The following is a 57,671-nucleotide window of genomic DNA, read 5'->3' on the forward strand; positions in this document are numbered from 1 at the left end:
AGCGATACGCAGGGTTTGTATCTTCTTGTCCGCGCGAGTGGGGCTAAGCTCTATTGACAAAATTCCTATACGCTCTGTCTGGGATCTGACTCACTTTGTGGCTGTGGAGTAACAGGCAGAGAGGGCAGGTATGGCACGAGGCGACCTGACAGATCAGGATGGGCGGTTATTGGTTCGCTTCTGCAAATGCGCTGATGGCACTTTGGGCTCCAAACTTCAGGGTCATGCTCGCCGATCGGGGCTATGACAGCCACAGCTACCGCCCGGATTTACTGATCCATGGGATCCGACCGGGTATTCCATCACGTAAAGGCCAAAGTGCGCCGCAGAAAACAGACTGGTAGCGTTATCCAGACCGCGACCGCATGAAGCGAATGTTCAACACGCTCAAGCAGATGCACCGTATCGCAACGCGCTATTACAAGACTGCCCTGTCTTTCATGAGCTTCCTCAGTCTCGCCGCTACCTTTTTGCCCGTAGCGCCTGACGTGATCAATGGAGCCATTGGCCGTCGATTAGCTGTTATTCAGGCGCGGCAGCTTCTCATAAGCTACCCCGAGGGTCTCTGATAATCGTAATCGCTCCATAACGCGTCGAAAATTCGCCTAGACAATACAGAGTCACAGAAATCTCTCTTTTATCGTGTCACTGAACGAAAAGACTGGATTAAAGTCGTCGTACACTTCCCCTGTCCTTCCCTCATTCAAGAGGACGGACACTATCGAGCTGTAACAGCGGCACTGTTCAAGATGGATTATCAGAAAAAGCTGAAGCTGTTGTGGGAAAAGGTTCGCAAGTCGGGCGACCCGAGCAATTCCTCTTCAAACCCATTCGGACCGGGTTCCGCCTCCTTTATCCTTGCTCGCGAAAAATCCGTTACGCCAAGGTCGGGGAGCGATGGTCGCCACAACAGTTCAGAGAACATAGGAACAGGCGTCTCAATGCGGCAAGAGCTAAAAATGATGAGATGGCTGAGGCCCAGGCTATCTCATCGACCGCGTAATGACAGAAATGGAACGTGGTGCCCGCAACGCGGCTTTCAAGTGATATGGGAATCAACCCCATCGCCATGTTCAATAATATTGCAGGCTGAGAGATTAGCGTGGTCAAGGAGCGCCACAAGTTTGCCCGAGGGTGCTATGTACTCTCACGAGCCCATGAAGATTCCAGATATGGAGCATAGAGATGATGAAGCGAGCACACATTGTGATGCTTTCCATTACCGTGATTGCTTCAAGCTTATCGCCCGCAGAAGCTGATAGTTTTGCTGACCAGGCGCGCAATACATTCCAACCTTTGATGAAGGAATACGACATACCCGGCCTTGTGGTCGGCATCACCCGAGACGGACGACATGAATTTTATGCCGCTGGGATAGTATCACGAGCCGATAACCGCCTTGCCACGCCAGATACCTTATTTGAGCTCGGTTCGATGAGTAAAATTTTCAATGTGACGCTTGCAGCCCTGCCGGAAGAACGCGGTGAATTCGCTCTCGATGATACAGTGGCACATTATGTTTGTGCGGATACCTGCTCAATAGGCGACCGACTGACTCTCATGGACCTGGCAACACACCATTCGGGAGGGCTCCAACTACAAGCATGCTGTAGAAAACGTGCTTTTTCCGGCGTTCGGACTACAACACACTTGGATCGATGTTCCGGAGAGAGAAGTGGCGCACTATGCTTGGGGATATGACCGAAAGACAAATGCACCAATTCGGATGACCTCTGGCTTGTTGGCTGAAGAAGCCTATGACGTAAAATCGAGCGCTCAAGACATGCTTAAGGTCCTTGACATAGAGATGGGTCAAGGCAGGGCTTCGGAAGAATTGCGTAAGGCAGTTAGAAGAACCCATCAAGGCCAATACAGAACCGCGTTTTTCACGCAGGATATGATCTGGGAGCAATATTCCTGGCCTACCGACCTACAGAAGATAACGCTGGGCAATGGCTATGATTTCATTATGAAACCACACCCAGAAAAGAAGCTAAGCCCGCCCCTCGCCCCACAGGAAAACGTTTTCCTGAACAAGACCGGATCGACGAACGGATTTGGTGGCTATATTGCTGTAGTGCCCAGTGAAAATATCGGTATAGTCGTGCTGGCTAATAAAAACTATCCGAATGAAGCCCGGGTAAAGGCAGTCTATTCGCTCATCGAGGCACTGAAGTCCAAGTAGTAGTCACTAGGCTGCGGGCTCATAACCAGAAGATGGCGTTTGCAGCGAGACAGATGGCGCAGGAGAGGACGGTTGGGCATCTGTCGTAGCGAGTCGCGAGTCGCCGCCACTTTTGATCTTGCAAACATGATCTCAATGCGATTGCAGGGTCTATACTTCCGCCTGTCGAATTTAACAGGATTTCCGTGGGCTCTCCGTCTTGGAATGCAGGGTCTTCCCTTTTCTTCCGGTGCATCCCTGAATCAGTCAGCATCATAACCCCGTTCTTCCAGCACTCATTGCCCTGCAGGAAGGCTGTCCAGCAGGGCAGCGGCACCGGCACCGGCACCGGCACCGGCACCGGTATAATCATTGATCTGTCCCGAAGTCGGGAACAAGCTCACAGGATATCCGTTTTTGTCGGTAACTTCGTGAAGCGTCGTGTTATGCTGGCTTTGACGCGTTTAATCAGGCAGTCTAGATTCTCTGTTTTAGCTGCAGGACCGAAGCTGCGCGGTGTGTCTTGAGATGTGTCGCATCAATTATAACTATCTGGCGCTCTGCTTTTTCGACAGACAGGCCATTCCATCCTCCGGGCGAAGATCGCCATGGAGCCACAAGGCTTGCAGTGGGTGTGCAGCGTCTTGTGCGGCCCATATTCCCAGTGAGCATCCCGACAGCGCCAACCATTCTGATTGACAAAAATGATGCCGCTTAACACGCAGCGATCATCAACGCGTTGTCCGCCGTGGACCTCGGGAAAAAAGGACGCAAACGATCCATCTGTTCGTCCGTCACCCAGAACAGGTCGATCGTTTCCACCTCCTCATCTAGGTTGGCTCAGATGGTCGCACTCAAATTAATAGGTCTTGCGTCTAAGCCTAATTCTCTTTTTTCTCTGGTCACTAAAGGCTGGGTCATAACACATTCTTATGACCCAAGACCGAAGTTCTGTTGGATCGGGTTTCGTTACGGAATTATCATGTTTTCAGAGGCACATTGATATGTCCGAATGAAAGAGCAAATAGCTCTTCCTCCGCAACAGATGGCAGCCAATCATGAGTGATTTTCCCTACCGTACAGCACTTGTCACAGGAGCATCCTCCGGTATTGGAGCCGCCATTGTCGCACGTCTTCGGGACAGTGGTCTGGAAGTTCATGCGATAGCGCGCGATGCCGGCCGCCTTGCTGAACTGGCAGAGAAAACGGGATGCATTCCCCACGCCATCAGCGTCGAGGATTATGACGCTCTGGCACAGCTCACGCAGGAAATCCCCTTCGATGTTCTCGTGAACAACGCCGGCCAGTCACGCGCCGGCAACATCGCCAAGACAACACGTGAAGACATTGACAGTCTGGTGGACGTCAATCTGCGTGCCGTTCTGCAACTGACGCACCTGATTGTGCCGGGTATGGTCGAGCGTGATCGCGGCCATATCGTTAACATCAGCTCCATCGCTGGTCATTATGCGTTTGCGGGCGGCAACACCGTCTATCACGCGACCAAGGCAGGCGTACATTCCCTGTCCCAACAGCTCCGCTGTGACATGTACGGATCTCATATTCGCGTCACGGAGATTTCCCCGGCCCGGGTGGAAACGGAAGTCTTCGGTCGCCTGATCGGCAATATGGAAGAAGCCAAGCGCCGGTTCTTTGATGAATACGACTCTCTTCTTCCGATTGACATCGCCAATTCCGTTGCGTTTGCCGTAACGGCTCCACAGCGCATGAATGTCAGCTTCATGGAAGTCCTGCCAACGATGCAGGTCGTGGGCGGTCTGAACTTCGCCAAAAGAACGACACCCAAAGAATGATGTCATGGATGGACCGCATCCGGGAGGCGATTGAGCTTGCCAGCCGCTCCGATGTTGCCGAGATGGAGTTGAGGGATGGCGAAATTTACATCCTCCTTTCCCGCAGTCCAGCCGTTGGCGTGCCGTCCGCTCCCCTTCCACAGGACCAGAGCCCGGCGGCCATTCAGGCCATACCAGGCCCCTCTTCCACGATTGTGGAAGATGTCCGTCAGTCCGAGCATATCATTTCCGCACCGGCATACGGCATTTTCCATCAACGCCCGGCCCCTGGATCTCCCCCTTTTGTCGCAGTGGGAGACAAGGTTGAAAAAGGGCAGCAGGTCGGCCTCATGGAATCAATGAAAGTCTTCAGTGCCATTGAGGCAGACGCCTCTGGGACTATCATGGAACTGTTGGCCTCAGATGGAGAGGAGGTGGATGCTGGCGCACCTCTCCTGCGCCTTCAATGAGTGCGCTCCAGATCACAGGCCGTGTGCTGATTGCCAATCGCGGTGAAATCGCCCTGCGCATCCAGCGTGCGTGTCGGGCCCTGAAACTTGAAACTGTCGCGGTCTTTTCAGAAGCTGACCGTGAGAGCCGCCATGTTCAGGAAGCGGATATCGCACTCTGCATCGGGCCTGCATCCGCTGCAAAGAGCTATCTTGATCAGGAACGGCTTCTGCTGGCCGCACGCGTAACGGGTGCCACTGCCATTCATCCCGGCTATGGCTTTCTTTCCGAAAATGCTGATTTTGCGGAAGCGGTGGAGGCTGCGGGCCTGATTTTCGTAGGCCCGACCGCGCAATCCATCCGTATCATGGGTGACAAGATTTCCGCCAAGCGGACCATGCTTGAAGCGGGTGTGCCCTGCGTTCCAGGGTCTGATGGTTCCCTCCCCGAAGCAATTGAAGACGTTGCGGCCATTGCGGACTCCGTGGGCTATCCGGTGATTGTGAAAGCAACAGGCGGCGGCGGCGGCAAAGGCATGCGCGTTGTCTGGTCTGCTAACGAACTGGCTGAAGCCGTCAGTCTGACAGCCCATGAAGCACGGCAGGCTTTCGGAAACGGAACCCTTTACCTCGAAAAATTCATGCAGAAGCCGCGGCACATCGAAATCCAGATGCTCTGCGATACGCATGGAACGGCCCTGTGGCTTGGCGCACGGGACTGCTCTCTACAGCGAAGTCATCAAAAAGTGCTGGAAGAAGCGCCACCCCGCGACATACCGCCAGAAGACATCGCCCGGATCGGAACGCTCTGCGCCGAAGCCTGCCACCGGATCGGCTATCGCGGCGCTGGCACGTTCGAGTTCCTGTACGAAGACGGTCTCTTTGCCTTCATCGAAATGAACACACGCGTTCAGGTTGAGCATCCGATTACCGAAGAGACAACCGGTATCGACATTGTCCGCGAGCAGCTTCGTATCGCACACGGCGCAAAGCTGAATTTGCGTCAGCAGGACATCCTGACACGCGGGCATGCTTTCGAGTGTCGCATCAATGCGGAAGACCCTCGGACGTTCCGCCCCTCTCCTGGTCTCATCTCAAGATGGGATCTTCCGGGTGGCCCGGGTGTGCGCGTCGATACGCATGTCACGGCGGGCTATACTATTCCCCCTCACTATGACTCGATGATCGGAAAGATCATCGTTCATGGGGAAACCCGGGCAGAGGCTCTCGCACGGCTGGAAATTGCCCTTGCCGAAATGTGCGTCGAGGGCGTGACGACCAACCTTTCCCTTCATCAGGACATTGTTGCCGAACCTGCCTTCCGTGAGGGCAGCGTCGACATCCACTTCCTGGAGAACTGGCTCAGGACACGCGAAGAATCATGACGACCCTGCAAAATGACTTCGCGTCATTCCAGATCCCGACTGCGGGTGAAACAGCGCAGATCATCGGCTGGCTCCGAAACGCGGGGCTGGACAGTCTGGAAGTGACTGCGGGGGAGCGTTCTTTCAAAATCGTTCTGAGCCCCGTCTCCGTTCCTGCAACAACGGCATTGCAGGGGCCCGCATCGCGTCCCAAAGGGGATGAACCTGTTGCCGTGAAGAGCCCCTATTTCGGTGTCCTGTCGCTCCTGCGCCCCATGCAGGATGCGCCACTGGCTCCTGTGGGCAGCGCCGTCACTGCTGGGGAGACTGTTGCCCTTCTCTCGATTGGCCCCATGCAAATCAGCGTGACAGCGCCCTGTGCCGGAACGGTTGCAGAGGTTCTGACACAGACCGGCGATCTGACGGGCTACGGAACGACCATTCTCACGCTCATCCCAAGTCATGACTGAAGAATTACGGCTGAAACCCATCCAGGAGGAATGAATGAAGATCGACCTGAACTCGGACCTCGGTGAAGGATATGGCCGGTGGAAAGTGGCCGATGATGATGGCCTTCTGGACGTTATTTCCTCCGCGAACATTGCCTGCGGCTTCCATGCCGGGGATCCTTCGATCATGGATCACACGGTTCGCATGGCTATCGAACGGGGTGTCGGCATCGGAGCACATCCGGGCTTTCCGGACCTGACCGGTTTTGGCCGCCGCTTCATGCAGCTTTCTCCCAAGGAAATGGAAACCATTCTGGCCTACCAGATCGGAGCCCTGCAGGGCGTCGCGTCCCGATACGGTGCCCGCGTTACGCATGTGTCGTACCACGCAGCTTTTGGGAATGCGATCAATGCAGATGAAGCCCTCGCAGAGCGGCTTGCCAAGGTCATTGCCACGATGGACCGTAACCTGATCTTCTTCTCCATGCCGGATCAGCCTGTTGGCCGCGCAGCAGAAAAAGCAGGTCTGCGGGTTCTGCCAATCTTTCTGGCCGACCGGGCTTATGACGTAAAAGGCAATCTGGTTCCACGCGGACGCGAAGGCGCGGTCATCCACGATCATGCGCAACTGCGGGACAGGGTTCGTCAATTTCTGGACAGCGGCACCATCACGACGATCGAGGGTGAAACGCGCCAGATCAAAGCCTCGTCCATTCTCGTTCACAGCGATACACCTGGTTCCGTAGAGCTGGCCCGTGTCATAAGGTCAGAGATCGAAAGTGGCGGCGGTGAAATTGTTCCTGCCCATGTTCTGCTAGGCTGATCTCCATGGACACAAGGCGTCTCGCGGCATTCATCAAGGTTGTGGACGTTGGAAGCGTGACGCGTGCGGCCAGTCTGCTCCACATCGCTCAACCCGCCCTGAGCCAACAGATGGTAGCCCTGGAGGGGGAATTCCGGCAGAAACTCCTCATTCGCAGTCCGCGGGGCGTCAGCCTTACACCAGCCGGGCGCGCCTTGTACCATCATGCGCACATCATGCTCCGGCAGGAGGCAGAAGCGCGCAGAAGTGTTTCTCAGCCGGAACTTGTTGTTTCAGGTGAAGTCTGCGTCGGGCTAGCGCCCTCCAGCAGCGCCACCTCCCTCGCCCTTCCCCTCCTGCGGAAGGTTCGGGAAAAATATCCAAATGTCATTCTGCATATCAGGGAACATTTTGGCCCTGCCTTGACAGAGCTCATCATGAAAGACGCGATGCATGTCGCCGTTCTTTACGATGTCGGACCAATCCGGGGCCTTTCTTTTGAGACCATTGCCACAGAGCAATGGTGCGTCGTCGGGCTGGAAGAGTTTTTCCCTATAGGAAATGATGCCATTCCTCTGGCTGCGCTCGCGGACAGGGAAATGTTTCTCCCCGTACGTTCAACCTATCCTCGAGCCCGTATTGAGAAAGCCTGTCGGGACTGCGGTTTCAGCCCCCATATCATTGCCGAACTCGAATCGCTTTCCACATTGGGCGAGGCCCTCGCCGAAGGGCTGGGCATCACAATTCTACCGCTTCCGGTGGCGCTTGAACTGCAACGCGTCTTCCCCGTTACAGTGCGCACGCTGACAGAGCCGGAGATCATTGCGCCGATTTCCCTCTGCCTGAAGGATGACGCCACGCACTCTGTCGCAGCAACAGCCGTCATCGAAATCCTGCGGGAAGAGACAATGAACCTGCATGGTGCATCTGTCACTTGACCCAGAGGCTACAGCATCCCTTCCTTGCGGCAGTTGATCAGAATTTAAGACAGGGATGCTGAATTCGGCAGTCGCAGAACGGTCTCGACAATTTCCGCCAGATCTTCGGGCTGCGTCATGTCTGGCGCAGCCACTTCCGTTTCATGGGCTGTCATGTCGGTTGCGACATATCCAGGGCACACGGCACAGGCCCGAATTCCGTAATTCCAGAACTCCTGCCTGATTCCGTGCGTCAGAGCCACCAGCGCAAACTTGGTCATCGCATATCTGACATTCGTCCCCACCCGCTTGCCGGCAAGCGACGCCAGGTTGATCACACGCCCAGTTCCGATAGCCTTCAGATGGGGAAGTGCCGCACGAACAAGGCGTAAAGGGCCTTTCACTTTCACCCGCCACATCTGGTCGAGCTTGTCTTCATCCCCGTGCTCTACAGTGACGCGTGGATTGATCCCAGCGATGTTGACCACCGCATCGATCCGACCAAAATTCTCAACCGTCGTCTGTACTCAGCTTGACGCAGCTTCAAGAGATTCAGCGTCATAGGTGCATGGAAGGAAGTTAGGATGCTCCAGCGCGGTATCAGGAGAGCGCATCCCTCCTGTTACTTTAAACCCCGCTTCCAGAAGGCGCGTACAGACTGCTGCACCAATTCCTCGGAACGCCCCCGAAACCATGATGACACGTCCGGATGTTGCGAGCATGTTAGCGGCCTTTCGGTTATAATCTGCTCAGAAATTCATGGACGTAGAGACGTAGTACATACCACCGAAATATCCGTAAGGAGAGAATGCAGCGTATTTGTACATGTTGAAACTGGACGCGGTAGACGCTGCCTTTACACGGGTCGGGTATTTGTTGCCCACATTGTTGGCGCCGATCGTGACATTCCACCAGGGAACGATCTTGTAGCCGACCTCAAGATTTGTAATGATCGCCGGGTTCTGAACCGTCCACAGATTAGTGGTCAGGCTTGGGGCAGCAATGAAGACGGAGGAGCCATAACGCAGTTCCTCGACCTTTGCAGACCACTTGCCTTTCGTCCAGTTGACGGTCAGATTTTCGCGGTTCTTGGGCGATGCATGGAGCAGTTCGGCCACAGCGTAAGAGTTGAAATAGGCAATATTATTAGCCTGCAGCACAGCAGGCGTCTTGTTGTAGCTGCGGATTTCGTTATCGGAGAAGTTAATACCGATTCCAAAACGGAATGTTCCGTACCACTGCGTGCGCCAGGTGTAATCCAGCGCCAGATCGCCGCCCCAGGTGTTCGTGTTGACCGGGTTGGCATAGTAGGATGCGTAAGTCGCATTTCCGAGATTATTTGCGGCCAGCGTGCTGGCAACGTAAGAGCCGCCAAGGGTCGGCGTACTGGCAAGCCTGTCGTTAATGGCAATGTAATATAGGTTGCCGGTCAGGTGCATGTTGGTGATCGGCGTCGCATCAATACCGATGCTGTAGCTGCGGGAGTACTCTCCCTTGAGAGGGCCGGCACCAAGCGAACGCGCTGCCGGGCTGTTATTTGGCAGCGACAGTGTGGAGTATGTCGCGCTTGGGGAACTGTAGTAATAATAGGTCTGGCCAAGCGTGGGCGGACGGTAACCCGTATTGATATTAGCGCGGATTGCCCATTTCTTATTGAAATTATAGCGCGTTCCGATGGAGCCGGTCGTGACAACAGGATAGTTGTGATAAGCGACAGTTCGGCCGCCAAGAGTCCATTCCCACTTACGGGTCACGAAGAAGTCCAGATTGACGTGCCCGTCATAAACATCGCGGGTGTATTTTCCAGCCACAGACGCCGGATTACCCGCATGGGTCGCAGCACCTGGCGTCGCTGTCATTCCTGCATCTGGCCCCGTCAGGATCGGCACTCCACCATCCCCGTAGGATTCATACTCACCTGCGCCAAGTGTGAATGTATCACGGCGATATTCTGCTCCGAATTCCAGATTGACAGGCTTTGGCAGGAAACCGACATCGAAATTACGGGACGCCCGGAAGCCGGCAGTCAACTCGCTGGCTGTGGCTGAACCCGTATAGAATTTGGTCTTACTGGCATCGCCGTAAGACGCATTATCCGTGTCACGCATGTCATACGACTGAAGGTCTTTGCCGTAATTGACGTATGTGTCCCAGGAAAAGCCGAATGTGTGACCTTTGAAGCCATTATCGACCTCAAAGTCATTTTCGGTCATGTCGTAATAAGGCTGCATTCCGTCTGGCCACAGCGACGTCACCGTCAGATCATCGGCTGCAGAACGATAGGTCTGCCCGACGGAGACTTTTCGGTGCGCATAGGTAGACGTCGAATACAGGTCAATATGTTCCGTTAGCGGAACACTCATGTTGGCTGATAACGTTTCCGCCGTGCGCTTTGAAAGCGAGTTTGATCGCTGAACATCACGGCTTCTGTTTGAACGCGGATCTACGCTGCCATTAGGTAGTGCATAGTAGAAATCGTTCGGAGCGCGGCTTGGATTGATGTAATCGCCATTCCGTGAAGCCGGGAGCTGATGCATGACCTGGGCCGCCAGATCCAGATAACCACCCTGCTTTCCAAGGGCAAAAGCAAGATTGGCGGAACCGTCAATGTTCTGCCCGTCGCCGGCATAGAAGCCACTGTTCTTGAAATTGATGGAGCCGCCGTGTGTTGCAGATTTCAGAACGATATTGACGGCACCCGCCATCGCGTCCTGACCGTACAGCGCCGTTGCGCCTTCCGTAATGATTTCCACATGATCGACCGCGCTGATGGGAATAAGAGCGATATCAGCCGGTTCAGATCCCCATTGCGGCCCAACAAGAGCGTTGAAGTTGGCACCAATATGCCGTCTGTGCCCGTTGACGAGGATCAGCGTCTGATCGGCAGAAAGGCCGCGAAGCTGCATGGTCTGCGTGAAGCCGTTATTACCGCCGCCCGGCATTGGTGGAGATGTCACCGATGGAGAGAGCTGTGAAAGCGCCTGCATCAGGTTGCTCTGACCTGTCGCAGCAAGCTGGGTTCCGCTGACCACGGTCACCTGCGTCGTGCTGTGGGCCGGAGTGGACGGCGAGAGAACCGATCGACCAACACGGCGCTCTACCGTAACACTGATCTCTTCGCTTTTGTGGTTTTCAATATCATGAATCGCCGGCTTCTTCGGAGCTACAGCGGGCTTGGCAGCCTTGACTGCCTTTCCGGCATGCTTGGTCGTAGTCGTCGTCGTTGCTGAGACTGCTTCATTGGCAGAAAAACCGAACAGGCACAGGGTCGTACACAGCAGCAGTTTTTTCTCAGTCATATGAAAGCGCTTTTTCATCGGCGGCTACTCCATCTCTACAGGCGACAACACCTGGAACCGGGCGGTAAACACAGCGGGGGATCTGCCGGCGCACTGCATCTGGAAAACCTTCCCAGATGCTGCTCCGTGGCGTGTGCCAACCAGCGATGGCTGAGGATCATGAAGTGGCGTTTCCTCAACCAGACCGGTGCCTTTCCATTATTGTTGCGTATTCGTAAAGGTGACCGCCAATATTGTTTTCATCTCGACCCATTGCCACGAACTATGACTGCAGGCTATCCGCCGAGACTCTCGCAGCGGCACCTGTCAGGCGCTCCGGACGCAGCAGTTCCGCCAACTCCTCTGAGGGTAGCAGGTCCTCTTCCAGAAGCAGGTCGAGTATTTTTCTTTTTTCAACCGCAGCGCGTTTTGCAAGCCTGGAACACACCTCATATCCAAGCCGCGGAACAAGTGCGGTAATAATGCTGGCACTTCCTTCAACATTGGATCGGCAATGCTCCCGATCAGCTTCAATGCCATCTACACAGCGCGTCGCCAAAACCGTCACAGCATTGGTGAGACAATGCGTTGATGAGAGAAGACAATGTGCAATCATGGGCTCGAAAGGATTTAACTGAAGCTGACCACCTTCTGCGCACATGGTGACAGTCAGATCATGCCCACACACCAGATAAGCCACCTGACTGACAGCCTCCGGAATAACCGGATTAACCTTTCCCGGCATAATGGAAGATCCAGCTTGCACAGCAGGAAGAGAGATTTCTCCCAGCCCCGCCCAAGGCCCACTGGACAGCAGGCGAAGATCTCCCGCTATTTTTGAAAGCTTCAGGGACAGCCGCTTCAGAGCACCTGATAGACTGACAAAAGCACCAACATCAGACGTTGCTTCCACCAGGTCCGCAGCTCGTTCGAACTCATAGCCTGTTAACTGGCTTAATTCCTGCGTTGCGAACTGCCCGAACTCAGGGTGAGCAGTGATACCTGTCCCGATTGCCGTGCCACCCAGATTAATCGACAGCAACTGCCCGGATACATTTTTCAGATTGGTAATTTCGGACAGAACCGTGGTGCTGAACGCTCCGAATTCCTGGCCAAGCGTCATGGGCACCGCGTCTCGCAACTGGGTGCGTCCAAGCTTCAGGACATCCCTGAATTCGGCACTTTTGGCTCGCAGGCTTTTTGCCAGATCCGTCAGTGCCACCAATAGCGGTTCCAGGGACAGAAGAGCCGCAACACGCAATCCGGTTGGATAGGAATCATTCGTGGACTGCATCATGTTCACATGATCGTTCGGATGCAGAACGATGTAATCACCGCGCTCTTTCCCCAACAGCTCCAGTGCTACATTTGCAACGACCTCGTTGACATTCATGTTGGTGGAGGTCCCTGCTCCACCCTGCATGACATCAACGACAAACTCTTCATAAAGAACGGGATTATCGAGAATTTCCTGAGAAGCCCTCTCGATCGCCTCTGCCCGCCATGGCGCCAGAACCCCGAGCCTGCTGTTCGTCCTGGCAGCAGCCAGTTTGACGAGAACCATTCCTTTAACAAGAAATGGATTGGCTCCGATAGGAATTCCACTGATCGGGAAATTCTCCTGCGCCCGCAGGGTATGCACACCCCACCGGGCATTCTGAGGAATTTCCCGGGGGCCCAAAAGGTCTCTTTCCGTACGGAATACCCCGTTACCACCATCATGTGCCGGACGTTTCAGCCCGTCATTCACCGCATTATCCATGCCTGCTTTTCCGGTTACATCAAATATTGAAACGCCATGCAGACTCCGCATTTCGGAACTGGCAGGCACGGCTGGCGAAATAAGTTCTGAAAGCATTACTGAGCCCAGACCGTGCCGGAACCGTAATATCCTGAGCAAATATCGCGCTCATATCTTTATTGGATAGGGGCAAAGGTTTTTCTTTGGTATCAAACCGTTCTGCAAAGCCTTTAGAAGAAGAATTCTGGTTTGTTTGACCATCCACCCATTGGAGTAAAAATGGATGCCCGGCTTCGCAGACAGACTGAACGGAATCTCCGTTTCCGCTTCAGCGGCAATGACCGACAAGGCTTCGGAACTACGATCCCAGGGACTGAAAATTGTAGGACTCTCCTCCGGCGAGCCTGATTTTCCAACCCCGGATCATGTCATTGAAGCGGCTATTGAGGCTGCCCGAAGCGGGGATACCAAATATCCTCCCCAGAACGGCAAACCCGCGCTGAGAAAAGCGATCCAGCAGAAATTCCTGCGCGAGAACAACCTCCATTACGATCTCGACGAAATTCTCGTTGCCAACGGTGCCAAGCAGATCCTCTTCAACGCCATGATGGCGACCTGCAATCCGGGCGACGAAGTCATTCTCCCAACGCCTTACTGGATCAGCTACGCTGACCTTGCCCGACTAGGAGGCGCGAAGGTCGTTCAGGTTCCCTGTCGCCCGGAAAACGGTTTTCGTCTGGCGCCGGAAGATTTGGAAGCCGCCATTACGCCGAAAACCAAGTGGCTGGCCCTTAATTTCCCCAACAACCCCACCGGAACATGCGCATCAAAGAAAGACCTGGAAAGCATTGCCCGCATCATGCTGAAGCACCCCCAGGTGTGGATCATGACAGACGACATCTACGAACATCTCGTTTATGACGACTTCAAATTCCACACTCTGGCAGAAGTCGAACCACGCCTGAAAGACCGTGTCCTGACGGTTAATGGTGTCTCGAAGAGTTATGCCATGACGGGCTGGCGTGTCGGTTATTGTGGCGGCCCACGAAACCTCGTAGCGGCCATGAACAACATGCAGGGTCAGGCCACCAGCGGAATCAATACCATCGCACAGGCTGCGGCCGTTGCTGCGCTGACAGGCCCTCAGGATTTCCTGAAAGACCGTGCTGCGGAATACCAGAAGCGCCGTGACCTTGTGGTCGGACTTCTGAACGACATTCCGGGCATCAAATGTCATACGCCTCAGGGCGCGTTTTATGTTTATCCGGATATTACAGACTGCATTGGCAAGCAGACGACCAGCGGCAGAACGATTGATACCGATACGGATTTTGTCATGGCATTGCTTGAAGAACAGCAGGTCGCAACCGTGCAAGGTACGGCTTATGGCCTCAGCCCGTTCTTCCGCATTTCCTATGCAACAGACACGGATACACTCCGTGAGGGATGCCGCAGGATTGCGGAATTCGTTGCAAGCCTGAGCTAACCAAGGCCGCTTTAGCGAAAGGGAGGAAGCTCAGGCTTCCTCCCTTTTTTATGCTTTATTGAAGAGTGTCCTGATAGGTCCGCTGACCATGAACAGGGATGTCAGACCGGCCACAAGAAGAGCCACAGAACAGCCAAACCACGCGATATCAAAACTGCCCGTCCCTGCCACAATGTACCCCGTGACAATCGGTGCAAACAGCCCGGACAGATTACTGAAAGTCAGGGTCAGCCCCGTTACAGTCCCAATCTTGCTGCCATCATCCAGAAGATCTGCCAGGAGAGCGGTATTGGCGCCACTTCCCGCAATCATTCCTGCGAGACAGGCCCCCATGACAACAAGCGTCAGAGACATCGAGGTCATGAAAGGAAGAAGACCTACAGTTGCGCTCAATATCATGCAGGTACAGACGATGATACGACGGGCATGAATTTCCGTCCTGTGACGCAGAACTGAAGTTTCCAAAAAGCGTCCAAGAAGAATTGCGCCAAACGATGCGGAAACATAACAGACCGCACTTTTCGCACCGGACTGAAAAACATCCTGATGAAATTTGTGAATGAAATAGACCGGCAGCCATGACATCACGAGGAAATTGAAATAATTTCCGAGGCACTGCGTAATGACAATCGCGTAGAATGAACGGGATTTAAAAAGGGAAAAGAACTGTGCCCGGGTAATTGGGCCTTTCTTCTCGGCAACAGGCTTATAGGGCGAGTCCTTATAGAAAAGCCACCAGAATACAGCCCAGAGCAGCCCGATGACCCCGAGCGCTGCAAACTCGAACCGCCAGCCAAACCGTACAATCAGAAACGCCCCAGCCAGTGTACCAAGCGCCAGACCGATCTGCTGTCCGGTCAAAAGCGTTGTCAAAACTGATCCACGCTCCTTGGGAAGCGCCCAGGCGCGCACGACACTGCTCCCAACACCAAAAGTTGGGGCTTCACCGATCCCGAGAAATACCCGCGACATAATGAACTGCCGGATGGTGGACACTGTCCCCCCATACACCATGGCAGATGACCATAATGCTACCGCAATCACACCCGTCAGGCGAGGCCCGATGGTATCAAGAAGAATGGATGATGGCAGATTCAGAATGAAATAAGACCACAGGAAACTCGAAGATATCCATCCGAGTTGTACCGAACCCAATCCGAATTCCTGCCCCAAGGCCGGCAACGCAATAGATAAGGCGGCACGATCCGCATAGCTGATCATGTACATGAGGAAAATGAATCCGAACATGACATAACGGTATGTGGTGGCCGACGTCTTCTGTGACGCCGTATTGATGCGGGAGAGTTTCATGGCTGGTGCGCCGTCCTCAACATCGGATCCTGCAACTCCAAATTCAGACATGCCTGCTCTCCTTGTCGGTCAGGGATGAGACGTCCCACCAGGACACTCGACATTCAAAAACCGCAGATTTTTGCGTGTTTTCATCAGGCCGAAGGCGTCCTTTCCAGATTTTTGTTCGTTAGTTCACTGGCCTCGAGGGCCGCGTCCTGACTGCTGAAAGCCTCCGCACTGGAAGGCGTAACAACCTGTCTGGACTGTTTGTTTCGATCGACGCGCAACATCCACACACCCGAGCCGATAATCAGGCACCCGCCGAGCAGAAGCGTCACACCCGGCAGTTCCCCAAAGCCAAGCCAGCCAATCATGGCTGCCCAGAGCAAGCCGGTATAAGAGAAAGGTCCGACAGCCGAGACCTGAGCTGACGCAAAAGCTTCCGTTTGAAGAATCTGGGCAATCCCCGCGAATGCACCCACGGCAACAAGGCACAACAGATCCGTTATTCCGGGAGAAACCCAGAAAAACGGCAGAGCAACAAGAGTTGCCACTGTCATGAGGATGGCCTGCCAGATCGCAATGGTCGTGCTGGATTCCGTGGCGGAAAGCTGCCGGATCTGCATGGCCGTCAGTGCTCCGACCGCCCCTTGCGCAATCGCCAGCAAATACACCCAGTGAGGAATGACAACGCCCGAAACCATGGATGCTGGGTTCTTACCCAACGCAACAAACAGTACACCGCAGAAACCAATGAGAACGGCAATACAGTGCGTCAGGGATGGTTTTTCATTTAGCAAAGGGATGGACAGCAAGACCAGGAACAGTGGCTGCGTGTAAGACAGGATCTGCTGTTCCGCCAGCGGCAGCCGGGTAACAGCAACCACCACCATGATCATTCCGGTCAGGCCAACAGCCGAACGAATGACATGGCCGCCAAAATGATTGGTTTTGAGGACCATCCCTTTTCTGCTGGCAATCAGCAGCACGAAGGGCAGAGAGAAAAAATTCCGGAAAAACGTGATTTCCACAGCAGGCAAGTGAACCCCGGTCAGCTTCTGAAGAGCATTGACCATGGCGCTGAACAGCGTAGCAGTCGCCAGCAGCAGTGCGCCTCGTTTCAGATCATGCCGCACGGTTTGCCTGACTCCCGAATAACCTCAACGTCAAAACATGGTTCGTTATTTATCCGGAATATCCTCATTAAAAGACATCCCTTTTACACTTTTTAAGAGTGTAAGATGATTATGAATGGTTCTCTCATAGGGATTTGTTTCCCAACCATAATGTTTCGTTATGGTTGGGCACGTCAGGGTTCAAGACGTCAGGAAACTGCCTGCGAAAGCGTGGTACGCTCTCCCTGGTAGAGGCCTGAAACCCGCATGAGATCAGACAGATACAATGTGACTGCCGACATCGCAGCAATTCCTTCGGCATGATCACACTGCAGAAATCTGATTCTGGACCCAACTGGCGCCTGACCGAGCCTCCAGAGGTCAGCTTCTATGACGGACGCTATTCTGGGGTAGCCACCAGCCGTATTGGCATCCGCCATCTGCACAATTGGCTCACCTGACGGGGGAACCTGAACAATCCCCGGAACCACACCATAGGACCGCAGTTCGACAGCGCTTTCGGGCAGAACCTGATCTCCTTTCAGACGATAACCGGTGCGATTGCTCTGCGGCGAAATTTTCCAGTCCGTATTCCAGAAGCGATGACGTGCATCTTCCGGAAACCGGAAATAATCTGTCGCCGGAATAGCCCTTAACCCGATAACATTTTTTGCCCGGTCCAGTTGCTCAAGCCTCTGTCCCGGCGGCAAAGCGCCGCAGAGAGAGTGCCTCTCAGGCCCATCGCCCGTTCTCAAAACATCCCCAGGTTCAAGGAAACGCCCTTCAAGACCGCCAAAACCACCGCGTAGCTGCGTGCTGCGTGAACCAAGAATTGCAGGAACTTCAATCCCTCCCTGCACACAGAGATAAACGCGCGCCCCTACGGCGGGACGACCGATCGATAAAGTTTGCCCTGCCTCAACGTGCTTCAGCGTCCATGGAAGAAAAGGCTGGCCGGACAGATCGAGCTTCGCATCCGCCCCCGTAACAGCAACAAAACGCGCCTCATCGAACCTGACGACAAAAGGAAAAGTCTGGATCTCCAGAGCTGCTGCGTCGTGCTGATTCCCCAAAAGGATATTCCCGGCCTGAAGCGCAACACCATCCATTGCCCCGGCGGTACCAACACCCAGTTCCCGGTATCCGAAACGCCCCAGATCCTGAACAGTATTTTGTGGCTGCGTCTGAAGAACTGTAATCACAGATCAATACTTTCCGGATAGAACCTGATCCGGTCTCCCATCGCGAACAGCGAGGGAGATTCCTCTTCAGGATTGAATAACGATATTTCCGTAAAGCCGATTGAATTCCATCCATTGGGGCCGGTCAAAGCCGATATGCCGGCTTGCTTGCCCCCAATGGTAACGGTTCCTGCCAGCATCTTTAAAGAAGGCACCGATTTTCGAGGCGTTGCGATCCTTGGATCCAGCCCATGCAGGTACCCGAAACCAGGAACGCTTCCCAAGGCACAGACTGTATATTCAGCCCCATGATGAAGGGAAATGACGTCTTCCCGGGAAAGGCATGCATGTTCTGCGACGTGGAAAAGGTCTTCCCCGAGTTCGCCACCATAACGGACGCCGATTTCAAACAGCCTGCCTTTGATATGGCGTTCTGGCAGCGTGTCCCAGGCTTTTAGAAGCCAATGAGCTATGGCTAACGGATCTTCCGGCGCCTGCGAGAAAACCAACATCAGATTAGTCACACCAACAATCACTTCAGCGACGTCCCGACGTTCGCGGGATGCTTCTGTAAGCGCCCAGATGCGGCGCTGCTGTGCGAGTGTAAAGTCTCCAGGGGCCTCAAACAGCATGGCCCGAGTTCCCATCATGCTGATGCACGGGCCTATTTTTTGCTCCATAGACCCTTCACTTAGCTCTCCCGCCATGTTTCGCAGCATGAAATGTTCTCCAGCCTATCGATCCAGAGTTTTCACACGCTACATTTGGAAATTCTCGGATCAATCATTCGATTTATTCTTCTTACCAAAAACACAGTTGTTATCTTTCATCGAAATCTTTTCTCGCAATTGTATTATCGTCAAAACTTATGAGCCATGGTTGACCAGCTCTAGTGGCTTCATTCAAAATGGCGAAAACCATGATTTGTTAAACCTAAAATAACATTATAATAATTCAGGTCTTCAAATGATTCCGTCATATGGAACTACGCAAGCGTGCCGCCTACACTTGCAAGGTTATCCATACTTTTTGTGGCTGTATTCCAATCTGACCAACCCGGAGGTACAGTGACCGACAGCGGTGATGGCATGGTCAACAACGCCTTCGTCCCGTAGCGAGACAGATTGAATATCCTGATGTTCTGTCATCGCTAAAACGTCTAGTTTAGTAGCACCTTCAAGAATTTGTGTAGGCTGCTTGAGTGGTCGCTTTGAATCTGAAGCGCCCTTTTGCGCCTTTATGTCGGTTATGAAGGAGAGGTTAAAGTTTCTGAAAAGATGAGATTAGGTAATGGTTTCCTTATTCGTGGATATTTTCATTAATATTTCTAATCGATGCATATTAAATTGATTAATATAAAATTTTATATAGGAAGAACCGTTTTCTTTTTCTTCTATTTAAGGCGCATGTACACCGCAATGTAGGAAATATATTTGGAGGGAGGCGACTTATCGAAGGAAGGTTTCTCTTGGTTACTTTATTTTTTTTAAAAACCGAACACAGTATCAGCGATAAAGCTTTGTTTGCCCACGTGTTCGAGAGCAAGCTCAGAGGTTGTGATCTTGTCAGCCTTCGTATTGGGGACATCGTTACCAAGGTCAGATTTGTCACCGTGCCATAGGCTTCTAGTAGAAAACCCGGTGACCTGTGTGGTTTGAGATGACGGGAACCACGCGCGAAATTGTTCTGGTGTGGCTGTAGTATCTCTGCAGTGGTCTGAATGATTATGTTTTCTCCACCGATATTTCGAGTCCCATAATATAATCAATTTATTTATGTTCGTTTATATATTTAAACCTGAAAACTATACCCAACAATACAATCAACTATATATTAAACTTTAAAAAATAAAAACTTCACACTAATATGTGGAGAAATTTTTTAAATATTAAAAAATTTATTGGAAAGAGAGCATGCCTCAAGATCGTCGTGCGTTTTTAAAGCTTTTGGGAACTGGGTTTGCCGCAACCGCTCTTCAAAGCAGTATTCGGAACGCAATGGCTTTGCCTGCTAACAACAGAACAGGATCTATCAAGGATGTGGACCACATTGTTATCCTGATGCAGGAAAACCGCTCTTTCGATCATTATTACGGTACGCTTTCGGGTGTTCGAGGCTTTGGAGATCCACGCACTGCGCGGCTACCTAACGGAAAACCGGTTTGGCGGCAGCCGCACGGCGATGGAGAGCTCCTTCCCTTCCGACCCCAACAGGAAAATCTTGGACTGAGCTTTATTGGAGATACCCCTCACGACTGGAACACGACACATCGTGCCTGGAATGAAGGACGATGGGATGACTGGATCGCGCATAAAACCACTACGACGATGATCCATTTCAATCGGACGGATATTCCCTTTCATTACGCACTCGCAGACGCTTTTACAATCTGCGATGCCTATTACTGTTCCGTCATGGGTCCTACCTACCCTAATCGTAATTACATGTTCACCGGATGGACCGGTAACGACGCTAAAGGTTATGGGCCCCAACTTGAAACCGATGCCTTGGTCTGTGATTGGCCAACTTATCCGGAGCGGCTGGAAGCAGCAGGACTATCCTGGAAAATCTATCAGGATACTGGATCGGGGCTGACGGCGGAAAATGGCTGGGGAGATGACCCGGATCATTACATCGGCAATTCTGCCAACAACACTCTTCTTCGCTTTGTCAAATATCAGACCGCCCTTCCTCACGAGCCGCTTGCTCTGAAGGCTCGCACCGGAACTAATATTGCCGTTTCAGGGACTTTGTTCGACGACCTGCAAAAGGATGTCACGGCCGGTACCCTGCCTCAGGTTTCCTGGCTGATGTGTCCCAATGCCTACGATGAGCATCCAAACTGGCCAGCCAATTATGGCGCCTGGTTCATATCACGTGTCATCGACACTTTGACCTCCAATCCGGAAGTGTGGAGCCGGACGGCTTTGTTCCTGACTTACGATGAAAATGATGGCTTCTTCGATCATATTGTCCCTCCTGCCCCACCCGTAAGCCCGGCTCATGGTCAGTCTACAATTTCTGTTGACCATGAGATTTTTGCTGGCAGCGCAACTCACGACGCAGGACCTTATGGACTGGGCCCGCGAGTACCGATGCTGGTGATCTCGCCATGGAGCAAAGGAGGATGGGTCAATTCAGAAGTTTTCGATCATACGTCCCTCATCCGATTTATCGAGCGTCGTTTCGGTGACGAACATCCGGAGCTGATTGAGGCGCAGATTACACCTTGGCGCCGCGCGATATGCGGAGACCTCACATCTGCTTTTGATTTTTCAAACCCGAACAGCTCTTTGTCATCGCTTCCTCTCACAGCTTCATATGAGCCGCCAGATCGTGTCGCTCACACCAACTCGGTCGTGAAACTGCCGCTCGAACAAATCATGCCTCGTCAGGAAGCTGGCACACGACGGGCACGGGCGCTTCCCTATGATCTCCACGTTACGACATGGCTTCTCCCGTCGGAGCATCAGTTAAAATTGAAATTCCAAAATTCAGGCAGCGCAACAGCCGTTTTTCACGTCCGGGATCAATCAGGGATAACGCGCCCGAGGTTCTATACCGTTGAGCCGGGAAAGAGCCTTGAGGATAAATGGCCGATATCGAAATCTGGTCATTATGACATCGATATTCATGGCCCTAATGGCTTTTTTCGTCAGTTTTCAGGGCAAGTAACTGATCAAAAACAAGCCTTCAGGCTGACAAGCGTGTCCAAACCCGCATCACAACGTTTGCTTCTGATTTTCGATGCAGCGTTGGCGGATTTCTCGGTGGAAGATGGGTATAGTCAGCGCAAGACATCGCATACCGTGAATGCCACTCCCGCCCAGATCGAAATTGACACAACAGAAGCGCATGGATGGTACGATCTAATCGTAAGAAGTAATGGGGCGCTCTGTCGTCTTTGCGGTCACATTGAAAATGGCCATCACAGCATAACTGATCCTGCGATTGGTCAACAGACCGTCTGAAATAGTCAGAGCCCGAAAGCGTACAGCTGCTTTCGGGCTCACAAGTTTGCAACTAAATCATCTGGTAGTTAGAAGTCTGCCGCGAGCGTCACAACTGCCGTGAATGCTGAGCCAACCACGTAAGTTGGTGTTGAAGCACTGACAGTATTTCCAAAAATACCTTTCTGTTTCACAGCGGTGAGTCCAAATCCACTGATAGATGACAGGTAATTCACGCCTCCCATATTGACGAGGTTGAGCATGATTTTCGGATGAACGCGCGTGTTGAAGGACGGGAGAGTGCGGCCAAGATTCAGGTCCGCAGTCATATACCCAGGAATTTTCTGGTCGTTCATCAGTGTTGAATACTGTGCGCCCTGATAACGCAGGTTGAAATTACCAAAATAGATGCCGTCGTCATATGTCAGGCCAATAGCGCCGCTCCATTTTGGGGCACCAGGATCCTGCTTTCCCTTTGTGGGCAGATAGTCTGTCCCGGCATCAACATTGTTGCCAATGCGGGTATGGAGAAACTGGCCAGAGGCATAGGCACTGATGTGGTGCCATGGACGTGTTCCAATTTCGCCTTGGAATCCCCATGCCTCTTCACCGCCAGCGGCAATCTGCGTGCTGATAAGAACGCTGGTTCCTGGCAGGTAAGATGAGCTACCGATCTGGTGATTGGTCAAGTTGTAGTGGAACCATGACGCAGAAACATTGATGGGCCCATTATGTCTGTAACCTACCTCCTGTCCAATGAAGTACTCTGCACCAAGATTTTTTGACGGTGTGCTCGAAGGGGTTGCTGACGTCATTGAAAACTGTGGAACGTAAGGGCTCCAACCGGCCGGCAATCTGTAGGATGTCGTCGCATTCATGTAGACTTGATCGTTCTTGGTGATGTGGTAACTAGCAAGCAACTGAGGGGTAGGTTCAAAATAGTTCTTCCCAGCCTTGTAGGGGTCAGCACCAGGAAGGTTCTGTGTGGCACTGACGGACGCCATGGAGGCCTTGAACCCGGCGTCTATAAGGAGCTTGTCTCCAAGCAGGCTAAGTTTGTCGTCCACCCCGATTGCATTGACCTGTTGAACGGTATTTTCCTGATAACCCGTAATAGCTACACCGTTAACCGTCAGATATTTTTGGCTATAGCTCCAGTCTCCAGACGGAGATAAAGCATATTGATGCTGGTATTCGGTATGGTTCCCGTATGAATACCAATAAAACAGTGAAAGCGTGTTGTGCTTTGTCTTCCAGTCAAGATTGGTTGTGAAGCCGCTGGTATTCTGCTTCCACGGATGCACGCTCTCGACGGTGACTTTACCGGATTGACCCTCATATCCGTCCAAGGTCCCATACTGCTGGGTCCCAAGATAACCGCCTGCAATGGGGATGGTTGATCCGTAATTATTGGGACCTCTCTGGAACGTCGTATAGGGCTCGATGTGGAGCGTCAGTTCGTCAGAAAGTTTGAAATCATTATGCATTGCGCCGAATACGACGTTGGTAAAGCGTTCGTTTATTTTATAATAATTCGTATCTCCCGCAGTGTAAGTTCCAGTATAATTGAAGCTTGTTCCATACTGCTTCCACTGAGATAGGCTCGGGTTTCTGTAAATATTCTGATGTGAACGTGTGTAACCAAAAACGATGTCTGTGCTGCTTCCTGGGGCCCACCGCTTCTCAACGTTGGCATCCACATGATAGCGCTCGATCTTGCCCGGCCCCCTCCATACGTTAGCAGCTGAGTGAGAGAAGGACGCAAATGCGCGGACGTCACTGTGCCCGATTTCACCTGTATTCAAGCGGAGAAACTGCTTTTGCAAGCTGTGCGTTCCGCCTGACAGGTCAATATATCCCCCGAATTTATCGGTGGGACGAATTTCCTGCATTGAAACTATTGCTCCGTCCGCATTGTAGAGCGGAGCAGTAAGGTCAACCGATCCTTGCGTGACCTTGACTGAAGCAAGGTTCTCGTTGTCGACCATGGATGTCGCCCACGGCGCATAGCTGAAGGCATCTGAAACGGGTACACCTTCGAACAGAAACCCGATCTGAGACTGGTCAAGGCCCCGGATATGCATGGTTTCAGTCTCAGTATTGATAGGGCCTTCGTTCCCAGCCTGAACGCCTGGCAGACTGGCAATTAGCTGCGTGGGAGAGATAGTGGGAACCTGTTTGGAAATATAGGCGCGTGACACCTCACTGACCGAAACAGGCGCGCTTTGCCTGACCAGAAGGCCCCCTCCCACATTATGCTGCTGAGCATGTACATTGAATTCTTCGGCCTTGGACCGCGATTCAATCTGATGTGTGGGGACACGCCGACTGGATGGTGTCTCCGCTTTTGGATGGGGTACCACTTTATGATGCGAAAGAATTTTTGCTGGGGCCCCGGCAAACGCGTCCCCATCAATAACGGTGAGACCACAGGTCACCATGATGCAGGAGGAAAGAAGCCGCCGTCGGAAGAGGCTATGGGAGGCCTTTGAACGTTTAGTGGTCATCGTTATCCTGGAGAGATCAATGTCTCAGAGAGCGAGCGTCGTGGGCGCCCACGACATCGTTCGTAATGAACGGGCAATCTTTTACGGGAGGCGTAAATCTCTGTGTGTGATGCTTTTATGATGGTCTTATGATGCTTTGTTGAAATCCACCTTCTGTCTCACAGAGTGGGTTTCAATAAGTTCAGTTGCCTCGTAGGGTTTCTGAATCATGGTAAATTAACGTGTTCTGCTGTCGGAGATGCCCGCTTTGAAACGATATCTTCTTCAAGCAGGCAAACCTGCTTTGGCTTTATTCAGCATTTTGATTACCCTGCTTTTTTGTGCCCTTGCAGGTATCTACCTGACAGTCACTCCACGTGTGCAGCCAGCTCTTGATCACGACAGTAAAATTCAGGCGCTGCAAGACGCAATATTTCCTCGCCTTACATCTGTCATGACGAATGCGGCATGGGAAAAAGAAGTATTTTCTTCTCCAGATATTGTCGAGTTATTTCATGAACGCCATCAAAGATTGAAAGATAACTCAAACTGTACGCCATACCCAGTTTGCATGATCCAGTCGTGGAAAATCACTCAACACGAGCGAGATGTTTTTGGGAGAATTTTGCAAAGCCTCCCCAAGTATTTCAAGTTGCAATATGATGAAATGCAGTGGAACCGGGACGCAGACGCCATCAATTACATTCTATCGGTTTATGGTGAAGGGCACGCCCCTCGGTATCCAAAAATAGACGCCGCCTCTGTAGACGTAACAGCAAAAGATTTTTCTAATCTTATTATAGGAATACAAACCAAAATTCTTGGTGATCAATCTCAACACCAAGGTCTTGCTTACCCATTTTTTAAAGAAGCTCTAGTGAATGCCGTCTTTCTTTTGGACGCAAATGATAGAATGGACGCCGTTCGCTTCTCTGGTTTGTGGAACACCTGGAATGCGCCCTCTTTGGTTTTTGCACGCCATTTGAACTGGAAAAGCTACCCATACACAGCCATTATTGTCCCCGGCGAAGGCCCCGAAGATCCACATACGCAACTCTCGGCGTTAGGAAAATTCCGCCTCACGCTGGCGGTTGAGAGTTTTAATCGACAGCTGGCTCCTTTCATAATTGTCTCTGGTGGGGCAGTGCATCCCGCCCATACGAATTTCGTGGAAGCGGATAAAATGAGACGCTTTCTGATTGAGCGTTTTCATATTCCCGAAAGAAGCATTGTCACTGAGCCTTATGCGCGTCACACAACAACGAACCTACGCAACGCTTCGCGGTACCTGCAAATTCTTGGAGCCCCAGAGAATAAACCCGCACTTATCGTGACGGACCCTAGTCAAAGTGATTATATTTCAAGCACAATTTTCTTTAGACGAAATATGACTGAGCTGAAGTGTGAGCCAGGAGAGATCGGTCAGAGGCTTTCACCGTTTACGACGATTTTTATTTCTAACAGAGGTTGTAATAAAACAGATCCTCAGGATCCATTGGATCCATAATGAATAATATTTCTTATTCTATTAGAAATACATATCGAGAACGTTACTCTTGAGTTTTAATATTATCCATGCGTGATCATAACCTAACCACGAAATTGTCTAATTTCACCGAGTTTGACCAAGTCGGGGCATGGTGCTTACCCGCTTAGCAGAGAATTTTCCTTTGGAAGTTATAAATAAATGGATACTTTGGATAGAGAAAACTTCAAGCGTTCATTCGTTAACTATATGGTATTGACAGTAGAGAGCATTATTCGTGGGCAGAAATTTTCATCAAGAGAAGGCCGCAAACTATAAGGATCGCAGTTTAAACTCGGGTCGGCGTAAGCGCTTCACCCAGAACAACAACCCCCACCAGAATGCTTCAATCGCGCCTATTCCTGTCCAAAAAGTGTAAGCCGTTCTTAAGGGTAGAGATTTCATAGCTATTGAGATAAGTCCAAAGCTAATCAGCATACCTACAAGCGTGATGATAGACGGCCAAAGCTTAGGGAGCCCTCCCGACTGTTTCATGGGTGATGCCCAATCTTGCCTGCTTATAGAAATGCAACGTTGATACCGATACGCCACTCCGGCGAGCCGTCTCGCCTACGGCAAGTTAATCGCCTTGCAACTTTGTAGGGTGTGATGTTGACTTGGTGACCTCAACTATGGTTGAGGTAATAAAATCTGTCTTCGGCGATACCAATATTGAAAATATGCCTAGAGAATTCTATACAATGAAAATAGGCTTAATAAACTTGATGCTGGTCATTTCAAGGATGCGTATCAGAAATGTCAACGCGAAGCGATGAGCTCGGCGAAAATGCCGCCCCTCCTTGAGTGTTCGAAATCGTGAAATGCTTTTCCTAAAGCGGATATCATCAGCGCGGCATTGAACATTTTTAGCGGCGCCGTTGCTTACAATACAGTTATTGATCATTATGGTTCTTATAATTACCTTAATGGTGGTATCGAGTACAATACTATTGTTCCCTCTGGAATGAGTGACTACCTCCTGGCTGGACGTTCTGTGAATGCCAATGTGCTCTCAGGGGGCAACAGTTGGTCTGTTCTGGCGCAGTTGCGAGTGCAACAGCCGTTGCATCTGGCGGTTCTCTGGTCACATTACAGACCAAGGTACCGTCTCTGGAGGTACGCTAGCTTCTGGTGCTTTCCTGGATGCAACGAGTGGTTCAGCAGGTAGTATTACTGTTGGCAATGGAGCTAGTGCCTTTGTTGCTGTAGGAGACCTCCGTGATACGGTTGTGCTCTCTGGCGGAACAGTCTCTGGTGGGCTAGCTGGCAGCTACAGTGGCAACACGACGATCTCCAACGGGGGCAAGCTCTTTGGCGGTGAAGTCCACGGCACACTGACAGTCTCCAGTGGCGGCACCGTTAACCAGCTCTGGGTGACATCCGGCGGTAAAGCTCAGCTTCAGTCGGGCGCTACCCTCTCAAGCAATATTACGGTCAGCGCTGCAGGGTCGCTTAATCTTGCAAGCGGTGCTGTCATGTCTGCTGCGACCGTTACCCTTGAAAATGGTGGTCAAGCGACGATCTGGGCGGATGCTGGCGGTACCATTATTATGGGCGGCAGCACGAATACTGGCCTTGTTGTGAGTGGTCTGGCCTCTGGCGGGACGCTTTCGACGGTTATCAGTGGCTTTGATGGGACATCTGGTGGAGCTTCTGACGGGGTCACAATCGCTGGCCTGAGCCAAGCCAATGTGAAGAATGTCGTGAATTCTTCTGATGGTAATTCTGTTACCATCAATCTCGTTAATGGCAGCCCAATCACTCTGAACATTCCCGGAATTGGTCAGCAGCAATATGTTGAATTTACCAAGGATGGCATGCTTTTTGAGGTTTGTTTCCTTGCCGGTTCCATGCTGCGGACGCCGACAGGTGAGCGCGCCGTCGAAGAGATGGCGATTGGTGACGAGATCTGTGTCTATGACTGGCGGAACGCTGCAGAGCTGACCCGTTCGGTCAAATGGGTTGGTCATAAAAAGATGGTTGTCCGTTCTCATCTTTCTGATGATGAAGCCGGATATCCAGTCTGCGTCCTGAAAGATGCAGTTTCTGACGGCGTGCCATACAAGGATCTCCTTGTGACGCCAGAGCATTGCCTGTTCTTTGACGGGAAGTTTATTCCGGTCCGCATGCTCGTGAATGGGCGTTCGATCTTCTATGATCGCTCTTTCACCAGTTACACATATTATCATGTCGAGACTGACCCCCATTCGGTCATTTGGGCGGACGGTACGCTGACGGAAAGCTATCTTGATACCGGGAACCGCTCGACGTTTGCGCAGGGTGGAACGCTGGTTCTGTTCGGTGACAAAAACGTCAAGACATGGGAAGAAGATGGCGAAGCTGCGCTGACGGTTGCCCGTCATCAGGTTGAGCCAATTTTCCGGAACCTCGAAGCTCGGGCAGAGTATGCGGGTCTTGGTCTTGAAGCCCCGCAGCAGAAACTTGTTGACGATGCGGATCTTCATCTTGTGACTGAGACTGGGGTCGTTCTTCGCAGAGTTCGTGAAAATAACGGGCACAGCGTGTTCATGATCCCGCCTGGTGTTCAACAGGTCCGGATGGTGTCTCGGACCAGCCGTCCGAGCGACACGATTGGACCGTTTGTGGATGACCGCCGTTATCTCGGCGTTCTTGTGGGGAGTATTCAGTTTTTTGAATCCCGTGATACCCGCAAGCTTGACCAGCACCTGAAGAGCGATCAGCTCGAAGGCTGGGATGTCAAGGAAGCCGCTCCATGTCGTTGGACAAATGGAAACGCTCTCCTGTCGATCGGTGCGCGTGAACCAGGAAGCATTGGAATGCTGGCCATTCAGGTTCTGGCAGCAGGGCCTTATGTTCAAAATGAGTGCGATGAAAATATTAAAATCGTACAAGGATAATATTTAGAAAGTGCCACCAGATCATGCTGCACGTGATCTGGTGGCACTTTGATAGAATAGTTTTTGTAAAATAGATTTTTAATATGAAAATACTTTCATATCGACGGTCCTGTTCAAATAAAAATAAATCTGAAACCCTCTTCCGATCATGATTGAGGGTCTTCATTTCGGAAAACTGGTCGTTATTGCCGATGTGATGCTCGATTGTTATGTCGCTGGTAATGTGGAGCGCATTTCGCCAGAGGCACCGGTTCCTGTTGTTCGGCAGTCTCGTAGGTCGGCAGTCCCGGGCGGAGCTGCAAATGTGGCAATTAATGCCGCGGCACTGGGATGCTCTGTGACATTGATCGGAGCAGTTGGTCCGGACGACATTGGAATGTCTTTACGTAACGCGATTTCCAGTCATTCCCATATCGATCTGAGTATGCTCGTTGAGGTTCCGGGATGGTCGACGATCTCCAAAACGCGCATCATCAGTTCCGGGCAACAGATTGTCCGCGTTGACGCTGAATATCTTATCGATTTCGATGACACTATCCGGCGAACTCTTATTGCACGGACAATTGCGGCACTTGAGGGTGCCTCTGTTTTGGTGTGCTTCGACTACGCTAAAGGGGTTCTGTCTCGTGATGTTGTCTCCGCCATTATCAAGGAGGCTCGGGCGCGCGGTATTCCAGTTATTGTGGATCCTAAAATCAGGGATTTTACCTGTTATGCTGGCGCCAGCCTGATTACGCCAAACCGGTCGGAAGCAACACTTGCCTCTGGTCTGACCATATGTGGTGACGCGGATGCTGAGCAGGCCGCCGCCCTCCTGTCAGGCCAGTTTGGAGGTGATGTTCTCATCACGCGCTCTGAAGACGGGATGACATTGTGGCAGCGCAACGGACATGTTTTGCACCAGCCGGCGCGTAAAACTGAGGTCTTTGATGTCTCTGGTGCCGGAGATACGGTTTTGGCGACAATCGCTGCAATATTGTCAACAGGGCAGGATCTCGAGACGGCGGTCGTGATTGCGACGTTTGTATTTTCTCTTGTCATATTTGACTGGTTCAGGGATGCCCTGGAGGAAAAAGGAATCAGGCCCTGCATTCCAGGACAAAAATCCCGGGCAATGCCCATCAGATACGATAAACGGAAATACAAACATCGCAATCGCATCGAAATCATGTTCGGAAGGCTCAAGGACTGGCGGCGGGTCGCAACACGCTATGATAGATGCCCGAATGTCTTCTTCTCAGCCATCTGCCTCGCCGCAACCGTCATGTTCTGGTTATGAGTTCTGCGTCTATGAATAGCGTGTTTTGGAAGAGCATCCTAAAGAGAACCGCTATTAGCGGCGTTCTGCATTGCTGAATTATAATAAAAAATGATTCTGGTTCCGTTGTAAATAATAAAATTATTTTTCATTATAGGGTAATACTGATTTTTTCTGATAATATTGGAAGTTATTTTATTTATTAAATATAGTAAATTCTGAAAAAATAGTGCGTAGTGTCAGTGAGTGAGTAGGTCTTCTGTGGCTGCATATCCGGCCAAGAAAAAATTATTAATCATCTTTCTTGTCGAATAGGATGAAGGCACTGAGGGCCAAAGCAGCCTGATACGCCGATAGAACAAGCTTCTCTAACCCCACCTCTTCGACCAGTCGATCCAGACTGCTCCAAGCATTTGGGAACGGATCGCGTCTGGCATGGCTCATGTTGGTTCTCTGCAGGTTGACGCTGAAGAGACGGTATCAATCCCAGATGAGTAAGTTGGCCGTCTGCGGTTTGCTGCGCCAGATGGCGATGAGTACCGATGTAGAGAAGAAAATCATGTCGGCACGTTTTAATCGTCGTAGAGATGAGGTCGGACGATGTTGTTGCCTGCGCTACGTATCCATATCCCTGATATATCTACTTTATCAGGGTATCAAAATTCTATATTTATAAATTTTGATCCTTCCGGACTTTTTTGTCAGCCAATTCTCGTGTTTATGTACTCATTTTAGTCAAAAGCTCTGGGAAAGCTGGGCCGCAGCTTTGCGCGCCTGAGCATCATACTGAACGAGAAGCGGCTTGATCCGGTCTCGATAGCGCGCGAGAATTTCTGGTGGTGTAGTTTCCGGTCTACCGCCAGCAAAGGGGGGCATAGGGTCATATTCGAGCCCGAGCTGAAGCGTCCTGGCCACTTCTTCGCTCGCAACCTCGGCCAGTACAGTCAGTGCAAAGTCAATACCGGCTGTTACTCCGCCGCCAGTGAATACGCGCCCGTCTCGCACCACGCGTCCTTCGTCCGGGATAGCGCCGAACAAGGGTAACAGATGACGCCATGCCCAATGACAGGCCGCTCGCTTCTCTTTTAGTAACCCTGCCGCACCAAGAATGAGCGAACCCGTGCAAACCGACGTCACATAGCGGGCACCGTCACCGAGGCGCTGGATTTCGCTAATAAACTCAGCATCGAGAGCCATATCAAGCGCATTGACGCCGCCTGGAACACATAACAGATCGCATTGAGCCACGTCGGCTAGTCGATATGTGTCTGCAAAAACAAGCCCTTCGCTGGGGACTGCTCCCCCACTGGGGCTGGCGACCAACGTCTCGCTGTCGGGAACACGGGAGAGAAACTGATGTGGCCCTGTAAAGTCCAGCTGTGTCATGCCCGGATACACGGCGAAAAGGATACGGAAGGGCGAGCGGCTCATGGTGAAATTCCTTAACGAACAATCATACCTTCGCTCCAAAGCAAGACTTGACGAAAGGACAATGATCCCTCATTTCGGGCCATGATAAAACACATTGGCATCCTGCTTTATCCCGACTTCCAGCTTCTTGATGCCGCAGGCCCGATCACTGCGTTTGAAATTGCTGGAGGAATGGCAAATGACGCTTATGGCCTCAGCCTGCTGTCTCGCGATGGCGGCTCCGTCCGCTCTTCCGCAGGGATAGCGCTGGATACGACGGCGATGTGGAAGGGTGGCCCGCTGGACACACTGATTGTGATAGGCGGTAATGGGAGCCGTAATGCCATGCAGTGTCCGGACCTGCGCGCTTTTCTTCGAGCGCGGGCAGAGTCTACGCGACGGCTGTGCAGTGTCTGTTCCGGAGCTTTCCCTCTGGCTGCGGCTGGTCTTCTGGACGGAAAACGCGCCACAACCCACTGGCAGCGCGCTGAAGAATTATCGCGCCTGTTCCCTGATGTGAGCGTCGATCCCGATGCCATCTATATCCAGGATGGGGCAGTTTGGACCTCGGCGGGGATCAGCGCGAGCATTGATCTCGCATTAGCCCTGATTTCCGAAGATCTGGGGGATACAGTCTCCCGGTATGTGGCGCAGCAGATGGTGGTGTTTCATCGTAGGCCCGGCGGACAATCACAGTTTTCTGCGCTGTTGGAAATGGGCGGCAGTGATGGGCGTTTTGCGGTGCTACTCGGATGGATACGCGCCCATCTGTCTGACCGGCTGACCATCGAAACGCTGGCCGCCCAGGTGGCGATGAGCCCACGCAATTTCACCCGGACGTTTCGGCTGTCGGTCGGCATGAGCCCGGCCAGAGCAGTCGAACGCTTACGACTGGAAGCAGCGCGTGAGCGCGTGGAACATTCCACGATCCCCATCGAGGCAATTGCCAACGACACCGGCTTCAATGATCCAGAACGCATGCGCCGTGCCTTTCTTCGAGCATTTGGCCAGCCACCTCAGGCGATGCGCCGGAATGCTACGACAACCTAACTGGACTTACAGGCAGCCACTCCTGACTGGGAATACAATTTATAATCCTGTCAAAGCGCCTTGATTGACGTAGCAAGCGCCTCACCCGTCCGCGTGAGGAAGCGCATGATGACCTCAAACTCGGCGTCGCTGTAGCCGTCCAGCTCCTGTCGCATCGTCTCTCCCAGTTCCCGGTAGAGCACTGACGCCTGCTGCGAAATCGAGATGCGCGCCCTCAAAAGGACCCTCCGCTTGTCGGCCGGGTCCCGGGCGCGATCGACCAGCTTTTGAGCTTCCAGCTTCTCGATCAGGCCTGAGACAGTGCCAAGCTGCAGGCCGGCTTCCTGAGCCAGGCTGGTCATCGGCAGCGGCCCAAGCAGGTCAATCAGCCGCAAACACTTGAATTCCGTTGCTGTGAGGCCAAGGCGTTCGGCGACTTTCTGGTGAAACAGCACAAGCCGGGCCGCAAAAAGCTGGATCGTAGGGACGTAGCGCGCAAAGCGATCACTTGACTCTGAAGAAATAATAGTTCGATCTCCTAAGTATATTGTTAGATAATCTAAGGAGTCTTTCCCCTGATGTCGATCCCCTCTTCCTGTAAGGTCCTTGTCATCGGTGGTGGAATTGTCGGACTAACGGCTGCTGCTTTTCTGGCAAAACACGGCGTTGATACCGTCCTTGTCGAAAGGCGCCCCTCTCCGTCCAAGCGTTTGCGCGCCAAGTTTTTCTATCCTCGCACCATCGAACTCTATCGCTCTCTCGGTATCGAGAAAAAGATCACAACCCCACCAGGGACGCTGAGCGAAGCTGCAATCGTTTACTCCCTTACAGGAGACGAGATCCGGCGCTGGCCACTGCCAGCCGTCAGTGAGAGCGCAGATTCACCCTGCGTCGCCTCTTCCATCAAGCAGCAGGATTTGGAATGTGTTGTCCGCGATACGGCAGAGCGCCTTGGGGCGCGTATTCATTTTGCTCATGCCATGACAGCACTCGATCAGCATGCAGACGGTGCAACCGCGACGATCAAAGCTGCTGATGGCACCGAGACCCTGCTTCACGCCGATTTCGTAATCGGATGTGACGGCAGCAAGAGCATGGTGCGCGACCTTTTGGGAATCGGGACCACAGGTTTGGGCGATCTCGTTCATTCCATGAGCATCACGATCTGCTGTGATATCGGCGAAGCGCTGCGAGGACGGCCTCTGAGCTTCGCATGGGTGCAACAGCCCGATATCTCCGGCTTCATGTCCTGGAGCACTGATCTCACCTCAGTCGTTTTAAGCATTGAGTATGACCCGACAAACCCTGCTGATATTGCACGCTTCACGCCCGAGAACTGCCACGCACTCGCGGCCAGATGTCTGGGATTGCCATCACAACAGATCGAGGTGGTCGACATCCATTCGTGGTGCCTTTCGTCATGGTATGCCGAGAGCTTTCGGAAGGGCCGGATCTTTCTGGCGGGCGATGCTATTCACTCTACCCCGCCTCTCGGCGGCTTTGGGGCCAATACGGGCATCCACGACGCCCATAACCTCGCCCTCAAGCTTGTTTCTGTGATTCAGAATAACGCTCCGAAATCACTACTCGATTTTTACGAGGCCGAGCGTGCGCCCGTCGTGCAAATGGTTGTCGCGCAGGCCACGGCAAGGCTGGCACAGCGATCAAATGTTCAGCTTCCGCTTGAGGCGCTTCAGCCGATTCTGGATGAGGACATGATCAGCATGGGATATCGCTATCCGATCCTCGCTTACGTCGAGACCATTCCTAATCCGATCGTTGTACATCCGCGCGATCTCCATGCCGAGCCAGGGACGCGCGCACCGCATATCTGGTTGCATCAGGCTGGCGTGCGTCTGTCCAGCCTCGACCTTTTCGGCGAAAGTCTGGTGCTCTTGGCGGGAAACAATGCGGAATCCTGGTGCCGGGCGGCAGAGACTTCATGTCGCCTTCACGGATTGCCGGTGCAATGTCTTGCTGTCGGGCGTGACCTCCAGGATCCCGAGAGCGCTTTCCCTGCCGCTTATGGGATCTCCGACACAGGAGCCGTGCTGGTCCGCGCCGACGGGTTTGTTATCTGGAAGGCCGTGCGAACGGACGTATTTCGCCACGAAGATTTATTGAAAATTCTCAGCTCAGCACATGAGGCACGCTGAAACTATGGGGCATGCTCGTAGGTAGACGTGCCCTGTCAGCTTGCTCAAGGATAGATTGAGCCTGGGAAGAAAATACCCTGAACTGCAAATATGATAGAGAAAAAACAGGTGCTTACGATGCTTGTCCTTCAGACAACTGGTATTGTCCGGCCGCCCCTTCTCTTGCGAGCCATTCAACGAAACGTGTTGAGGGCGCGGTATCTTCGGTGCTTTTTGGAAGCAACGCGACATACCCGGTCCGCTGTACCCGAATATGTGGGAACGGTGTCACAAGATGCCCCATCGCGATATCAATATCCAGCATTGGCAACGGACCGATCCCGACACCAATCCCATCCATCACAGCTTGCCGGGTGATGAAGAAATGATCGAACAGCGTCCGGGGACGACCGATAAGATGCGGCAGTTTTGCAGCCTCAAGCCAGTCAATCCAGTCTCCCGGCCGCGTCTCGGTAGCCAAAAGCCTGTGCCCCTCAAGATCGGCAGGATCACGGATTGGCCGCTGAGTAAAGAGTGACGGGCTCATAATGAGCGTATCGACATCGTCCAGCACATGAGTGGCACGATGATGTCGCCATGAGCCAGCACCCGCCACGCCCCGCCGGATTGCGACATCAAAGCCGCCACGGAGGTCTTCGTGCACCGTTGAGACGGTCGTCACCACAACTTCCACCGACGGATAGGCAGCATGAAAAAGGTCCAGTCTTGGGATCAGCCAACGCATGGCAAAGCTAACCGGCGCATTGACGCGCAGAATTCGGCGCGCATCTGGGAGCCCGCACGCTTCGGCAGCGGCTGTCATCCGTTCGAAGGCGCCGCTGACCTCACTTGCGAAACTGCGGGCAATAGGTGTTGCAACCATACGTCGCCCAGATCGACTGAAAAGCCGCTGCCCCAGCCAACTCTCCAGCAATGCCATCTGACGGCTGACCGCACCATGAGTAAGACCCAGTTCCGACGCAGCCTCGGTATAGCTGCCTGTCCGGGCCGCAACTTCGAAAACACGCAGGGCATTGAGAGGGGGCAGATGGCGCATAAAACCGTGATAAAATCTGACAGATACGGTGAGAATATTCCATCTATTTTATAAAAAGTCACATGTTTAAGATGGCCAGTGAAAGGACTTGTGTGTGACATGCCAATAACCGCCCCAACGGACTTCGCAGCACGCCAGATCCCCTGCCCTCAGGAACAGCGGCGAGGACTAATGGCAGCGTGCCTCGCCCACGCATTGCACGATGGCTATACAGACGGGCTTTATGCCTTCCTTCCGATCTGGCAATCGCAGTTCGGTCTGTCCTATGCCGGACTTGCGATCGTACGTGCCCTTTATTTCGGCACAATGGGCGGTCTCCAGGTCCCTGCTGATCGCCTGCTGAGTGGCATTTCGCCGCGTAACACGTTAGTCCTGTCCACAATAATCGCAGCAACTGGGCTGGCGGTTATGGCCGTTCCGATGGGGTTTGTCGGATTGTGCTGTGGCCTTGTCCTCGCTGGGATCGGGTCGAGTATCCAGCACCCGCGTGCATCACAACTGATCACCGAATGCTATGGCGATGCGGCACGACGCCCACTCAGTCTCTATAATTTCTTTGGCGATCTGGGCAAAGCGATCCTGCCAGCTCTCATTGCGCTTCTGCTACCCATTTTCTTTTGGCGCCCAATAACAGGTATGCTTGCCTTGCTGGGGCTGGCCCTGTCCCTTGTGCTGATTGAGCTTACACCCCGGAAGATTACGCCTGGTGCGGCAATATCCCTGGATCCAGTGCCTCCCGGCGGTCACGCTGGTTTTACGTGGCTGCTGGCAATAGGGGCTTTCGATACAGCGACACGGATGGGATATCTGCTATTCCTGCCCTTTCTCATTCATAGTCGTGGCGGTTCATCGGCGACGGCCGGAATTGCCCTGGCACTCCTCTTTGCCGGAGGGGCATTGGGAAAAGCAACATGCGGGTGGCTGGGCGACCATCTTGGTATTGTCAGAAGTGTCGTCGCAACGGAAACGGCAACATCACTGCTGATCATCGCCACGCTGTTTACGCCGCTGTCAGGAACACTGGTGCTTCTTCCCCTGCTTGGGATTGTCCTGAACGGTACGTCCTCCGTCCTTTACGGAACGGTGCCTGAACTCGCACCCGGCGGTGACACTAGTCGCGCCTTCGCTGTGTTCTATACGGGAGTGATTGGCGCGGGCGGACTGGCACCGATTGCCTACGGCATTCTCGCTGATCATGTTGGCCGAACCACAGGCCAGCTTGCAACGGCCGCGACCGCCTTGCTCATCGTACCAATGGTCCTTCGACTGGGTTCCTCCATGGAAGCAGCGTGAGGTCGCCCAGAGCAGACGACAACCAATACCGGGGACTTGTATTATTTATGTTCCAGAGGAAGAAATCATGACAGGAATCACAAATAGTCGGACAGGTAGCTGCCACTGTGGTGCGGCACGCTTTGAAGTTAGCCTTAGCGACGGCTTCAAATCAGTTCGTCGCTGCAACTGCTCTTATTGCCGAATGCGCGGTTCGGTCGTCGCAATGGCAGCACTCGATGGAATAAAAATTCTTCAGGGTGAAGATGTGCTGACGAGCTACCGATTCAATACAAAGACAGCACAGCATTTTTTTTGCTCCCGTTGCGGCATGCATACGCATCATCAGCGTCGCTCTGATCCCAATCGACATGCCGTAAACGTGGCCTGTCTTGACGGGGTAAGCCCTTTTGATTTCCCGGAAGTGCCGGTAACGGACGGCATCAATCATCCGAACGATACTGGAACATTGCCGCGACTGGCGGGTACTCTACGGTTTGAAAGCTCCTCAGAGCGTTGAAATTTTCCAAGTTTGAATGAAGATCCTGAATTTTCTGTCCGTGTTTTTGAATGCAATCATAGCCATTGACTTGGCATCTATTACGCAAATTCCTGATAGCAACATTTTTTGTGCAAACGCTGCCCTGAAATGCCTACTGTTTTATCGCACCCCAGTTATCTCCGACGCTATCGGTAAGGCGTTCAGAAAAATCATGCTTTCATCATCGTGGAACCTTTCCTTCATCAGGAAAAACGGGTTGTAATTTTGGCTCCTCAATGTTGCTGACAATGTCGAAAGGAAGAACACCAGGTTCGCACTTGGATCCGCTCCAGCGTTCAATTTCAAGGGTCTTATATTACTCGGCATATAGGGCTGTGGAGACTTCATCTTAATTGTTGATCACTAGTAGTAATACCCAACAACGGAGCCTTCTTTCTGATCTGCTTTTGGAAGATGGGAAATCTGCGTGTCCATAGACGATTGGGGCGCGCAATATGAGCATTGGGATCATCAGTGTCCGGAAATGCCTTGAACCCCTCCAAAGATCGTTATGGTAGCGAAAAACATACCAAAATATTCGATGATCTTTGGCTCTGAGCTGGCAATGACTCCGTTCTCATTTGGGAGTGGTTTCAAGAATTCGACAGCCAGGAGCGAGATAGGGAATATCAATGATGCCACAAACCAGAACGGTATATTCCTGTTCTTTCGCCGAGCACATTCAACCGCTGAGTATAGGATGCATCCATAGTAGATGATCCCTGATAGCAGCGCTGCTAAAATTATTGTATCCCAAATCATACCATCTTCCTCGGTTCCGTTGAGATTTGACTATCAGTCTCAATGTAACAGCAGGCCAATGGCAACATCTTTTAGTGTGAACAGCACCCTTCTCGAAATCATTATCTGACAGTACGATCCTCTACCAATCACGGAGATGTGTTGCCAGTTATGATCAAGAATATTCCTGGTTTTCTCAAACTGGCACGTGCTTTCGACCTGTTCGAAGAAGCGGCCATGCTCATACTGACTTTGTGCATTACTGTTGTGGCCTGCGTGGGCCTATTACACGTTGTCGTGGCTGTGGTCCGTATGGTGTTGAGTACGGGGCTGGACCCAACAGACCCAGTTTTGCTCCAAGCGCTCTTTGGCATGTTTTTCACAGTGCTGATTGCGTTGGAGTTCAAACACTCAATCTTGGTGATGCCCGGTGGTCAGGCGCACAGCATGGCCCGTATGCGATCAGTGCTGCTCATTGGAATGATGGCGACAGTTCGAAAATTTATCGTGCTGGATCTGAATGGCGTCAACGTACAGGAGATGGCAGCCCTTTCGGGTGCGGTGCTGGCTTTGGGTATCGTCTATTGGTTGGTACGCGGGAAAGTTACACCACCATTAGTCGATGGTTCGGGAGGCCTACTTTCTAGCACCGATGCAGATCACTAAAAATGGTACAAAGTGCTGCCTTTCAGGATGATTTTTTATGACTACCTGCAGCGGAAAGCGTGACCTCATATCGGAGGTTCACAACGATCGAAGTATATCGTTTCAGAACGTATAATGGACAGGTGGACGAGTGGACACAGTCTTGTCGTCGGGGAACATTAGCCGGGATTGTAAAGATTTCCGGCACCCCAATTTTGTCATCCAAGGTTACCGTAGATAAGGAATCTATTGATCCGGATGGCCTGACTAGTATTGATTTTTCTCCAAACCCAGCAATTCGGCTAGGCGAATTTCAAAGCCAGATAAGCTAGCTCCAACCTTTCTCTTCCCTTCCCTCACACCACTCTCCTACCCTACTTATGCCTCTTGCGTCGCTGCGATTGGTGGAGGCCAAGGTTACTGGAAATGGTGTGGAGGCGTTTAACTGAAAATCTAACGTAGTGATGGGCGACACCATGCCACTCCTAGTAAGTGAGGCTGATTAAACCACGCATGGAGATTTTTTTAGCAGTCCGAGAAGATATGAAAGTCTCGAGCTGCATATGATTGAGGTCCAAACACCACAATTAACCAAGCTCGTGCAGTTGCTCGTCAGCAGGACAGCGTTGGAACGCATCATTTCTGATAGTCCGGCCGCACGAAAGATCTCTCTTGTCATGGATGACTGGGAAGATCTGAGGATTTATTAAACAGCTGTCTGGGCCAACACGCGGTCCGCGAACCGAATGTCCCAGTCATTGCGGGCTATCGGTTCTTCTTTGGCCAAAATGGACCAGTCTATGTAGAGGAGTGCGGTAGAGTTCTAGGCTGTTCGTAGGATAAGGATGCAGTCCTGATCCATAAAAATCGGGACGGTATGGGCGCTGGCATAAATATGTGGTTCGATGGACCATGTAACATGGCTCTATGATGTGTCTGAAGGAGAACGAGGTGTGGCTGGGTAAGGCGATGCTGCGAATGGTTTTTTCTGCACTCACCCTTTTATGCTGCGCAGGCGGGGCTTTGGCTCGCGGAGGTCATGGTGGACACGGCGGTCATGGCAGTGGCCACCACTCGAATGGTCATTCGGAGGCTCACGAGCCATCTCATGGTTCTGGCGAACATTTTTATCACGGAGGCCATTCGGGCAGCCTTGGGCACTCTAAACCAGAGCAAAGTGATGCCTCGGAGCTGCTTCCAGAAAGTTGGTATGCGACACACAGCGTAGACACCCCCGACGAAGAAAAGTGTGAGCGCGAGCACATCGAGAACTGTAGAAATGGGACTGAGGATTTGAGAAAATAGAGAGTCTAGGGCGGGGTATTTTCTTAATGTGCAATGGAAACTAATCATGAATAAATACACTGTCGCGATTGGTTTTGCACTTTTCCTTGCGATGTTCGGTATCCTGGCTGCGAATGGTCCTCACGGATTTGCGGGAAAAGCCCTCATTTTAGGGATGCCGATTTTTACAACAGTCATCTTCAGGATGAAGAAGACCAGGTGTCGGTTGTGATGTCGCGCGGTAAAGGAAAAATCGAACGCGGGCCTGCCAAGCAAAACCTTCCCGTGAAAGTCTGTCCAGTCTGTGATCGTCCATTCAGTTGGCGCAAAAAGTGGGAGAAGACCTGGGACCAAGTGCGATACTGTTCTGAGGCATGTAGGGGATCGAGAAAATCTTGATTTTCAGCCGCCAATTTATGGTGGGTGTCTGAAGTGGACAAAGCCTGATCAAACGGGCCCGGTTCATAAAAATATGGATCTTATTGAGACCTGTTTTGTGTATTGTAATTTCGCGATATGAAAAAAATTCCAGCATCTCAGCCTGTCAATCTTCTGGACGTCGCCCGAGCTGCTGGCGTTTCCAGGGCGACGGCATCACTCGTGGTGCGAGGTAGCCCACTTATTGCCCCCCCAACGCGTGAACGCGTTCTGGAAGCAATGAAACAACTCGGTTATATCTACAATCGTGGTGCAGCCAATCTGCGTCAAAGCCGAACGCATACGATTGGTCTGGTTCTTTCCAACATTGCTAACCCCTTCTTCAGTGAGCTGACAGCCGGTGTCGATGACGTTAACGATGCCAATGATGTTGTCTGCTTCATTGCGAACAGTGTTGAGTCGCCCGAACGCCAGGCGCGTCAGATCCAGCGACTGAGAGAGCATAACGTTGATGGCGTGATTATCTGCCCTGCAATAGGGAGTAACGACACGTTGTTGGAAGATCTCCAACGTCTAAGTCTGCCCTATGTTCAGGTTCTGCGCCATGTCCCTTACGGTTCAGGCGACTATGTTGCGGCTGACTACGCTTTAGGTATCGAAAAAGCCGTAAAACATCTCGTCGAAACCGGTCGGCAGAAAATCATGTTCGTGGGAGGAATGTCCGTCCATTCCGCTGCCGTGGCCCGACTGGATGGCTTCCGTAGAGCTATGGCGCTTCATCAATTGCCTGATGATATGGTGGTCGCTGGCAAATGGGGTAACACTTATGATGAAGTTGAACTCGACCGGCTTCTTCTAGGATCCAATCCGCCGGATTCTGCAATCTGTTATAATGATATTATGGCTCTGGCACTCATGAGCCATCTTCAACGCCGCGGCTATACGCTTGGTGATAATTTTGCCGTTATAGGGATGGATGATTTACCGCAGGCTGCGGCAGCCTATCCTCCTTTAACGACGATTGCGACGAACCCGCGCATGATTGGGCAGGCTGCGGCTACCCTGCTGCAAAAGCGGCTGGAAGCACCAGACCGACCTACAGAACGGATCATTCTTCCCGCAAATCTGGTTATACGGGCCAGCTCTGAAACCCGCACCTCATAATACCCCTCGGATAGGCTAGCGCTTTTCCTTTCCTGACATGATTATCACGTGTTTCGTGATATACTGCCAATAAATCACATATCTTTTATATTTCTATCACTAAACTTGCGTGACTTTCTCTCGGAAATAACGTTGAGATATGCAACTGCGATCTTTTAGATCGATCTAATTTTTGCCTTTAACTCGCCTCTGTGGTCGCAGGGTCAAAGGAGGAAGAATGAAAACGCCTATCGGTTGGGCTCTGATCGGGGCCAGTAATGTCGCCCGAGAGTGGATGATCGATGCAATCCGTTCACAGCCGGATGCGACACTCCGGACTGTTTTCAGTCGGGACGCAAAGCGTGGGCAAGAATTTGCCACGGCTCACGATATTCCCAACAGTACGTCGGAGCTTGAGGACATTCTTCAGGACCCGTCCGTAAACGTTGTGTATGTCAGCAGCCGCAATGAGCTTCATAAAGACCAGGTGCTGGCCGCAGCCCGAGCCGGCAAACATGTTCTGTGCGAGAAGCCACTGGCTCTCTCCCTGACAGACGCAGAGGAAATGGTCCGGGTCTGCCATGAATCCGGTGTCATTCTGGGCACAAACCATCATCTGAGATGCTCGGCCGTGCATATTGCGCTCCGACATCACCTGAAGACCAACGCTATCGGCGAACTGAATACCGTCCGCGTCTTCCATGCCAATTTTCTGGCAAAAGCGGTTGAAGGCTGGCGCCTGAATGACGCAGCGGGTGGCCTCATTCTGGATAGTACAATACATGACATCGATACCCTGCGCTTCCTGTTAGGAGCAGACCCGATCGATGTGTTTGCCATGACGCAAAGCGGCCGACGGAGTGTCGGGGGAATTGAAGATGGCCTGATGGCTGTCATGCGCTTTCCCGGAGATGTTCTCGTACAGATCCACGGGTCATATGCTGTGCCTTATGCCCCCGGAGGCGTCGAACTCTATGGTGAAAACGCGGCGTTGATCGCTCGTGACTGCATGAGCCAGAAGCCGATCGGCAGTCTGTCCTTGCGAGATGGTGACGGAGAACATCCCATCGCCATCGAACATCATAATCTTTACCGCTACAGTGTCCGACGCTTCTGTGACAGCATTGCCGGGCATGGTTCTCCGGCAGCAACCGGCGAAGACGGTGTGGCTTCACTCAAGATCGCTCTGGCCCTGAAAGAATCAGTCCAGTCTGGTCATCAGGTCAAGGTGTCGCAGTCATGATTGCAACAACAATGACAAGCTATCCCTCCCGCGATCAGGAACACGCCACGGTTTCGAACGACGTGCTCTCTGAGCGCCCCGAAATGACCACAGAAGAACTTCGCCGCGCGGCCTGGACGTGTTCGGTTGGAAGCGCGATGGAGTACTACGACTTCGCACTCTACAGCCTCGCGTCAGCTCTCGTGTTTGGTCCGCTTTTCTTCCCCAGCACCATCCCGGGCATGGGCCTGATTGCGAGCTTTGCGACCTATTTTATAGGCTTTGCAGTGCGACCTATCGGCGGAATTTTCTTCGGCCGCCTCGGTGACCGGCATGGCCGCAAAAAGGTCCTGCTGATGACGGTCACCCTTATGGGTCTGGCCAGCTCCGCCATAGGCCTTATTCCGTCCTACTCCACCATCGGTATTGCCGCCCCTCTCCTGCTTGTCTTCATGCGCATGCTGCAAGGCTTCGGTGCGGGCGCAGAACAGGCCGGTGCGGCGGTCATGATGACGGAGTCCGCCCCGCGTGAACGCCGGGGATACTTCGCTGCACTCCCGTTTCTGGGCATCCAGATGGGAACAGTAGCTGCGGGTCTGATTTATTTCGGGATGATGACAGGCGTTGCGAACATTGCTGACACCTGGCTCTGGCGCGTGCCCTTCCTCGGGAGTGCCGTCCTCCTTGTCATTGCACTGTACATGCGGCTGCGCCTCAAGGAATCACCCGCTTTTGCCAAGCTGCGTGAGGAAGAAGAGCATGAAGAAGTCATGCCCCTGCGCCAGACACTGACCGGCTCATGGCGTCCGATCACTGCGGGTCTGGGGCTTCGGATGGCAGAAAACGGCGGCTCTTCCATCTATCAGGTGCTGTCTATCAGCTACTTGGTTCATACGGTTGGCATGAGCAGCAAATGGGGCACGCTGGCCCTAATCGGAGCAGCACTGGTGGGTGCAATCACCATTCCTGGCGCGGGATGGCTCAGTGACAAATATGGCCGGGTAAAGGTTTACCGTGGATTTGCCATCCTTCAGGCCGTAAGCGCCATTCCCGTCTGGTACGTCTTTAGCCAAGGAAATCCAGTTCTCTCCATGATCGCGCTGTCCTTCGCTCTTGGCATTGCGACGTGGGGAATGTTCGGAACGCAGGGCGCCTTTCTTCCCGAGATGTTCGGTGTTCGCCATCGCTACACAGCAGTGTCCTTTACCCGTGAATTCTCTTCCGTGATTGCCGGAGGCGTCTCCCCCATGGTGGGTCAATTTCTCATCACCATGTTTGCACGGTTCAATATTGGCGGTGTCAGCAGTGGTAAGTTTGCCTGGATTCCACTGGCAACTTACGTGGTCTTCCTCGCCTGTCTGGCCATTACAGCCACGTTCTTCATTCCTGAACCCAGAGGCCGTGATCTCATGTCACAGGATGATGTCTTCTAAGGGCCTCTCCTAACACACACGTCACTTTCTTTCAGCTCATTCCAAATGCGCCCGTGCTCCGGACGCATAACGGCCTCTCTATGCTCGAGGTTTATCATGAACGATACAGTATCTCTTTCTCCAAACCCCGCACTGACTCAGTGTGCAGAGATCTTTCTTGCTGCCAGGAAAAGTAAACCTTGCTTGGATAGCCTTCCCGATACCGTCAAGATACATGACGCCAAAGAAGCGTATTCTGTTCAGGATCAGGTCGCACAAGCTCTGACGGCCTCCCTCGGCCCCATCAAGGGTTGGAAAGTCGGAGCTCCGACGCCAGAAAGCGAGCCATTCTGCGCACCCTTGCATCAGGCCACCCTGTTTTCCGGAGATACCAAGCTCCCGGAAGGTCTTTGCCGCCTTTACGGTGTTGAGGCGGAGATTGTTTATATTTTCCGGAAAGACCTCCCCTATCGGGAAACCCCTTGGACACAGGCCGAAGTTTGCGACGCCATCGGGAGCGCTCATGCCGCTATCGAAATATTTGACACCCGCTTCTGCAAGGCAGGCTCCCAGGACGGACTGGTGCATCTGGCCGATCAGGGCAACCACGGCGCCCTGATTTACGGACCCGGAATTTCAACGTGGCAGCAGCTCACACCTGTAACCGAACAGGTCAAGCTTGTCCTTGATGACCAGATTGCCATTGAACATGCCGGAGGGAACTCCGCTGGAGATCCAATCCGTCTTCTTGTCTGGCTGGCCAATCATGCTGCGAAGCGCGGCCTTCCCCTGGAAGCAGGAACCGTCGTCACCACCGGATCCATGACAGGCACGAAATTCGTACCCGCAGGCACGACCGCAAAAGTCGAAATCGGATCTCTGGCCCCCGTCTCCGTCGTTCTTCCATAAAACAGGCTGTGTAAGGTTCTCTGATCATGAAACCGGAAATTCTTCTTATCGAGCCCATGATGCCTGAAGTCGAGCAGGCATTGGACGCCGCGTATGTTGTTCACCGTTATAATGAAATGCTGATATTGACGGACATCGCACCGCGCATTCGGGGCATCGTCACTGGCGGCGGAACCGGTGTCCCCTCCCACATCATGACGGCCCTTCCTAACCTGGAGATCATTTCCATCAATGGAATTGGGACTGATGCCGTCGATCTCGTTCAGGCCAGCCGCCGTGGTATCAGCGTTACGACAACGCAGAACGTCCTGACAGATGACGTGGCAGATCTCGCCATGGCTTTCATCCTTGCGGCAACGCGCGACCTGCTTCCAGGAGACAGTTTTGTCCGCAACGGCCAGTGGGGCACGGGCTTCCTCCCCTTGGCCCACAAGGTCACCGGCAAGAAACTCGGAATTTTTGGGATGGGAAAAGTCGGACAGGCCATCAGCCGACGGGCGCATGGCTTTGACATGCCCGTTTCCTATTTCAGCCGTACCAATCTTGAACTTCCTGACATCCCGTTCATTCCCAGCCTGACCGCACTGGCGAAACAGAGCGATATCCTTGTCGTCGCGGCATCGGGAGGGCCTCAGTCCCGGCATCTTGTAAACCGGGACGTCATGGAAGCACTGGGGCCGGACGGGTTGCTGGTCAATATTTCTCGTGGAAGCGTGGTGGATGAACAGACCATGGTGAGCCTGTTGCAAGATGGCAAACTCGGCAAAGCCGCGCTTGATGTTTTTGAGAACGAACCCAGTATCCCCACTGCCCTTTACGGCATGAACAATGTCGTTCTTCAGCCACATCGTGCCAGCGCAACCGTAGAAACACGCCGACAGATGGGCCAGTTGGTCACGGCCAACCTTGCGGCACATTTCTGCGGTGCCCCGCTCCTGACCCCCGTGATTTGAAACTGCTTCAGTCTGGAGCACTTCGATGCCGCGCTCTCTATCCCCCACTACAAAAATTTTTCTGGCATGCGTTTTCTCATGCGCCGTGTTTTTTTCCTTCAAAGCAGAGGCACAATACCGGGGGCCAGTCTCCGCAACAGCTCCTCTTTTCGCCCTGGATACGCCGACCGGCTACGACAACACCCCTTTCACGCCACCGGTAGAGAACATGCTCCTTCCCTGGGATAGGCTGATCAAAAAGCTGAACAAGAAAGGGATCGGTATTGTCGTGGACTATACCAGCGAAAGCGCCATCGCCTTAAATGCAGGGCATGGCGGGGACGCTGGTTATGCCCATCAGATCGGTGTGGAACTTGATCTGGACTGGGAAAAAATTATTGGCTGGAAGGGATTTATCACCCATGCAGTTTTCGTTAACCGCGCAGGCCATAACCTCGCAGCAGATCTGGGCGATCACTCTTTGAATGGGTTTCAGGAAATTTTCGGCGGTGGCGGCAATGTCGGCGTTCACCTGGTTTATGTCTATGGAACTCAGGATCTGTATAAAAAACGCATTCAGATTGCCGTTGGAAAAATGCCCGTAAATATTGATTTTGCCAATTCCCCATTGTTCTGCACGTTTATGAACAAATCGAACTGTGGGATACCAAAATCTCTGACCCGCGGTGCAGCGGGATATGCGACATATCCAGGGTCAACATGGGGAGCCAGAATTCGTTACTGGCCGCTCCATGGTCTCTATATTCAAGCGGGTCTTTATGGCGTCAATCCATACCTGAATACAAACAAGTATGATCGGACTGGCTTTGAAATGGGTACAGACCTTTATACAGGCGTCTATACTCCTGTTGAAATCGGCCTCATCCCTCATTTTGGAAAAAACAATCTTGTCGGCCATTATAAATTTGGCTTCGCTTATGATTCTTCTCAATACCGGGATGTCTATTACGACAATAATGGCAATGTTGCTGCTGCCACCGGCCTCCCTTATCGCTGGACGAATGGAAAAACGCAGATATGGCTTCAGGCAGACCAGATGCTGATCCGTAATGGAAGCGGCCCGTTACACGGTCTCTACGCACTCGCCGGGTTCGCCAAAAGCGATGGGAAAAACAGTCCTTACACCTACCAGATCTATGCAGGGCTCGTAGATCGGGGACCAATTTCCACTCGCCCTCAGGATACATTCGGCGTTGAGTGGTCTGAAACGATGGCAAGCCCGGAACTGGTTGCTTCGCAGTGGATACGCTATCGTCAGGGACTGTCTCTCCCCGGAAACACGACCTACCCTCAAAGCCATATCACCACCCTGGAGGTCACTTACAATATCCATGCGTTTCGTGGTCTCTCCATCCAACCTGATTATCAGCGTATCTGGCGGACAAATCTTCAGAAGAACAAACCGACTGTCGATGCTGTAGGACTAAAGTTACATGCTGTTCTTTAGTCTGAATATTATAAATTATTATATACTGTCGATGGCCACTTTCTAGTACCTGTATATTTACCAAACATCCTATTTTTTATGGCGAAACATGAATTTCTGCTTGTAAATAGGCATAATATCATGGTATATATTGTATTGTTTACTCGAACTAAAAATCAATTATAATAAATTATTTATTGCACGATATTTTTAAATTTTCTCAGTCTTTTTTAAGTGATGTGAACTTCCTGCCTAGCTATCCATTTAATGTTCTTACCAATGGAGGCTATCATGTCTTTCCGTAGCAGTACGCTCCCAAAAAATCCGACGAAAGCTCCTGGCTCGCCTGATGAACGTGAGCCTTTTGACCCGTATCCTGACAAAAGCCCGATCACGGATGAGCCCCCGGAAGAGGAAAATCCTGGTAAAAGGTATGCGCCTGAAAAAGGCTCTCCAGATCCTAAGCCTGATCAGCCTCCAGTCCTTCCTGATGCACCTGAAAATCCAACAAATTAAGCTCCGGATTTTCAGGCCGGGACGACGAGTAAACCTATGGGACAGATCAAGTCATTTTCTTTGAGTGGACACAACAATACCGGAGAGAAGACCGAGCTCAATGAAAATAAACATGATGTTATAAAAAAGCAGATACTGGTTGCTATTCCAGTGCGCAATGAAGAAGAACACATTGTCCCGTGTCTTTTAGCTCTCGCGAGACAAGAGACACAGCCTGACAAAGTTGTACTCTGGATCAATAATACTACTGATCAAACACATGAGCGAGTAGCATCGCTAACGAACACATTACCATTCGAACTGGAGATCGTCAGAGTTATCTACGACCCGGGATTGGCAAGTGCAGGCTTGGCAAGAAGGGATGCAATGGCCCATGCGGCTCAGTATGCATCTTCTGATGCCCTGTTAGTGACTACTGATGCTGACAGTGAAGCCGCTGAGGATTGGTTAAGTCGTACTCTAAACGCTTTTACGCATTATCCTGTTGAAGCCGTGTTTGGTAGGGCTCTTCTCCTCCCCGAGGAAGCCAGGAAAATCCCATTCAATTTGCATGACGATGAAAGAGCAGAACAGGCTTACGGGGCTCTTCTCGATCAAATCGCATTGCTGCTCTATCCGGAACCCCATGATCCCTGGCCTCGGCATACCGAGCATTCCGGCGCCAGTATCGCGGTGACTTATCAGGCCTGGAGTAAGGTTGGTGGAATGCCTGCCATACCAACGTCGGAAGACCGTGCGTTCTATCAAGTGCTTCGAAAGAACGGAATTCGAGTTCGTCATGCGCCAGACGTTAAAGTCTATGTGTCCGCTCGTTTGGTCGGTCGGGCACAAGGAGGGATGGCCGAAACGCTGGCACGCAGATTACAGGTACAGGACGAATATATCGATGATATTTTCGAGCCTGTTTCCCGAAGGCTACTTCGTATGCGACGTCTGCGTCAGCACGCAAATCCATTCTTTCCTTTTGAAGACGCCTGCATGGAATTACCTCAAACGCGCGTGCGCCGTGATGACTTGGAAAAGCATCATAAACGAGCCCAACGGGTGCTAGATCACCTTAGAAAGATGACACATCGTTCTCATCGTGATTGCTTATGTGCCTCAATCGATCAATTCGATAGCCCTCACCTCGCTCATCCAGATCAGGCACCCAGCCGTGCGCAAGACATTCCTGGATAAAACAATTTGCTGCCTCGTCTCCTGTACAGGGCGTATCTGTCTCTCCAGTCCAGTTAACGATTAGGATATGCCCAGTTGTTTTCAGACTTGTGGTCGTTTGAAAAGCCAGTTTCTGAATGTCTGTCTGACTCAAAAAATAAAGAATTTCCGAAATAAGAATGAGATCACAGCCTGCTGCAGCAACAACTGGATAAGCAGTGGGTAGAAAGGCTTTGATAAAGCTGACTTGTGCATATTCCTGGCAGCGCTGTCTTGCCTTGGTAAGCGCAGTTTCCGAAGCATCTACTGCCAGGATACGTTGACACCGCTGCGTGAGAGCCAATGTGCCTACCCCTATGGCACATCCGAGCTCTACAGCGAATGCGATCGGCGAACATGGCAGACATTGTAGAACCCTTTGAAGCTTCTTTTGTTCATACGGGCTGCTTTCAAAATTCCATGGGTCAGGATCCTGCTGAAACAGGTTTTCAAAAACGTCTGCTGTCCATGTCTCTTTACTCATGACGCGATAAAGATTTCATAGGGTTGCAGCATTTTTTCCAATAAGTGCTCCGGTAAAATAAAACCGTTTGGATCGTCTTTTACGACCAAGCCTCTCTGACTTCGATGCGCGTGGATCGCCTGTCGTTTCTGTTCCAAAAAAGACTGGATATTCAGGCGCCAACCTGTAAGGACATTTTCTGGAATCTTCGTTTCAGGAGGAAGTGTTAAACCCCAGACCGGGTACGCCAGAACTCTAAGCTTTGGCTTCAGAGCTTTTAGCGTTTCGCCAATCAGCCAGACAGCTTCATGGTCGCAGTGAGGGTCGTACCGCCAAGGGGCCAGTAGATTTTCGCAGTCATGAAGAGAGAGAAGATCAAGCAAATCGCGGACAGTAGAGTCAAAATGGCTTGCTTTCACCGGAACTCTCGTATCCTTAAGGCCCATAAATATCAGTCTATCAGAAGACAGACCCAGAATTTTTGTAGCATGGATGCATTCCTCCTGTCTCTGTCGCGCCAGCCGATGGGGTGGCCATAAACGAGAGCCCGGATGAGATGCGGAGCCGTCCGAAACGATCACAACAATGGGCGGTCGCCCATGTGCCACTGCCGAGGCTATAAATCCCCCACATCCAAGACTCTCGTCATCAGGATGGGGCGCCAGCACCAGTGATGTGCCGGGAGCAACGGCATCGAATGAGGTAACTGGAAAACTAGCAAATTTTTCCAGAGTTTCACGAATATTCATAGACCTGCCTCCGGCCAGTCATGACGGACGAACCATGCGGCAGCCTCCGTCAGAGCTTCGTCAGGCGCAGGTTGCCTGAGATAAGTCGCAAGGTCCCTCATGACCTGCTCTACCGCTTTTCCCTTTATGAAGGCCGACAGGCCAAGACTTCTTTGAACGAGCGTGATCAGGTCAAGAGCAGCCCGTTCAACAGCCAACCGAGCCAGATTAACGATTGACGTCACGTCTTCAGATTTCATGTGCGCAGAATATGCAGCTTGAGCAGCCTCTTTGACCCACATCGCTGCTGTCTGTTGAAGAATAAGTGCTTCTCCTATCCGGGCGAGTTGATGTGGACTACCAGCACGCTCGCGTTCCAGTAACTCCTGCCTGAGTAGATCAATCAAATGATCCATCCCGCCTAAGGCAACTGCCGACCCTCGCCAGGCTCCCGCAGAAAATTCAGGTTGCCGCAGATAGTCACCTGATGAGCCAATAATGTCATCCGATGAGATCTGAAGGCCCGTAAAATCGTAGGCTCCCGTTCCGCTGGCCTGCATGCCAGTCAGTGCCCCCGGACCGGATCTCTGGCGTTCAAGGTCTGTTGTGGAAGCTAGAACCATGAGTGCTTCGCCATGCTCAGGTACGGCGGTTATCAATGCAACGCTAACCTGCCTGATGCCACTGGCAAAACCTTTAATCCCTGAGAGCCTGTAGCTCGGCCCTTCCCTCTGTATGTCAACAGCAGAGCTTCCATCCGTAACCCAGATGCCAGCCAAACTCCCGTTTTCCAGTTGGAGCTTTAGGGCATGACGTTGAAATCTCGTGCCGTACAATTCTACGAGACGGACTACATTCACGTGCCCTTCAAGACATCGCCCTAGAGAAAGACTCAGATAGCCTATTCTCCTCAGTAAAGTCAGAAGAACCTGGCCTCCTTCAGATGTTTGGCAAAGCCCGAGCCCATTGTCTTCCACGGAAAAAAGAGCGTCAAACGCACCCATTGTGCGTAGTGCATTTAGAAGCTCAACAGGGAACTGATTTTCTGGAACAGAAATTGGTTTGGCTTTCCATTCCTCAAATAAGCGCTCCACCCTGGCCCTAAAAAGAGCAAGCCCCTCAACGCAAGTGCTCTGATCTGTAACCGACATGTCTGAGCATTCCTTCACACCTTTGTACAGGAACGTCGAATGTCGACTGGTAGATCCCCTTTCAAATACGGTCTCTAGTCAGGCTTTTGAGTAGATGGAAATATTATCGGAAAACGTAAATATCCTTTCAAGGCAGGAGGGCTATAAGGCTAGCGAACAAGATGTTAATATTTTTGATGTCTCGTTTTTGAAGATCTTTTGAACGTCATATACGAACATTAATCCTTTCTATTTCAATCTTCTCGAAGAAATTGGAAGTTGGTTGTTGTTTAGATCAAGAAAATATGATCGTTAATTTTTTTTATGATGGTAACTAACGATCTTGTGGCGCGTTATGGCACTAACGATACATTTGTGATTTTCGCTATTCATGAGAAATAATTTTTCATTATTAGTGAAAAATACAAATAAAAGCTGAAATGTATCTAAATTTTTGATTTAGAAAATCTCTCTATAGCGTAGCGATGGCGGATACTCTCCGCCGAAAGGAACCACGCAGATGGCTAATTTTTTCGGAAAAGTGGCCGCAAAATCGTTCCGCCTTCATGATGGACGAGTTATCTGCTCTGATCTATTTAGCGAAGATAGACTTTTACAGCATGCCCGTAGCTTGGCTGGAAACCATGGAAACATTCTTTTTCCATCACACAATAATACATTGCCAGATCGACTAAATGAGAACGCTAAATTTCTTCTGGAATCAAATACTTCATTATCGAAAGCCGCTGAAAGAGGAGAGCAAATTACACCCGCTGGAGGATGGCTGATTGATAATTATTATCTGATGAATGCTCAGATTCAAACTATTAAATTCGATCTTCCTCCGCATTACTATAAAGAGCTTCCTGAGTTATTCAGCGGGCCTTTCTCAGGCTTGCCAAGGGTCTTTGAAATAGCCTGGGCTCTTGTAGCTCACACAGACAGCCGGATTAATCCAAAAACAATATGCGATTTTTTAAGTGCGTATCAGGAAGATAGAGCTCTTCTCATTAGAGAACTTTGGGCTATTCCCACCCAGATCAGAATAGTTTTGATTGAGAACCTTCGGCGAGTAGCAGGTAAAGTTTGCCAGAACCTGCACGCGCAAAAACAGGCAGATAATCTTGCCAATACTTTGTTTTCAGATGCTTATTACAATAACACAAAAATTCTCGAAGCGCTTACCAAGGTAGATACTGGAACATTATCCTCTGCTTTTATTGTGCAATTTTCGCACCGCTTGAGAGGGCATGATCCACAGAAAGATCCTGCATCTTTATGGATGGAGGCAATATTACAGGAAAAAGGCACAAATCTTGAAAAAATTGTTCATGAAGAATTGCAGGAACAAGGTGCATTAAATGCCACTGTGAGAAATATTATTACAAGTATGCGTTTGATAACAACTCTGGATTGGAATGGTATCGTTGAGAAAACAAGCCCCGTAAGTCAAATATTTTATCGTCATACGGGCTTTTCGGATATGGATCCTCCTACCCGGAATTTATATAGCAAAGCCGTTGAGGCCCTTGCGAAAGGGTCCAGCTATACAGAGTGTGAGATCGCTCAGAAGGTCACTTCTCTTGCAGGAATGCAAAAAAATCTCCCAGATTCCGATCTTCGCAGATCAGATCCTGGTTACTACCTTTTAGCAGAAGGTCGGGAGTGGCTCGAAGCAGAGTTAAAGTTCCGTGCCCCCTTACGCGTAAAAATCGGACAGGGTTGCCGCCGGTTAGGCATAACCGGTTACAGTTTGGCTGTAACAGTGCTGACTTTACTCGTCCTAACCGCTTTTCTTTCTGCCATGAATGGCCAGTTGTCAGGTCGCGCCGCGTTTGCGTTGATTGTTCTGGGATTTATTCCTGCCACTGATGCGGTAGTCGCCGGTGTAAATCGCTTTCTGATGTGGGCCATCAAAGTATCTGAACTCCCCGCGCTTGAACTCAGACAGGGAGTCACAGCACCGCTGCGGACTATGGTTGTCGTCCCTACCCTTCTGACAAAACGATCTTCCATTCTAGAAATGGTAAATCGTTTAGAGAAACATTACCTGTCCAGTCGGGATGGTGAGATCTACTTCGCCCTACTCACAGATTGGACAGACTCTCCAACCGAGAACCGGAAAGGTGATCATGATCTTCTGGATGTGGCTATCCAAGAAATTGGGAAGCTAAATCGGACTTATGAAGCGGGCTCTGCTGGCACAAGATTTCTTCTCCTCCATCGCAGGCGTCTTTGGAGCATTAGTGAAGGAAAATGGATCGGATGGGAGCGAAAGCGCGGTAAGTTGCATGAATTAAATCGTCTTCTGCGCGGTGCAACAGATACCAGCTTTCTTGATCTGCCCGATCAGACAATTCCTCAAGATGTTCGGTATATTGTTACCGTAGATTCCGATACACGTCTTCCACATGAGGTTGTCAGGCGTCTTGTCGGGAAGATTGCCCATCCGCTCAATAATGCCCGTTTTGATCTGGAAAAAGGCCGCGTCACGGAGGGATATGCGGTTCTCCAGCCACGGGTGACGCCCTCATTGCCCGAAGCGCGGCAAAGCACGCTATTTCAAAGAGTGTTCTCAAGTCCCAACGGCATAGAACCTTATACGGCCGCAGTATCTGACCTGTATCAGGATATGTTTGCAGAGGGGTCTTTTGCAGGCAAAGGCATTTATGAAATTGATACTTTTGAAGCAGCCTTAGCTGGCCGGGTCCCCGATGGAACGCTTCTGAGTCACGATCTTTTCGAAGGTGTTTTTGCCCGTGCCGGTCTCGTAACCGATATTGAAGTTATCGAGGAATACCCAACTGACTATTTGGTGTCCGTTGCCCGTCTTAATCGTTGGGTCCGTGGAGATTGGCAGCTTCTTCCGTGGATATTTTCATGGATGGGCCATTTCCCAACCATACGTATAAAAACTCGTCCTCTCACGGGCATTGCGCGCTGGAAGATGCTGGATAATCTGCGTCGCAGCCTTTCTGCGCCGATGGCAGTCAGCGCCCTGTTTGCCGGCTGGTTTCTGGAGCTCCATAATGCTGCGGTCTGGAGCCTTTGCATTGTTTCAACAATTGCTGTTCCAGCAGCGTTGCCCCTTCTGGTTGATATTATCAGGCGCAGAAGAGGAGAAACATTTCGCAGCTATTTTGCCCTTCTGACAATTGACCTCAAACGGACGGTTCTCACCACAGTTCTGTGTTTTGTGTTCCTGGCTGATCAGGCCTGCCTGATGGGGGACGCGATTAGCCGAACATTGGGGCGTGTTTTCGTTACTCGAAAGCACCTTCTTCAGTGGGTTACGGCCGCTCAGGCTGCGGAAGCTCCACGTGAGCGGATGCAGGGATATTTCCGTCAGATGAGTGGAGCCGTTTTAACTGGTCTTCTCGCGGCGGGCGTTATGGTCGTGGCCGGTCCCTGGGTGTGGCTCATCATCCTACCATTCGCTGTGGCCTGGTGCCTGTCACCGGCCATTGCGTGGATGGCCAGTCAGTACCGTGCGTCTGCTCGCAGGCTTGAAGCTACTGAGGCTGAGACGGTTTTCATGCGCATGCAGGCCCGGCGCACATGGCGGTATTTTGAGACATTTGTCACCGCTGCGGATCATATGCTTCCGCCGGACAATTTTCAGGAATCCCCTGCCCCTCTTGTTGCCCATCGAACCTCTCCAACAAACATGGGACTTTACCTCCTCTCTGTTGTCGCGGCATGTGATTTTGGGTGGATTGGGGTAGTAGATGCAACGTCCCGCCTCAGTGCTACCCTTGAGACAATGCTGCAGCTTCCGCGTTTCAGAGGGCATTTCTATAACTGGTACAGCACTTCTGATCTGTCCCCGCTGTCCCCTATTTATGTTTCGACAGTGGATAGTGGCAATCTCGCTGGCCATTTGATGACACTGGCAGGGGCCTGCGAGGAGTGGGTTCAGAAAGGAAGAAAATCTGACATTTGGCGTGAAGGTATACGAGACGCCCTGAATCTGGCGCTTGAAGAAGCGACATCGGGAAACGGTATCTTTCGGTCATCCGAACTCGCACAACTTATGGAAGCTCTTCTTCAGGACATGAAGGACGGCCACGCCAGCCAGATCACACTTACATACAGAGTACAGATGCTCGTCAGTCAGGCAGAGGAACTGGTGCATCTTCTACAAAGACGTGCCATGGCCGGAAGTGCAGGCAAAGGCATTCCCACTACAGGTGCTGAGGACCTCCTATTCTGGCTGCACGCTGCACAGAACTGCCTGCGGAGTGAACGGAAAGATCTCGAAGATAACCCTTCCCTCCATGATGAACTCCGTAAAATTGCACAAATTTCAAGAACCATGGCTTTGGACATGGAGTTTGGCTTTTTGAGAAATTCAGATCGGAAACTGCTCTCGATCGGGTTTGCCGTGAATGAAGGCACTCTCGACGATAACTGCTATGACCTTTTGGCATCCGAAGCGCGGCTTGCTGTGTTCTTTGCCATTGCAAAAGGCGATATTCCTGCTTGGGAGTGGTTTCGTCTGGGGAGACCTCTTGCTGCGGTGGCCCATGGCGAAGCTCTGGTTTCCTGGTCTGGGTCGATGTTCGAGTACCTCATGCCGTCCCTGATCATGGCTGCACCGTTCGATAGTCTTTTAGAAGAGACCAGCCGGCAGATTGTCCACCGTCAGATTGAATATGGCCAGTTCTGCGGGGTGCCATGGGGTATTTCGGAATCTGCCTATAACGCGCGCGATCTGGAATATAATTATCAGTACTCCGACTTTGGTGTCCCCGGACTGGGGATGAAGAGAGGACTGGCCCAAAATCTGGTTATTGCACCTTACGCCACAGCTTTGGCTTCGATGGTTGATGCGCGTCTGGCAACAGAAAATTTCCGGGCTTTGCAGGCTGCAGGCGCTCAGGGAACCTATGGATTTTACGAGGCGCTGGATTATACAAAGGCGCGGCTGCAATCGAACCAGACCATTGCAATCATTCATTCTTACATGGCCCATCACCAGGGCATGTCCATTCTTGCAATAGCAGATACGGTCCTCAAAGGGCTCATGCGAACCCGCTTCCATGCAGAACCCATTATCGGAGCGGCAGAACTGCTTTTGCAGGAGCGCGCACCAACAGGTGGAGCTATTACCACCCCGCTGAAGGAAGAAGAGTTCGCCCCTCCTGCGCTGACCGTGCAGATGCAGGCTGGTGGCCGCCATTTACAGACAGCGGACACGACTGCCCCTGTTACCCATCTGCTTTCGAATGGACGATACAGCGTGATGCTGACGGCCGCTGCGTCAGGATATAGCAAGTGGGGTGATCAGGCTGTTACGAGATGGAGGCAGGATCCCACGCTCGATAACTGGGGGACTTATATTTACCTTCAGGCGTCTGGAGACAATCACTTCTGGAGCGCAGGCTTCCAGCCATCTGGAGCTAAAGCTGAGAGCTACGATGTAGAATTCAGGGAAGACCGCGCAACATATACGCGTCAGGACAACAAGCTGACGACGACGATGGAAGTTCTGGTTTCAGCCGAAGATGATGCAGAACTTCGTCGTATTTCAGTTCGGAACTCCAATTCTTCAACGGTTGAGATCAACGTAACGTCTTATGTCGAGCTGGCGTTATGCGCGCCAGGTATGGATCTCAGTCATCCTGCTTTCGCAAAAATGTTTGTCCAGACGGAGTATCTCTCTTCTTACAGGGCAATTGTTGCCACACGGCGAAAAAGAAATCCGTCTGACGCAGAGATCTGGGCAGCGCACCTGATCATTGGCGGCGATGACCTTTCCATCGAGACGGATCGTGCCCGATTTATCGGTCGTGGCAGGGATTTGCGGGAGCCGATTGCCGTTATTGAAGCGGGCCCTCTCTCTGGATCAGTGGGGATGGTATTGGATCCCGTTTTCGCTGCGCGGTGCAAGCTCACAATTCCCGCGCGCTCCACTCGGCATGTATCGTTCTGGACGATTGTTGCGTCA

At 51.9% G+C, this 57,671-nt stretch carries 43 protein-coding genes and 5 pseudogenes (1 of these 48 running past the window's edge); 30 read left to right on the forward strand and 18 right to left on the reverse strand.

Annotated features, from left to right (window positions below; all coding sequences use genetic code 11):
- Positions 1 to 365: 365 nt before the first annotated feature.
- The 3 genes from R5H23_RS02320 to R5H23_RS02330 all read left to right on the forward strand — a co-directional run bounded on the left by R5H23_RS02320 (position 366) and on the right by R5H23_RS02330 (position 2,185).
- Complete coding sequence (locus R5H23_RS02320) at positions 366 to 569, forward strand: hypothetical protein (RefSeq protein WP_317214183.1); 204 nt, start codon at positions 366 to 368, stop codon at positions 567 to 569.
- A 616-nt stretch (positions 570 to 1,185) separates the two neighbouring features.
- A complete protein-coding gene (locus R5H23_RS02325; RefSeq protein WP_317214184.1) occupies positions 1,186 to 1,701 on the forward strand; it encodes a serine hydrolase in 516 nt (171 codons plus the stop codon).
- Complete coding sequence (locus R5H23_RS02330) at positions 1,619 to 2,185, forward strand: serine hydrolase (protein WP_317214185.1); 567 nt, start codon at positions 1,619 to 1,621, stop codon at positions 2,183 to 2,185. Before R5H23_RS02325 ends, R5H23_RS02330 begins: the two co-directional genes overlap by 83 nt.
- 19 nt (positions 2,186 to 2,204) lie before the next feature.
- Here the strand turns inward: R5H23_RS02330 and R5H23_RS02335 are convergent.
- Positions 2,205 to 2,947: pseudogene (locus R5H23_RS02335) on the reverse strand (IS5 family transposase).
- 275 nt (positions 2,948 to 3,222) lie between these two features.
- On the opposite strand from R5H23_RS02335, the gene R5H23_RS02340 reads away from it, so the two are divergent.
- From R5H23_RS02340 to R5H23_RS02365, 6 genes are read left to right on the forward strand one after another with little or no spacing between them, the layout of a single operon-like run.
- Positions 3,223 to 3,978: an SDR family oxidoreductase gene (locus tag R5H23_RS02340; RefSeq protein WP_317214186.1), complete on the forward strand. Its 756-nt coding sequence runs from the start codon at positions 3,223 to 3,225 to the stop codon at positions 3,976 to 3,978.
- Positions 3,979 to 3,986: 8 nt separating this feature from the next.
- Positions 3,987 to 4,427, forward strand: a complete 441-nt coding sequence (locus R5H23_RS02345; RefSeq protein ID WP_317214187.1) for a biotin/lipoyl-containing protein — start codon at positions 3,987 to 3,989, stop codon at positions 4,425 to 4,427.
- The gene (gene accC / locus R5H23_RS02350) at positions 4,424 to 5,791 is read left to right on the forward strand and encodes an acetyl-CoA carboxylase biotin carboxylase subunit (RefSeq protein WP_317214188.1); all 1,368 of its coding nucleotides are present in this window, start codon (positions 4,424 to 4,426) and stop codon (positions 5,789 to 5,791) included. The genes R5H23_RS02345 and accC overlap by 4 nt, the downstream gene beginning before the upstream one ends.
- Positions 5,788 to 6,240, forward strand: coding sequence for an acetyl-CoA carboxylase biotin carboxyl carrier protein subunit (locus tag R5H23_RS02355; RefSeq protein WP_317214189.1), 453 nt, complete (start codon positions 5,788 to 5,790; stop codon positions 6,238 to 6,240). Before accC ends, R5H23_RS02355 begins: the two co-directional genes overlap by 4 nt.
- A 34-nt stretch (positions 6,241 to 6,274) precedes the next feature.
- A complete protein-coding gene (locus tag R5H23_RS02360) occupies positions 6,275 to 7,042 on the forward strand; it encodes a 5-oxoprolinase subunit PxpA (protein WP_317214190.1) in 768 nt (255 codons plus the stop codon).
- Between the two features lie 5 nt (positions 7,043 to 7,047).
- Positions 7,048 to 7,959, forward strand: a complete 912-nt coding sequence (locus tag R5H23_RS02365; protein ID WP_317214191.1) for a LysR substrate-binding domain-containing protein — start codon at positions 7,048 to 7,050, stop codon at positions 7,957 to 7,959.
- A gap of 44 nt (positions 7,960 to 8,003) precedes the next feature.
- On the opposite strand, the pseudogene R5H23_RS02370 reads toward R5H23_RS02365, so the two are convergent.
- From R5H23_RS02370 to R5H23_RS02385, 4 genes and pseudogenes are all read right to left on the reverse strand, one after another.
- A pseudogene (locus R5H23_RS02370) lies at positions 8,004 to 8,453 on the reverse strand (SDR family NAD(P)-dependent oxidoreductase); the annotation flags it as partial.
- A gap of 12 nt (positions 8,454 to 8,465) precedes the next feature.
- Positions 8,466 to 8,660: a hypothetical protein gene (locus R5H23_RS02375; protein ID WP_317214192.1), complete on the reverse strand. Its 195-nt coding sequence runs from the start codon at positions 8,658 to 8,660 to the stop codon at positions 8,466 to 8,468.
- Positions 8,661 to 8,687: 27 nt separating this feature from the next.
- On the reverse strand, positions 8,688 to 11,255 hold the full coding sequence (locus R5H23_RS02380; RefSeq protein WP_317214193.1) for a TonB-dependent receptor domain-containing protein: 2,568 nt from the start codon (positions 11,253 to 11,255) through the stop codon (positions 8,688 to 8,690).
- A gap of 244 nt (positions 11,256 to 11,499) precedes the next feature.
- Positions 11,500 to 12,978, reverse strand: a complete 1,479-nt coding sequence (locus R5H23_RS02385) for an aspartate ammonia-lyase (RefSeq protein ID WP_317214194.1) — start codon at positions 12,976 to 12,978, stop codon at positions 11,500 to 11,502.
- A 262-nt stretch (positions 12,979 to 13,240) separates the two neighbouring features.
- On the opposite strand from R5H23_RS02385, the gene R5H23_RS02390 reads away from it, so the two are divergent.
- Complete coding sequence (locus tag R5H23_RS02390; RefSeq protein WP_317214195.1) at positions 13,241 to 14,443, forward strand: pyridoxal phosphate-dependent aminotransferase; 1,203 nt, start codon at positions 13,241 to 13,243, stop codon at positions 14,441 to 14,443.
- Positions 14,444 to 14,491: 48 nt separating this feature from the next.
- Here the strand turns inward: R5H23_RS02390 and R5H23_RS02395 are convergent, their stop codons facing one another.
- From R5H23_RS02395 to pxpB, 4 genes are all read right to left on the reverse strand, one after another.
- On the reverse strand, positions 14,492 to 15,754 hold the full coding sequence (locus tag R5H23_RS02395; protein WP_317214591.1) for an MFS transporter: 1,263 nt from the start codon (positions 15,752 to 15,754) through the stop codon (positions 14,492 to 14,494).
- Positions 15,755 to 15,888: 134 nt separating this feature from the next.
- Entirely contained in the window at positions 15,889 to 16,872 is a 984-nt protein-coding gene (locus R5H23_RS02400) for a DMT family transporter (RefSeq protein ID WP_317214196.1), read from the reverse strand.
- Positions 16,873 to 17,060: 188 nt separating this feature from the next.
- A complete protein-coding gene (locus R5H23_RS02405) occupies positions 17,061 to 18,053 on the reverse strand; it encodes a biotin-dependent carboxyltransferase family protein (RefSeq protein WP_317214197.1) in 993 nt (330 codons plus the stop codon).
- The gene (gene pxpB, locus R5H23_RS02410) at positions 18,050 to 18,751 is read right to left on the reverse strand and encodes a 5-oxoprolinase subunit PxpB (protein ID WP_317214198.1); all 702 of its coding nucleotides are present in this window, start codon (positions 18,749 to 18,751) and stop codon (positions 18,050 to 18,052) included. Before pxpB ends, R5H23_RS02405 begins: the two co-directional genes overlap by 4 nt.
- Before the next feature lie 1,194 nt (positions 18,752 to 19,945).
- Here pxpB and R5H23_RS02415 point away from each other — a divergent pair.
- Complete coding sequence (locus R5H23_RS02415; protein ID WP_317214199.1) at positions 19,946 to 22,003, forward strand: phosphocholine-specific phospholipase C; 2,058 nt, start codon at positions 19,946 to 19,948, stop codon at positions 22,001 to 22,003.
- A 68-nt stretch (positions 22,004 to 22,071) separates the two neighbouring features.
- Here the strand turns inward: R5H23_RS02415 and R5H23_RS02420 are convergent, their stop codons facing one another.
- Complete coding sequence (locus R5H23_RS02420; protein WP_317214200.1) at positions 22,072 to 24,489, reverse strand: TonB-dependent receptor domain-containing protein; 2,418 nt, start codon at positions 24,487 to 24,489, stop codon at positions 22,072 to 22,074.
- A 247-nt stretch (positions 24,490 to 24,736) separates the two neighbouring features.
- Between R5H23_RS02420 and R5H23_RS02425 the strand changes: the two genes are divergently transcribed.
- On the forward strand, positions 24,737 to 25,975 hold the full coding sequence (locus tag R5H23_RS02425) for a YdcF family protein (RefSeq protein ID WP_317214201.1): 1,239 nt from the start codon (positions 24,737 to 24,739) through the stop codon (positions 25,973 to 25,975).
- 291 nt (positions 25,976 to 26,266) lie between these two features.
- Here R5H23_RS02425 and R5H23_RS02430 read toward each other — a convergent pair whose 3' ends face one another.
- Positions 26,267 to 26,488 carry an SMR family transporter gene (locus R5H23_RS02430; RefSeq protein ID WP_317214202.1) on the reverse strand — a complete coding sequence of 74 codons (222 nt, stop codon included), beginning with the start codon at positions 26,486 to 26,488 and terminating at the stop codon, positions 26,267 to 26,269.
- Between the two features lie 503 nt (positions 26,489 to 26,991).
- On the opposite strand from R5H23_RS02430, the gene R5H23_RS02435 reads away from it, so the two are divergent.
- From R5H23_RS02435 to R5H23_RS02445, 3 genes and pseudogenes are all read left to right on the forward strand, one after another.
- A complete protein-coding gene (locus R5H23_RS02435; protein WP_317214203.1) occupies positions 26,992 to 28,872 on the forward strand; it encodes a Hint domain-containing protein in 1,881 nt (626 codons plus the stop codon).
- Positions 28,873 to 29,020: 148 nt separating this feature from the next.
- A pseudogene (locus R5H23_RS02440) lies at positions 29,021 to 29,899 on the forward strand (bifunctional heptose 7-phosphate kinase/heptose 1-phosphate adenyltransferase); the annotation flags it as partial.
- A gap of 18 nt (positions 29,900 to 29,917) precedes the next feature.
- Positions 29,918 to 30,151 (forward strand): annotated as a pseudogene (locus R5H23_RS02445) (transposase); the annotation flags it as partial.
- Positions 30,152 to 30,421: 270 nt separating this feature from the next.
- Here the strand turns inward: R5H23_RS02445 and R5H23_RS02450 are convergent.
- Positions 30,422 to 30,574, reverse strand: a complete 153-nt coding sequence (locus tag R5H23_RS02450; protein ID WP_317214204.1) for a hypothetical protein — start codon at positions 30,572 to 30,574, stop codon at positions 30,422 to 30,424.
- 291 nt (positions 30,575 to 30,865) lie between these two features.
- Positions 30,866 to 31,561 carry a DJ-1/PfpI family protein gene (locus tag R5H23_RS02455; RefSeq protein ID WP_317214205.1) on the reverse strand — a complete coding sequence of 232 codons (696 nt, stop codon included), beginning with the start codon at positions 31,559 to 31,561 and terminating at the stop codon, positions 30,866 to 30,868.
- A gap of 81 nt (positions 31,562 to 31,642) precedes the next feature.
- Between R5H23_RS02455 and R5H23_RS02460 the strand changes: the two genes are divergently transcribed.
- Positions 31,643 to 32,590 carry a GlxA family transcriptional regulator gene (locus R5H23_RS02460; protein ID WP_317214206.1) on the forward strand — a complete coding sequence of 316 codons (948 nt, stop codon included), beginning with the start codon at positions 31,643 to 31,645 and terminating at the stop codon, positions 32,588 to 32,590.
- Between the two features lie 50 nt (positions 32,591 to 32,640).
- Here R5H23_RS02460 and R5H23_RS02465 read toward each other — a convergent pair whose 3' ends face one another.
- On the reverse strand, positions 32,641 to 33,024 hold the full coding sequence (locus R5H23_RS02465) for a MarR family transcriptional regulator (protein WP_317214207.1): 384 nt from the start codon (positions 33,022 to 33,024) through the stop codon (positions 32,641 to 32,643).
- 123 nt (positions 33,025 to 33,147) lie between these two features.
- On the opposite strand from R5H23_RS02465, the gene R5H23_RS02470 reads away from it, so the two are divergent.
- A complete protein-coding gene (locus R5H23_RS02470) occupies positions 33,148 to 34,725 on the forward strand; it encodes an FAD-dependent oxidoreductase (protein WP_317214208.1) in 1,578 nt (525 codons plus the stop codon).
- A 112-nt stretch (positions 34,726 to 34,837) separates the two neighbouring features.
- Here the strand turns inward: R5H23_RS02470 and R5H23_RS02475 are convergent, their stop codons facing one another.
- Positions 34,838 to 35,761 carry a LysR substrate-binding domain-containing protein gene (locus tag R5H23_RS02475; RefSeq protein WP_317214209.1) on the reverse strand — a complete coding sequence of 308 codons (924 nt, stop codon included), beginning with the start codon at positions 35,759 to 35,761 and terminating at the stop codon, positions 34,838 to 34,840.
- Between the two features lie 99 nt (positions 35,762 to 35,860).
- Here R5H23_RS02475 and R5H23_RS02480 point away from each other — a divergent pair, with 99 nt between their 5' ends.
- From R5H23_RS02480 to R5H23_RS02535, 12 genes are all read left to right on the forward strand, one after another.
- Positions 35,861 to 37,054 (forward strand): MFS transporter, encoded by a 1,194-nt coding sequence (locus R5H23_RS02480; RefSeq protein ID WP_317214210.1) that lies wholly within the window; start codon positions 35,861 to 35,863, stop codon positions 37,052 to 37,054.
- Positions 37,055 to 37,121: 67 nt separating this feature from the next.
- Positions 37,122 to 37,553: a GFA family protein gene (locus R5H23_RS02485; protein ID WP_317214211.1), complete on the forward strand. Its 432-nt coding sequence runs from the start codon at positions 37,122 to 37,124 to the stop codon at positions 37,551 to 37,553.
- A 933-nt stretch (positions 37,554 to 38,486) separates the two neighbouring features.
- Complete coding sequence (locus R5H23_RS02490) at positions 38,487 to 38,981, forward strand: phosphate-starvation-inducible PsiE family protein (RefSeq protein WP_317214592.1); 495 nt, start codon at positions 38,487 to 38,489, stop codon at positions 38,979 to 38,981.
- Positions 38,982 to 40,475: 1,494 nt separating this feature from the next.
- Positions 40,476 to 40,643, forward strand: coding sequence for a DUF2256 domain-containing protein (locus R5H23_RS02495; RefSeq protein ID WP_211496092.1), 168 nt, complete (start codon positions 40,476 to 40,478; stop codon positions 40,641 to 40,643).
- Positions 40,644 to 40,760: 117 nt separating this feature from the next.
- Positions 40,761 to 41,786 (forward strand): LacI family DNA-binding transcriptional regulator, encoded by a 1,026-nt coding sequence (locus R5H23_RS02500; RefSeq protein WP_317214212.1) that lies wholly within the window; start codon positions 40,761 to 40,763, stop codon positions 41,784 to 41,786.
- 217 nt (positions 41,787 to 42,003) lie between these two features.
- On the forward strand, positions 42,004 to 43,008 hold the full coding sequence (locus R5H23_RS02505; protein WP_317214213.1) for a Gfo/Idh/MocA family oxidoreductase: 1,005 nt from the start codon (positions 42,004 to 42,006) through the stop codon (positions 43,006 to 43,008).
- Positions 43,005 to 44,420, forward strand: a complete 1,416-nt coding sequence (locus tag R5H23_RS02510) for an MFS transporter (protein ID WP_317214214.1) — start codon at positions 43,005 to 43,007, stop codon at positions 44,418 to 44,420. Before R5H23_RS02505 ends, R5H23_RS02510 begins: the two co-directional genes overlap by 4 nt.
- Before the next feature lie 183 nt (positions 44,421 to 44,603).
- On the forward strand, positions 44,604 to 45,308 hold the full coding sequence (locus R5H23_RS02515; RefSeq protein WP_317214215.1) for a fumarylacetoacetate hydrolase family protein: 705 nt from the start codon (positions 44,604 to 44,606) through the stop codon (positions 45,306 to 45,308).
- Between the two features lie 26 nt (positions 45,309 to 45,334).
- Entirely contained in the window at positions 45,335 to 46,261 is a 927-nt protein-coding gene (locus R5H23_RS02520) for a 2-hydroxyacid dehydrogenase (RefSeq protein ID WP_317214216.1), read from the forward strand.
- Between the two features lie 85 nt (positions 46,262 to 46,346).
- On the forward strand, positions 46,347 to 47,708 hold the full coding sequence (locus R5H23_RS02525) for a carbohydrate porin (protein WP_317214217.1): 1,362 nt from the start codon (positions 46,347 to 46,349) through the stop codon (positions 47,706 to 47,708).
- Positions 47,709 to 47,978: 270 nt separating this feature from the next.
- The gene (locus tag R5H23_RS02530) at positions 47,979 to 48,203 is read left to right on the forward strand and encodes a hypothetical protein (RefSeq protein ID WP_232309192.1); all 225 of its coding nucleotides are present in this window, start codon (positions 47,979 to 47,981) and stop codon (positions 48,201 to 48,203) included.
- A gap of 36 nt (positions 48,204 to 48,239) precedes the next feature.
- Entirely contained in the window at positions 48,240 to 49,382 is a 1,143-nt protein-coding gene (locus tag R5H23_RS02535) for a glycosyltransferase family 2 protein (RefSeq protein ID WP_317214218.1), read from the forward strand.
- A gap of 70 nt (positions 49,383 to 49,452) precedes the next feature.
- On the opposite strand, the pseudogene R5H23_RS02540 reads toward R5H23_RS02535, so the two are convergent.
- The 3 genes and pseudogenes from R5H23_RS02540 to R5H23_RS02550 all read right to left on the reverse strand — a co-directional run.
- A pseudogene (locus tag R5H23_RS02540) lies at positions 49,453 to 49,884 on the reverse strand (SAM-dependent methyltransferase); the annotation flags it as partial.
- Positions 49,881 to 50,612: a PIG-L family deacetylase gene (locus R5H23_RS02545; RefSeq protein WP_317214219.1), complete on the reverse strand. Its 732-nt coding sequence runs from the start codon at positions 50,610 to 50,612 to the stop codon at positions 49,881 to 49,883. The pseudogene R5H23_RS02540 and the gene R5H23_RS02545, both read right to left, overlap by 4 nt.
- The gene (locus tag R5H23_RS02550) at positions 50,609 to 51,742 is read right to left on the reverse strand and encodes an acyl-CoA dehydrogenase (protein WP_317214220.1); all 1,134 of its coding nucleotides are present in this window, start codon (positions 51,740 to 51,742) and stop codon (positions 50,609 to 50,611) included. Before R5H23_RS02550 ends, R5H23_RS02545 begins: the two co-directional genes overlap by 4 nt.
- A gap of 1,744 nt (positions 51,743 to 53,486) precedes the next feature.
- On the opposite strand from R5H23_RS02550, the gene R5H23_RS02555 reads away from it, so the two are divergent.
- Positions 53,487 to 57,671, forward strand: the 5' portion of a protein-coding gene (locus R5H23_RS02555) for a GH36-type glycosyl hydrolase domain-containing protein (protein WP_317214221.1). Its footprint extends 3,075 nt past the window's final position; only the first 4,185 of its 7,260 coding nucleotides appear in the window; its start codon is at positions 53,487 to 53,489; its stop codon lies off the right edge, out of view.

The organism is Gluconobacter sp. GP1 (assembly GCF_032913585.1).
GTDB lineage: Bacteria > Pseudomonadota > Alphaproteobacteria > Acetobacterales > Acetobacteraceae > Gluconobacter > Gluconobacter cerinus.

Excerpts from the sequence above, each read along its gene's own strand:
- R5H23_RS02550 (WP_317214220.1), bottom strand. The coding sequence starts at position 51,742 with ATGTCGGTTACAGATCAGAGCACTTGCGTTGAGGGGCTTGCTCTTTTT.
- R5H23_RS02325 (WP_317214184.1), top strand. The coding sequence starts at position 1,186 with ATGATGAAGCGAGCACACATTGTGATGCTTTCCATTACCGTGATTGCT.
- R5H23_RS02375 (WP_317214192.1), bottom strand. The coding sequence starts at position 8,660 with ATGCTCGCAACATCCGGACGTGTCATCATGGTTTCGGGGGCGTTCCGA.
- R5H23_RS02450 (WP_317214204.1), bottom strand. The coding sequence starts at position 30,574 with ATGAGCCATGCCAGACGCGATCCGTTCCCAAATGCTTGGAGCAGTCTG.
- R5H23_RS02490 (WP_317214592.1), top strand. The coding sequence starts at position 38,487 with ATGATCAAGAATATTCCTGGTTTTCTCAAACTGGCACGTGCTTTCGAC.
- R5H23_RS02355 (WP_317214189.1), top strand. The coding sequence starts at position 5,788 with ATGACGACCCTGCAAAATGACTTCGCGTCATTCCAGATCCCGACTGCG.
- R5H23_RS02530 (WP_232309192.1), top strand. The coding sequence starts at position 47,979 with ATGTCTTTCCGTAGCAGTACGCTCCCAAAAAATCCGACGAAAGCTCCT.
- R5H23_RS02545 (WP_317214219.1), bottom strand. The coding sequence starts at position 50,612 with ATGAATATTCGTGAAACTCTGGAAAAATTTGCTAGTTTTCCAGTTACC.
- R5H23_RS02340 (WP_317214186.1), top strand. The coding sequence starts at position 3,223 with ATGAGTGATTTTCCCTACCGTACAGCACTTGTCACAGGAGCATCCTCC.
- R5H23_RS02390 (WP_317214195.1), top strand. The coding sequence starts at position 13,241 with ATGCCCGGCTTCGCAGACAGACTGAACGGAATCTCCGTTTCCGCTTCA.
- R5H23_RS02365 (WP_317214191.1), top strand. The coding sequence starts at position 7,048 with ATGGACACAAGGCGTCTCGCGGCATTCATCAAGGTTGTGGACGTTGGA.
- R5H23_RS02475 (WP_317214209.1), bottom strand. The coding sequence starts at position 35,761 with ATGCGCCATCTGCCCCCTCTCAATGCCCTGCGTGTTTTCGAAGTTGCG.
- R5H23_RS02500 (WP_317214212.1), top strand. The coding sequence starts at position 40,761 with ATGAAAAAAATTCCAGCATCTCAGCCTGTCAATCTTCTGGACGTCGCC.
- R5H23_RS02415 (WP_317214199.1), top strand. The coding sequence starts at position 19,946 with ATGCCTCAAGATCGTCGTGCGTTTTTAAAGCTTTTGGGAACTGGGTTT.
- R5H23_RS02505 (WP_317214213.1), top strand. The coding sequence starts at position 42,004 with ATGAAAACGCCTATCGGTTGGGCTCTGATCGGGGCCAGTAATGTCGCC.
- R5H23_RS02455 (WP_317214205.1), bottom strand. The coding sequence starts at position 31,561 with ATGAGCCGCTCGCCCTTCCGTATCCTTTTCGCCGTGTATCCGGGCATG.
- accC (WP_317214188.1), top strand. The coding sequence starts at position 4,424 with ATGAGTGCGCTCCAGATCACAGGCCGTGTGCTGATTGCCAATCGCGGT.
- R5H23_RS02360 (WP_317214190.1), top strand. The coding sequence starts at position 6,275 with ATGAAGATCGACCTGAACTCGGACCTCGGTGAAGGATATGGCCGGTGG.
- R5H23_RS02395 (WP_317214591.1), bottom strand. The coding sequence starts at position 15,754 with ATGAAACTCTCCCGCATCAATACGGCGTCACAGAAGACGTCGGCCACC.
- R5H23_RS02460 (WP_317214206.1), top strand. The coding sequence starts at position 31,643 with ATGATAAAACACATTGGCATCCTGCTTTATCCCGACTTCCAGCTTCTT.
- R5H23_RS02470 (WP_317214208.1), top strand. The coding sequence starts at position 33,148 with ATGTCGATCCCCTCTTCCTGTAAGGTCCTTGTCATCGGTGGTGGAATT.
- R5H23_RS02430 (WP_317214202.1), bottom strand. The coding sequence starts at position 26,488 with ATGAAACAGTCGGGAGGGCTCCCTAAGCTTTGGCCGTCTATCATCACG.
- R5H23_RS02320 (WP_317214183.1), top strand. The coding sequence starts at position 366 with ATGAAGCGAATGTTCAACACGCTCAAGCAGATGCACCGTATCGCAACG.
- R5H23_RS02380 (WP_317214193.1), bottom strand. The coding sequence starts at position 11,255 with ATGAAAAAGCGCTTTCATATGACTGAGAAAAAACTGCTGCTGTGTACG.
- R5H23_RS02480 (WP_317214210.1), top strand. The coding sequence starts at position 35,861 with ATGCCAATAACCGCCCCAACGGACTTCGCAGCACGCCAGATCCCCTGC.
- R5H23_RS02485 (WP_317214211.1), top strand. The coding sequence starts at position 37,122 with ATGACAGGAATCACAAATAGTCGGACAGGTAGCTGCCACTGTGGTGCG.
- R5H23_RS02385 (WP_317214194.1), bottom strand. The coding sequence starts at position 12,978 with ATGGATAATGCGGTGAATGACGGGCTGAAACGTCCGGCACATGATGGT.
- R5H23_RS02345 (WP_317214187.1), top strand. The coding sequence starts at position 3,987 with ATGGACCGCATCCGGGAGGCGATTGAGCTTGCCAGCCGCTCCGATGTT.
- R5H23_RS02520 (WP_317214216.1), top strand. The coding sequence starts at position 45,335 with ATGAAACCGGAAATTCTTCTTATCGAGCCCATGATGCCTGAAGTCGAG.
- R5H23_RS02435 (WP_317214203.1), top strand. The coding sequence starts at position 26,992 with ATGCCAATGTGCTCTCAGGGGGCAACAGTTGGTCTGTTCTGGCGCAGT.
- R5H23_RS02420 (WP_317214200.1), bottom strand. The coding sequence starts at position 24,489 with ATGACCACTAAACGTTCAAAGGCCTCCCATAGCCTCTTCCGACGGCGG.
- R5H23_RS02510 (WP_317214214.1), top strand. The coding sequence starts at position 43,005 with ATGATTGCAACAACAATGACAAGCTATCCCTCCCGCGATCAGGAACAC.
- R5H23_RS02535 (WP_317214218.1), top strand. The coding sequence starts at position 48,240 with ATGGGACAGATCAAGTCATTTTCTTTGAGTGGACACAACAATACCGGA.
- R5H23_RS02495 (WP_211496092.1), top strand. The coding sequence starts at position 40,476 with ATGTCGCGCGGTAAAGGAAAAATCGAACGCGGGCCTGCCAAGCAAAAC.
- pxpB (WP_317214198.1), bottom strand. The coding sequence starts at position 18,751 with ATGCTGCGAAACATGGCGGGAGAGCTAAGTGAAGGGTCTATGGAGCAA.